Origin of the sequence: Streptomyces sp. NPDC048424 (assembly GCF_040651555.1) — a bacterium.
Lineage (GTDB): Bacteria > Actinomycetota > Actinomycetes > Streptomycetales > Streptomycetaceae > Streptomyces.
Genome location: NZ_JBEZKE010000020.1, coordinates 57,672 through 114,140 on the forward strand (window position 1 = coordinate 57,672; position 56,469 = coordinate 114,140).

53 protein-coding genes and 1 riboswitch (2 of these 54 running past the window's edge) are annotated in these 56,469 nt (G+C 72.7%); of the genes, 26 read left to right on the forward strand and 27 right to left on the reverse strand.

The window, feature by feature from the left end:
• On the forward strand, positions 1-223 hold the 3' end of the coding sequence (locus AB0D29_RS26060) for a ferredoxin (RefSeq protein ID WP_362857498.1). It extends 359 nt beyond the left edge of the window; only the last 223 of its 582 coding nucleotides appear in the window; its start codon lies beyond the left edge, outside the window; the stop codon is at positions 221-223.
• A 614-nt stretch (positions 224-837) separates the two neighbouring features.
• On the opposite strand, the gene AB0D29_RS26065 is transcribed toward AB0D29_RS26060, so the two are convergent.
• Together AB0D29_RS26065 and AB0D29_RS26070 are read right to left on the reverse strand one after the other, a co-directional pair.
• Positions 838-1,119 (reverse strand): Lrp/AsnC ligand binding domain-containing protein, encoded by a 282-nt coding sequence (locus AB0D29_RS26065; protein ID WP_008738815.1) that lies wholly within the window; start codon positions 1,117-1,119, stop codon positions 838-840.
• A complete protein-coding gene (locus tag AB0D29_RS26070) occupies positions 1,116-1,850 on the reverse strand; it encodes a rhomboid family intramembrane serine protease (RefSeq protein ID WP_351593150.1) in 735 nt (244 codons plus the stop codon). Before AB0D29_RS26070 ends, AB0D29_RS26065 begins: the two co-directional genes overlap by 4 nt.
• Positions 1,851-1,984: 134 nt before the next feature.
• Here AB0D29_RS26070 and AB0D29_RS26075 point away from each other — a divergent pair, with 134 nt between their 5' ends.
• The 7 genes from AB0D29_RS26075 (at position 1,985) to AB0D29_RS26105 (ending at position 10,296) form a co-directional block, all read left to right on the forward strand.
• On the forward strand, positions 1,985-2,224 hold the full coding sequence (locus tag AB0D29_RS26075) for a hypothetical protein (protein WP_008738811.1): 240 nt from the start codon (positions 1,985-1,987) through the stop codon (positions 2,222-2,224).
• A gap of 40 nt (positions 2,225-2,264) precedes the next feature.
• A complete protein-coding gene (locus tag AB0D29_RS26080) occupies positions 2,265-3,629 on the forward strand; it encodes an NYN domain-containing protein (RefSeq protein ID WP_362810836.1) in 1,365 nt (454 codons plus the stop codon).
• 252 nt (positions 3,630-3,881) lie between these two features.
• Entirely contained in the window at positions 3,882-4,910 is a 1,029-nt protein-coding gene (locus tag AB0D29_RS26085; RefSeq protein WP_351296708.1) for an NlpC/P60 family protein, read from the forward strand.
• 222 nt (positions 4,911-5,132) lie between these two features.
• Positions 5,133-6,188 carry an NlpC/P60 family protein gene (locus AB0D29_RS26090; protein WP_362857500.1) on the forward strand — a complete coding sequence of 352 codons (1,056 nt, stop codon included), beginning with the start codon at positions 5,133-5,135 and terminating at the stop codon, positions 6,186-6,188.
• A gap of 91 nt (positions 6,189-6,279) precedes the next feature.
• Positions 6,280-7,398, forward strand: a complete 1,119-nt coding sequence (locus AB0D29_RS26095; protein ID WP_362857502.1) for a hypothetical protein — start codon at positions 6,280-6,282, stop codon at positions 7,396-7,398.
• 23 nt (positions 7,399-7,421) lie between these two features.
• On the forward strand, positions 7,422-8,564 hold the full coding sequence (locus AB0D29_RS26100; RefSeq protein WP_362857503.1) for a glycosyltransferase family 4 protein: 1,143 nt from the start codon (positions 7,422-7,424) through the stop codon (positions 8,562-8,564).
• Positions 8,565-8,679: 115 nt separating this feature from the next.
• Positions 8,680-10,296, forward strand: coding sequence for a GMC oxidoreductase (locus AB0D29_RS26105; RefSeq protein WP_362857505.1), 1,617 nt, complete (start codon positions 8,680-8,682; stop codon positions 10,294-10,296).
• Between the two features lie 9 nt (positions 10,297-10,305).
• Here AB0D29_RS26105 and AB0D29_RS26110 read toward each other — a convergent pair whose 3' ends face one another.
• Positions 10,306-12,105, reverse strand: a complete 1,800-nt coding sequence (locus AB0D29_RS26110; protein ID WP_362857507.1) for an AMP-dependent synthetase/ligase — start codon at positions 12,103-12,105, stop codon at positions 10,306-10,308.
• A 255-nt stretch (positions 12,106-12,360) separates the two neighbouring features.
• Between AB0D29_RS26110 and AB0D29_RS26115 the strand changes: the two genes are divergently transcribed.
• The 6 genes from AB0D29_RS26115 (at position 12,361) to AB0D29_RS26140 (ending at position 17,330) form a co-directional block, all read left to right on the forward strand.
• On the forward strand, positions 12,361-13,182 hold the full coding sequence (locus tag AB0D29_RS26115; RefSeq protein ID WP_362857572.1) for a metallophosphoesterase: 822 nt from the start codon (positions 12,361-12,363) through the stop codon (positions 13,180-13,182).
• A gap of 136 nt (positions 13,183-13,318) precedes the next feature.
• On the forward strand, positions 13,319-13,759 hold the full coding sequence (locus AB0D29_RS26120; RefSeq protein ID WP_030707427.1) for an SRPBCC family protein: 441 nt from the start codon (positions 13,319-13,321) through the stop codon (positions 13,757-13,759).
• Positions 13,760-13,801: 42 nt separating this feature from the next.
• Complete coding sequence (locus AB0D29_RS26125; RefSeq protein ID WP_362857509.1) at positions 13,802-14,959, forward strand: ArsA-related P-loop ATPase; 1,158 nt, start codon at positions 13,802-13,804, stop codon at positions 14,957-14,959.
• Between the two features lie 76 nt (positions 14,960-15,035).
• Complete coding sequence (locus AB0D29_RS26130; RefSeq protein ID WP_362857511.1) at positions 15,036-15,491, forward strand: DUF5304 domain-containing protein; 456 nt, start codon at positions 15,036-15,038, stop codon at positions 15,489-15,491.
• Between the two features lie 61 nt (positions 15,492-15,552).
• Positions 15,553-16,494 carry an ROK family glucokinase gene (locus tag AB0D29_RS26135; protein WP_362857513.1) on the forward strand — a complete coding sequence of 314 codons (942 nt, stop codon included), beginning with the start codon at positions 15,553-15,555 and terminating at the stop codon, positions 16,492-16,494.
• A 74-nt stretch (positions 16,495-16,568) separates the two neighbouring features.
• Positions 16,569-17,330, forward strand: coding sequence for an endonuclease/exonuclease/phosphatase family protein (locus AB0D29_RS26140; RefSeq protein WP_362857515.1), 762 nt, complete (start codon positions 16,569-16,571; stop codon positions 17,328-17,330).
• Between the two features lie 315 nt (positions 17,331-17,645).
• Here the strand turns inward: AB0D29_RS26140 and AB0D29_RS26145 are convergent, their stop codons facing one another.
• The 16 genes from AB0D29_RS26145 to rsmH all read right to left on the reverse strand — a co-directional run bounded on the left by AB0D29_RS26145 (position 17,646) and on the right by rsmH (position 35,831).
• Positions 17,646-18,851, reverse strand: a complete 1,206-nt coding sequence (locus AB0D29_RS26145; protein WP_362857517.1) for a DivIVA domain-containing protein — start codon at positions 18,849-18,851, stop codon at positions 17,646-17,648.
• 82 nt (positions 18,852-18,933) lie between these two features.
• Positions 18,934-19,230: a YggT family protein gene (locus AB0D29_RS26150; RefSeq protein ID WP_030707331.1), complete on the reverse strand. Its 297-nt coding sequence runs from the start codon at positions 19,228-19,230 to the stop codon at positions 18,934-18,936.
• 60 nt (positions 19,231-19,290) lie between these two features.
• Positions 19,291-19,908 (reverse strand): cell division protein SepF, encoded by a 618-nt coding sequence (gene sepF / locus AB0D29_RS26155; protein ID WP_030031797.1) that lies wholly within the window; start codon positions 19,906-19,908, stop codon positions 19,291-19,293.
• 149 nt (positions 19,909-20,057) lie between these two features.
• Positions 20,058-20,777 carry a YggS family pyridoxal phosphate-dependent enzyme gene (locus AB0D29_RS26160; protein ID WP_362857519.1) on the reverse strand — a complete coding sequence of 240 codons (720 nt, stop codon included), beginning with the start codon at positions 20,775-20,777 and terminating at the stop codon, positions 20,058-20,060.
• Positions 20,764-21,552, reverse strand: a complete 789-nt coding sequence (gene pgeF / locus AB0D29_RS26165) for a peptidoglycan editing factor PgeF (protein ID WP_362857521.1) — start codon at positions 21,550-21,552, stop codon at positions 20,764-20,766. Before pgeF ends, AB0D29_RS26160 begins: the two co-directional genes overlap by 14 nt.
• Positions 21,549-22,754, reverse strand: coding sequence for a cell division protein FtsZ (ftsZ, locus tag AB0D29_RS26170; protein WP_327413503.1), 1,206 nt, complete (start codon positions 22,752-22,754; stop codon positions 21,549-21,551). The genes pgeF and ftsZ overlap by 4 nt, the downstream gene beginning before the upstream one ends.
• A 279-nt stretch (positions 22,755-23,033) precedes the next feature.
• A complete protein-coding gene (locus AB0D29_RS26175; protein ID WP_362857573.1) occupies positions 23,034-23,735 on the reverse strand; it encodes an FtsQ-type POTRA domain-containing protein in 702 nt (233 codons plus the stop codon).
• 182 nt (positions 23,736-23,917) lie between these two features.
• Positions 23,918-25,012 carry an undecaprenyldiphospho-muramoylpentapeptide beta-N-acetylglucosaminyltransferase gene (gene murG, locus AB0D29_RS26180; protein WP_362813168.1) on the reverse strand — a complete coding sequence of 365 codons (1,095 nt, stop codon included), beginning with the start codon at positions 25,010-25,012 and terminating at the stop codon, positions 23,918-23,920.
• A 6-nt stretch (positions 25,013-25,018) separates the two neighbouring features.
• A complete protein-coding gene (ftsW, locus tag AB0D29_RS26185) occupies positions 25,019-26,380 on the reverse strand; it encodes a putative lipid II flippase FtsW (RefSeq protein WP_362857522.1) in 1,362 nt (453 codons plus the stop codon).
• 69 nt (positions 26,381-26,449) lie between these two features.
• On the reverse strand, positions 26,450-27,889 hold the full coding sequence (murD, locus tag AB0D29_RS26190) for a UDP-N-acetylmuramoyl-L-alanine--D-glutamate ligase (protein ID WP_362857523.1): 1,440 nt from the start codon (positions 27,887-27,889) through the stop codon (positions 26,450-26,452).
• On the reverse strand, positions 27,871-28,941 hold the full coding sequence (gene mraY, locus AB0D29_RS26195; protein WP_030707344.1) for a phospho-N-acetylmuramoyl-pentapeptide-transferase: 1,071 nt from the start codon (positions 28,939-28,941) through the stop codon (positions 27,871-27,873). The genes murD and mraY overlap by 19 nt, the downstream gene beginning before the upstream one ends.
• Positions 28,938-30,368 (reverse strand): UDP-N-acetylmuramoyl-tripeptide--D-alanyl-D-alanine ligase, encoded by a 1,431-nt coding sequence (gene murF, locus AB0D29_RS26200; RefSeq protein ID WP_362857525.1) that lies wholly within the window; start codon positions 30,366-30,368, stop codon positions 28,938-28,940. The genes mraY and murF overlap by 4 nt, the downstream gene beginning before the upstream one ends.
• On the reverse strand, positions 30,365-32,092 hold the full coding sequence (locus AB0D29_RS26205; RefSeq protein ID WP_362857527.1) for a UDP-N-acetylmuramoyl-L-alanyl-D-glutamate--2,6-diaminopimelate ligase: 1,728 nt from the start codon (positions 32,090-32,092) through the stop codon (positions 30,365-30,367). Before AB0D29_RS26205 ends, murF begins: the two co-directional genes overlap by 4 nt.
• Positions 32,093-32,136: 44 nt before the next feature.
• Positions 32,137-34,146: a penicillin-binding protein 2 gene (locus AB0D29_RS26210; RefSeq protein ID WP_362857528.1), complete on the reverse strand. Its 2,010-nt coding sequence runs from the start codon at positions 34,144-34,146 to the stop codon at positions 32,137-32,139.
• Positions 34,147-34,374: 228 nt separating this feature from the next.
• Positions 34,375-34,764 (reverse strand): hypothetical protein, encoded by a 390-nt coding sequence (locus AB0D29_RS26215; protein WP_362857575.1) that lies wholly within the window; start codon positions 34,762-34,764, stop codon positions 34,375-34,377.
• A gap of 107 nt (positions 34,765-34,871) precedes the next feature.
• Positions 34,872-35,831 carry a 16S rRNA (cytosine(1402)-N(4))-methyltransferase RsmH gene (gene rsmH / locus AB0D29_RS26220; protein WP_362857530.1) on the reverse strand — a complete coding sequence of 320 codons (960 nt, stop codon included), beginning with the start codon at positions 35,829-35,831 and terminating at the stop codon, positions 34,872-34,874.
• A gap of 311 nt (positions 35,832-36,142) precedes the next feature.
• Here rsmH and AB0D29_RS26225 point away from each other — a divergent pair, with 311 nt between their 5' ends.
• From AB0D29_RS26225 to AB0D29_RS26240, 4 genes are all read left to right on the forward strand, one after another.
• The gene (locus tag AB0D29_RS26225) at positions 36,143-36,694 is read left to right on the forward strand and encodes a carbonic anhydrase (protein WP_362857531.1); all 552 of its coding nucleotides are present in this window, start codon (positions 36,143-36,145) and stop codon (positions 36,692-36,694) included.
• Positions 36,695-36,831: 137 nt separating this feature from the next.
• Positions 36,832-37,842, forward strand: coding sequence for a MoxR family ATPase (locus tag AB0D29_RS26230; protein ID WP_037805485.1), 1,011 nt, complete (start codon positions 36,832-36,834; stop codon positions 37,840-37,842).
• Positions 37,842-39,218, forward strand: a complete 1,377-nt coding sequence (locus tag AB0D29_RS26235; protein ID WP_362857532.1) for a DUF58 domain-containing protein — start codon at positions 37,842-37,844, stop codon at positions 39,216-39,218. Before AB0D29_RS26230 ends, AB0D29_RS26235 begins: the two co-directional genes overlap by 1 nt.
• Positions 39,215-41,635, forward strand: coding sequence for a transglutaminaseTgpA domain-containing protein (locus AB0D29_RS26240; RefSeq protein WP_362857534.1), 2,421 nt, complete (start codon positions 39,215-39,217; stop codon positions 41,633-41,635). Before AB0D29_RS26235 ends, AB0D29_RS26240 begins: the two co-directional genes overlap by 4 nt.
• Positions 41,636-42,093: 458 nt before the next feature.
• Here AB0D29_RS26240 and AB0D29_RS26245 read toward each other — a convergent pair whose 3' ends face one another.
• Genes AB0D29_RS26245 through AB0D29_RS26255 form a run of 3 tightly spaced genes read right to left on the reverse strand, consistent with a single transcriptional unit; the run spans position 42,094 to position 45,801 of the window.
• On the reverse strand, positions 42,094-42,726 hold the full coding sequence (locus AB0D29_RS26245; protein WP_362857535.1) for a TetR/AcrR family transcriptional regulator: 633 nt from the start codon (positions 42,724-42,726) through the stop codon (positions 42,094-42,096).
• A 29-nt stretch (positions 42,727-42,755) separates the two neighbouring features.
• Entirely contained in the window at positions 42,756-44,849 is a 2,094-nt protein-coding gene (locus AB0D29_RS26250; RefSeq protein ID WP_362857536.1) for a YhgE/Pip domain-containing protein, read from the reverse strand.
• Positions 44,821-45,801: an ATP-binding cassette domain-containing protein gene (locus tag AB0D29_RS26255; protein ID WP_362857538.1), complete on the reverse strand. Its 981-nt coding sequence runs from the start codon at positions 45,799-45,801 to the stop codon at positions 44,821-44,823. Before AB0D29_RS26255 ends, AB0D29_RS26250 begins: the two co-directional genes overlap by 29 nt.
• Before the next feature lie 172 nt (positions 45,802-45,973).
• Between AB0D29_RS26255 and AB0D29_RS26260 the strand changes: the two genes are divergently transcribed.
• The 5 genes from AB0D29_RS26260 to AB0D29_RS26280 all read left to right on the forward strand — a co-directional run bounded on the left by AB0D29_RS26260 (position 45,974) and on the right by AB0D29_RS26280 (position 50,225).
• Positions 45,974-46,468, forward strand: coding sequence for an SAV_6107 family HEPN domain-containing protein (locus tag AB0D29_RS26260; RefSeq protein WP_351304211.1), 495 nt, complete (start codon positions 45,974-45,976; stop codon positions 46,466-46,468).
• A gap of 88 nt (positions 46,469-46,556) precedes the next feature.
• Positions 46,557-47,315 carry a methyltransferase gene (locus AB0D29_RS26265; protein WP_362857540.1) on the forward strand — a complete coding sequence of 253 codons (759 nt, stop codon included), beginning with the start codon at positions 46,557-46,559 and terminating at the stop codon, positions 47,313-47,315.
• 297 nt (positions 47,316-47,612) lie between these two features.
• Positions 47,613-48,014, forward strand: a complete 402-nt coding sequence (locus AB0D29_RS26270; RefSeq protein WP_362857541.1) for a DUF3040 domain-containing protein — start codon at positions 47,613-47,615, stop codon at positions 48,012-48,014.
• Between the two features lie 128 nt (positions 48,015-48,142).
• Complete coding sequence (locus AB0D29_RS26275; protein WP_362857543.1) at positions 48,143-48,769, forward strand: DUF4126 domain-containing protein; 627 nt, start codon at positions 48,143-48,145, stop codon at positions 48,767-48,769.
• A 37-nt stretch (positions 48,770-48,806) separates the two neighbouring features.
• Complete coding sequence (locus AB0D29_RS26280) at positions 48,807-50,225, forward strand: NAD(P)/FAD-dependent oxidoreductase (protein WP_362857544.1); 1,419 nt, start codon at positions 48,807-48,809, stop codon at positions 50,223-50,225.
• A gap of 4 nt (positions 50,226-50,229) precedes the next feature.
• Here the strand turns inward: AB0D29_RS26280 and AB0D29_RS26285 are convergent, their stop codons facing one another.
• The 5 genes from AB0D29_RS26285 to AB0D29_RS26305 form a co-directional block, all read right to left on the reverse strand.
• Positions 50,230-51,102 carry a hypothetical protein gene (locus AB0D29_RS26285; RefSeq protein WP_362857546.1) on the reverse strand — a complete coding sequence of 291 codons (873 nt, stop codon included), beginning with the start codon at positions 51,100-51,102 and terminating at the stop codon, positions 50,230-50,232.
• Positions 51,103-51,152: 50 nt separating this feature from the next.
• Entirely contained in the window at positions 51,153-52,067 is a 915-nt protein-coding gene (metF, locus tag AB0D29_RS26290; protein ID WP_362857548.1) for a methylenetetrahydrofolate reductase [NAD(P)H], read from the reverse strand.
• Between the two features lie 168 nt (positions 52,068-52,235).
• Positions 52,236-52,871 (reverse strand): thiamine phosphate synthase, encoded by a 636-nt coding sequence (gene thiE, locus AB0D29_RS26295; protein WP_362857550.1) that lies wholly within the window; start codon positions 52,869-52,871, stop codon positions 52,236-52,238.
• Between the two features lie 75 nt (positions 52,872-52,946).
• Positions 52,947-53,312: an Rv2175c family DNA-binding protein gene (locus AB0D29_RS26300; RefSeq protein WP_362857552.1), complete on the reverse strand. Its 366-nt coding sequence runs from the start codon at positions 53,310-53,312 to the stop codon at positions 52,947-52,949.
• Between the two features lie 118 nt (positions 53,313-53,430).
• A complete protein-coding gene (locus AB0D29_RS26305; protein WP_362857554.1) occupies positions 53,431-54,675 on the reverse strand; it encodes an FAD-dependent oxidoreductase in 1,245 nt (414 codons plus the stop codon).
• 81 nt (positions 54,676-54,756) lie between these two features.
• Positions 54,757-54,868, forward strand: a riboswitch (TPP riboswitch).
• Between AB0D29_RS26305 and thiO the strand changes: the two genes are divergently transcribed.
• The 3 genes from thiO to AB0D29_RS26320 form a co-directional block, all read left to right on the forward strand.
• The gene (gene thiO / locus AB0D29_RS26310) at positions 54,866-56,035 is read left to right on the forward strand and encodes a glycine oxidase ThiO (RefSeq protein ID WP_362857555.1); all 1,170 of its coding nucleotides are present in this window, start codon (positions 54,866-54,868) and stop codon (positions 56,033-56,035) included. Its footprint overlaps the riboswitch before it by 3 nt.
• Positions 56,032-56,250 carry a sulfur carrier protein ThiS gene (gene thiS, locus AB0D29_RS26315; protein WP_362857557.1) on the forward strand — a complete coding sequence of 73 codons (219 nt, stop codon included), beginning with the start codon at positions 56,032-56,034 and terminating at the stop codon, positions 56,248-56,250. Before thiO ends, thiS begins: the two co-directional genes overlap by 4 nt.
• 5 nt (positions 56,251-56,255) lie before the next feature.
• Positions 56,256-56,469 carry the 5' end (the start) of a thiazole synthase gene (locus AB0D29_RS26320; RefSeq protein WP_362810730.1) on the forward strand. Its footprint extends 581 nt past the window's final position, so 214 of the gene's 795 nt are visible here — the first part of the coding sequence; its start codon is at positions 56,256-56,258; the stop codon falls past the right edge of the window.

Genomic DNA, 56,469 nt, shown 5'->3' on the forward strand with positions numbered 1-56,469 from the left:
CCGGGACTGGTGGCGGGAGCGGGGCCGGGTCCGCGAGTGGGCCGCGGCGCTGGACCGGAGCTGGTCGGTCTCGTCCCGGGCGGACCAGCGGGAGGCGGCGGCCGGTGCCCGTGCGTATGTGTCCCACATCGACGAGGGCCTCGCGGAGTACCTCCGCGGCTACGTCTTCCACCTGGCGGAGGGCCGCCGGGCCCACCGGGACGAGCACCTGCCGAAGCTCTGACCGGTGCCTGTGCCCTGCGGGCGGCTCGGGGGTGTGGGGCGGTGCCCCGCCGGAATGTCTCCTCGTCGTCGCGCCTGCGGGTGCCGCTGCGACAGGTGAGGGTGGTTGCACGCTCCTCCTGCGGGGACACTCCGCCGTGTCCCCACCCCACGGCCCGGTCCCTGCGGGCGGCTCGGCGGTGCGGGGGTGTGGGGCGGTGCCCCGCCGGAATGTCTCCTCGTCGTCGCGCCTGCGGGTGCCGCTGCGACAGGTGAGGGTGGTTGCACGCTCCTCCTGCGGGGACACTCCGCCGTGTCCCCGCCCCACGGCCGGCGCGGGGGAGCGGGGGCGTGCAGGGGCGTCCCCGCAGGAGGAGCGCGCAACCGCCCTCAGCGGCCGCGACAGGCCCGCAGGCGCGACGACGAGGAGACGCCCCGGAGGGCCCCCGCGTACGGCCGGGCCTGCGCAGATCCTGCTGAGCTGCCCGCAGGGCGACAGGCAGGCGCGACGACGAGGAGACGCCCCGGAGGGACCCCGCGTACGGCCGCGCCTACGGGTTCGGCTTCGGGGCACCATCCCAGCCCCGCCGGCGTTTGAGGCGTCGCGAAGCCCGGGCTAACGCAGACCGCGCAGCGCTACGCGTCCAGCCCGATGGCGAACGCCGCCTCCAGGTCGTGCTGCGAGTAGGTGCGGAACGCCACGTGCGTGTCCGTCGCCTCGACGCCCGGGATCTTGCTGATGCGGCCCGGGATGATGTCCGCCAGGTTCTCGTGGCGGGCCACGCGGACCAGCGCGATCAGGTCGTACGTCCCCGTGACGGAGTAGACCTCGCTGACGCTGTCCAGCGCGGCGATCGACTCGGCGATCTCGGGGATCCGGTCCACGCTGGTCTTGATGAGCACGATCGCGGTGATCACGGCTGGCTGTCTCCCTCGGTGGCCGTCGCTGGTCGCCTCACTCTAGTCGCACCCCGATACCGGACCCATGCGTAGAGGAAGCCGACCGAGAAGCCCACCAGGTGGGCCAGGTAGGCGACCCCGGGGCCGCTGTCCGCGCGCTGCGCCGCCACCCATTGGAGGGCGAACCAGAACAGCAGCACGATCCACGCCGGGAACCGCAGCGGCAGGAAGAACAGGAAGGGGAACAGGCTCGTCACCCTCGCCCGCGGGAGCAGGTAGAGGAAGGCGCCCAGCACCGCCGAGATGGCTCCGGACGCCCCCACCAGGGTCTGCGCGGACCCGGTGTTGGCCGCCGCGTACGCCGCCAGTGCCACGTACCCCGTACAGATGTAGAAGACGAGGAACGCCGGGCGGCCCATCCGCTCCTCCGCCATCGCCCCGAAGACGTAGAGGAAGAGCATGTTCCCGAGCAGGTGCAGCCAGCTGCCGTGGACGAACAGCGCCGTCAGGGGGGTGAGCCAGGCGCGCGGGGTGCCCGTGAAGAGCTCGTCCGGGACCACGCCCCAGCGCCGGAAGTACGCGGTCCCGGCGGCCAGGAGCTCGTCGCCCGTCCCGTAGACCGGGTTGAGCCCCGAGGCAGGGCCGAGTACGAACACCACACCGCAGCCCGCGATCAGCGCATGGGTGACCACCGGTCCCCGGGCAGCCTCGCGTACGGCCCGCCACCTTACGATCATGTGACAGAGCATGACGCAACGGGACCCACCTGAGGCGGTGGCAGGCCGTAGGGTTACGAGCTGCGGTCCGCCGGCCGGTGAAGACACGCGCAGACGGCGCCGCGGACGGCTTTAATTGAATCAGCTACGAAGGAGAGAGCGGCCTGATGACGGTTCCCCTGCCGACCGACACCACCCGGTGGCGCTGCACCCTGTGCGGCAACCTCACGCGCTTCGACGTCACCCGTTCGTCGAAGGTCGTCGAGTACGTCCACCTGGACCTCGCCGGGGAACCCAAGGTCGAGGAGCGCGAGGTGGTCAATGAGACCATCGAGTCGGTCCGCTGCCGCTGGTGCAACGCGGTGGACCAGATCGAGCTCGTGGACAGGCCGGGCGCGGACTCCTGACGGAGGCGTGCCCGCAGGTAGATCACGGTAGGGGTGACGGATTGTGGAGCCAGCAAGCGGCGCTGAGCCGGCCGACGCGGCCGGCGACGCCGCCGAGGCACTCGACCGCCCGCTGCCGGAAGGCGTGCGGCGGCGGGTCGTCGCGCTCGTCTCGGACGCCTTCGGCGCGCTGACGGTCGCGGACCTGCCGGCGCAGCTGCGCCAGTACGCCCGTTTCACCCCGACCCGGCGCGCCAAGTTCGCCGGCAACGCGATGGCCACGGCGGTCGAGACCGACGCCGTGTTCCGCAGCCGGGTCGCCGAGAAGCTGCGCGAGGCGCAGGCGGAGCTGGCCGCGGCCCTGGAGTCGGGTGCGCCGCCCGCCGCCGCGGATCCGCTGGACGTGGCGGCCGCCGCGTTCGTCCTGAGGCCGGCCGGCTGGGTCAAGCTGGTGGCCGCCGCGGGCGAGGAGGCGCAGCGCGCCGACGCCGAGCGGGTCGGCGAGGAGACCCGGCGCGAGCTGGAGCGGCTGCGCGAGGAGCTGGCCCACGCCCGGGAGGCGCAGCGCACGGGCGGTGAGCACGTGCGCGTGGAGCTGGACGCGGCCCGCAAGGAAGCGGAATCGCTTCAGCGCAAGCTGCGCAGCGCCCTCAGCGACGTCAAGCGCGGAGAGGCGGCCCTGCGCAAGCTGACCGCCGAGGTCGACGGGATCCGCGGCGACGCGGCCACCCGGGTCGCCGCCGCCGAGAGCGAGAGCCGGCGGCTCAAGTCCCGCCTCGCGGAGGTGGAGGCGGCGCTGGAGACCTCGCGCCGGGCCACCCGCGAGGGGCGCAGCATCGAGGACATGCGGCTGCGGCTGCTGCTGGACACCGTGCTGGACGCGGCCCAGGGGCTGCGCCGCGAGCTGGCGCTGCCGCCCGTGAACACCCGCCCGGCGGACACCGTGGACGCGGTGGAGCCGGGCCGGATGACGCCGAAGGACATCGCGGCGCGCGCCCTGTCGGAGACCGATCCGGCGCTGCTGGACCAGCTGTTGGCGCTGCCCCAGGCGCATCTGGTGGTCGACGGCTACAACGTGACCAAGACGGGCTATCCGACGATGCCGCTGGAGAAGCAGCGGCTGCGGCTGCTGGGCGGGCTGTCGATGCTGGCCGCGCAGACGGGCGCGGAGATGACCTGTGTCTTCGACGGCGCCGAACTGGCTGCCCCGGTGCTGCTCGCGCCGCCGCGCGGGGTGCGGGTGCTGTTCTCCAAGGCGGGGGTGACGGCGGACGAGCTGATCCGTCAGCTGGTGCGCGCCGAACCGCCCGGCCGGCCGGTGGTCGTGGTCTCCACCGACCGGGAGGTCGCCGACGGGGTGGCCAAGGCGGGTGCGCGGCCGGTGACGTCCGCTTTGCTCCTGAAGCGGCTTTCGCGCGTTTCGTAACTCCCCTCCTGAATGCCGGAATTGACCGGCGGCACAGCGAACGTACCGTCAAGTGCCCGGCACAGAGCGTGCGCTGTAGGTAAAGAACCTGGTCGGAGAGCGCTTTTTTTCCCGACGGGATTTGAACTGATCACAGCAAGGTCACTAGTGTGCGTTCAAACCTTCGTGCGGTAGATCACTCATTCGGGGTGGCGGCGAAGGTGCTGCCGAGTTGCGTTCTTCGGTGGCTCTAGGAAGAAGGAGCTCGCCTCCGTGGCGTCCCACCGTCGACCCAAGCAGCCGAACCGCACTCGTGTGACCGTGCTCGGCGCCACCGCGGCGGCCGTGGTCGCCCTCACCTCCCAGAGCGCCTCCGCCGCCCCGGCGAAGCCGACCAAGGACGAGGTCAAGACCCAGGTCGACGCCCTCTACGAAGAGGCGGAGCAGGCCACCGAGAAGTTCAACGGGGCCAAGGAGCGCCAGGAGACGCTGGAGAAGGAGATAGCCCAGCTCCAGGACCAGGTCGCCCGCGGCCAGGGCGACCTCAACGAGCTGCGCAGCACCCTCGGTTCGATGGCCAGCGCCCAGTACCGCAACGGCGGCATCGACCCCTCCCTCGCACTCCTCCTCTCCGAGGACCCCGACAGCTACCTGGACAAGGCCTCCTCCCTCGAGCACCTGAGCGGCAAGCAGGTCGAGGCGGTCCAGAAGATCCAGGCCAAGCAGCGCAGCCTCGCGCAGCAGCGCCAGGAGGCCTCCGGCAAGCTCGCCGACCTCGACGCCACCCGCAAGGAGCTGGCCGAGAAGAAGAAGGTCTCCACGGACAAGCTCGCCGCGGCCCAGGCCCTGCTCAACACCCTGACCGCGCAGGAGCGTACGGCGCTCAAGGACGAGGAGTCCCGCGCGAGCCGCGCCGACGGCCAGCGCGTCGACCTCGGCAACGTGAAGGCCTCCGGCCGCGCCGGAGCCGCCCTCGAAGCCGCCAAGACCAAGCTGGGCTTCACCTACCAGTCCGGCGGCACCGGCCCCAACGTCTACGACTGCTCGGGCCTGACCCAGTGGGCGTACAAGCAGGCCGGCGTCAACATCAGCCGCGTCACCTACACCCAGGCCAACGACGGCACGCGCATCAGCCGCAGCCAGCTCCAGCCCGGTGACCTGGTCTTCTTCTACGGGGACCTGCACCACGTCGGCCTCTACGCCGGCAACAACATGACGCTGCACGCCTCGAACCCGCGCAGCGGCATCAAGTACGAGTCGATGGACAACATGCCGTTCCAGTTCGGCGTCCGCATCGGCTGACGCGCCGCACACCGCCCATCCGGGCGAATTCCGCGGCCCCTTTCTGACCACACGCCCCGCCGGTGACCTGCGTCTCCTGCGGGGCGTCGCTGTGTGCGCCCTCCGACGGTCGTTGGTCGGCATGTGACCGTCCGGCTACTGTCTGCCAGCGCGGAACCCGGCACAAAGGCCGTCCACGGGGGGCGGACCCGGGCCACACACAGCGGAAGGGAGCGGTTTCACGTGGCGTCCCATCGCCGGAGCGGGCTCGGCAGCCTCGACCGGAACACGAAGGTCACCGTCCTCACCGCCGCCGCGGCCACGGCCGCGGTCGCCATGACGGGCGCACCCGCCGGCGCCGCCCCCGGCCTCCCGTACGAGCCCGGCGGCGCGGCGAGGACGGGAGTCAGTGCCCAGGTCGACCGGCTCTTCGAGGAGGCCGAGCAGGCCACCGAACGGTTCAACGAGGCGGGCGAGAAGGCCGACCGGCTCCGCGCCGAGGTGACCCGGGCCCAGGACGCGGTGGCCCGCGCCCAGGAACGCATCAACACCATGCGGGGCGTCCTCGGCACCTTCGCAGGGGCCCAGTACCGCAGCGGCGGCATCGACCCCGCCGTCGGCCTGATGCTGGCCGAGGACCCCGACGCCTACCTGGAGCAGGCCGCCGCCCTGGACCGGCTGACCAGCCGTCAGGCCCGCCAGCTCGACGAACTCCGCGAGGAGCAGCGCCGACTCGGCCAGGAGCGCCGCGAGGCCTCCGGCAAGCTCGCCGAACTCGACGCCCTGCGCTCCGACGTGGCCCGGCACAAGCGCTCCGTCACCGCGAAGCTCGCGGCCGCCCGGCGGCTGCTCAACGCCATGCCGTCCGAGGAGCGGGCCGACTTCGAGCGCTCCTCGCGCTCCGCCGGCCGCGCCGACGTACTGCCCGAGCTGCCCTCCTTCGGCCCGTCGTCGGGGCGCGCCGCGGCCGCCGTGATGGCGGCCCGGTCCGCGGTCGGCCGCCCCTACGTGTGGGGCTCCACCGGACCCTCCGGCTTCGACTGCTCCGGGCTGATGGTCTGGTCGTACCGGCAGGCGGGGGTCTCGCTGCCGCGCACCTCGCAGGCCCAGCGGCACGCCGGCCGGCAGGTGCCCCTGTCGCAGGCCCGCCCGGGCGACCTGGTGACGTACCGCTCGGACGCCAGCCACGTCGGCATGTACGTCGGCAACGGCCAGGTGGTGCACGCCCCGTACCCGGGGGCCCGGGTGCGCTACGACCCCGTCGGGATGATGCCCGTGTCCTCGGTGACCCGCCCCTGACGGCCGGCCGCCGGGCCCCGGCCCCTGCCCCCGGCCCTGGCCCCGGACCCGGCCGGGGGCCCGTCGCCCGGACCGTGCGTACGATCGGCGGATGCTCCCGGTCCGCCGCCTCGTCCGTGTCCTGCCGCTGCTGCTGTGCGTGCTGCTCGCCGGCTGCGCGGCACGGCCGGCCGACACCACCGAGCGCGACGTCCGCGCGGCCGTGGCCGACTGGTCGCGGGTGCCGCCCGAGAGGCTCTCCGGGATCCCGCTCGACGGCTGGGCGTACGAGGTCGCCTCGGTGCGGCGGGACGGCGCACGGGCCCTCGTACGGGCCGAGCTGCGCTACCGGCTGACCGGCTACGACACGGCCCCGGGAGGCTCGGAACGCGAGCTGGAACTCGAACGCGCGGCGGGCGGCGGCCCCTGGCGGGTACGTGCCGACCGGCCCGCGCCGGGCGCGCTGCCGCAGCTGTGGGACCAGGGCCCGGTGTCGGTGGTCCGCGGTACGCACTCCCTGGTCCTGGGCGGCGCCGGACAGTCCCCCGAGGCGTTGGCCGCGATCGCCGCCGAGGCCGACCGGGCGGTGCCCGCGGCGAGCGCCGCCTGGCCCCGGCCCTGGGCCGGACGGGTGGTGGTGCTGGTCCCCGGGTCCCTGGAGCGGATGGCGGGGCTGCTGGGCCGGCCCGCCGACGCGTACCGGGGCTTGGGCGCCGTCACCACCGGCCGGGTGGGCGCCGGGCCGGCCCCGGCGGACCGGGTGGTGATCAACCCGGAGGGGTACGCGGAGCTGGGCGAGGAGGGCCGGCGGGTCATCCTCACCCACGAGGTCACCCACGTGGCCACGCGGGCGGCGACCACCGCCACGACCCCGCTGTGGCTCTCCGAGGGCTTCGCGGACTGGGCGGCGTACCGCGGCACCCCCACCACCCCGGAGCAGGGCGCCCCGGCGCTGGCCCGGGCGGTGCGGCGCGGCGAGGTGCCGGCCGAGCTGCCCCAAGCGGAGGACTTCGCCTTCGGCGGCGACCCGGAGGCACTGGCCCGGGCCTACGAGGGGGCGTGGCTGGCCTGCCGGCTGATCGCGGACCGGTGGGGCGGGGCGGCGCTCGTGGGCCTGTACGAGAAGGCGGGGCGCGGGCCGTGGCCGACGGCGCTGCGGGAGGCGCTCGGGACGGACCCGGCCGGGCTGACGAAGGAGTGGCAGGAGGCCCTGCGGAAGGAGTTCCGCTGAGGGCGTCCGGTACGTTGGCAGCGATGCACAAGACGCTGATCGTGACCAACGACTTCCCGCCGCGCCCCGGCGGTATCCAGGCCTTCCTGCACAACATGGCGCTGAGGCTGGATCCCGACCGCATCGTCGTCTACGCCTCCACGTGGAAGCACGGCGCGGAGGGCCGCGAGGCCACCGCCGCCTTCGACGCGGAGCAGCCGTTCCAGGTGGTCCGCGACCGTACGACGATGCTGCTGCCGACCCCGCGCGTGACGCGGCGGGCGGTGGGTCTGCTGCGCGAACACGGCTGCGAGTCCGTGTGGTTCGGGGCGGCGGCCCCGCTCGGTCTGATGGGCCCGGCGCTGCGGCGCGCGGGCGCCCGGCGGATCGTGGCGACGACGCACGGGCACGAGGCGGGCTGGGCCCAGCTGCCGGCGGCGCGGCAGCTGCTGCGGCGGATCGGCGAGGGCACGGACACGCTGACCTACCTGGGGGAGTACACGCGCTCGCGGATCGCCTCGGCGGTGACGGAGCGGGCGGCGGCCCGGATGGTGCAACTCCCGCCGGGGGTGGACGAGAAGACCTTCCACCCGGAGTCGGGCGGGGCGGAGGTCCGGGCGCGGCTCGGGCTGACCGACCGCCCGGTGGTCGTCTGCGTCTCGCGCCTCGTTCCCCGCAAGGGGCAGGACACGCTGATCGAGGCGATGCCGCGGATCCTGGCGGCGGTGCCGGACGCGGTGCTGCTGATCGTGGGCGGCGGGCCGTACGAGGCGGACCTGAGGGCGCTGGCGGTCTCGACCGGGGTCGCGGAGTCGGTGGTCTTCACGGGGGCGGTCCCGTGGTCCGAACTGCCCGCCCACTACGGCGCGGGCGACGTCTTCGCGATGCCGTGCCGGACCCGGCGGGGCGGGCTGGACGTGGAAGGGCTCGGCATCGTCTACCTGGAGGCCTCGGCCACGGGTCTGCCGGTGATCGCGGGGGACTCCGGCGGGGCGCCGGACGCGGTGCTGGACGGCGAGACGGGCTGGGTCGTCCGGGGCGGCGCCCCCGACGACGCGGCGGACCGGATCGTCACGCTCCTGCAGGACCCGGCCCTTCGCTCCCGCATGGGTGAACGGGGCCGCGCGTGGGTGGAGGAGAAGTGGCGCTGGGACCTCCTGGCGGAACGCCTGCGCGAGCTGCTGTAGCGGGGCCATGTGCGGCGCCGCAGCCGACGGACTGCGCAGCCACGTCTGACTGTTCCTCAGATGTCTGTCAATACCGCGTCTGGGCGGACGGCTGGATTCCGCCCATGATGCGGCCATGACACCCAATCTGACGCGCCGTCACCTCCTGGGGCTCGGCGCACTCTCGACCGCCTCCGCGCTCGGATTCACCCGGATCGGGGCGGCCTCCGCCGCCGCCGTCGAACCCGCCGCCGCCCAGTACGCTCCCGCGATAGTCGTCGGTTCCGGTTACGGATCCGCCGTCGCCGCGCTGCGGCTCGGGCAGGCCGGCGTGCGGACCGTCGTCCTCGAAATGGGCCGGCTCTGGGACGGGCCCGGGCCCGACGGCAAGGTCTTCCCCTCCACCTCCGCGCCCGACCACCGTTCCATGTGGTTCCGCACCCGCACCGAGGCCCCGCTCGCCCAGTTCCTCTGGCTCGACGTGGTCAACCGCGACATCAGCCCGTACCCGGGGGTGCTGGACCGGGTGAACTTCGGCGACATGTCCGTGTACGTGGGCCGCGGCGTCGGCGGCGGGTCGCTGGTCAACGGCGGCATGGCGCCGACGCCCCGCCGCTCGTACTTCTCCGAGGTGCTGCCGCAGGTCAACGCCGACGAGATGTACGGCACGTACTACCCCCGCGCCCGCGCCATGCTCGGCGTCAACGACATCGACCCGGCCTGGTTCGAGTCCACGGAGTGGTACCGCTTCGCCCGGATCTCCCGCAAGCACGCCCAGAACACCGGCCTGAAGACCGTCTTCGTGCCCAACGTCTACGACTTCGAGTACATGAAGCGCGAGGCGGCCGGCACCGCCCCCAGGTCGGCGCTGGCCGGCGAGGTCATCTACGGCAACAACCACGGGAAGAAGAGCGTCGACAAGACCTACCTCGCCGCCGCCCTCGGCACCGGCAACGTCACCATCGAGACCATGCAGCGCGTGGTCGGCGTACGGCAGGACCCCGCCGGGGGGTACGTGCTGACGGTGCAGACCAGCGACGTGACCGGACGGGTCACCCAGGTCCGCGAGCTCGGCTGCCGGCAGCTCTTCCTCGGGGCCGGCAGTCTCGGCACCACCGAGATCCTGCTGCGGGCCCGCGAGACCGGGACGCTGCCCGCGCTCGACGCCAAGGTCGGGCGCGGCTGGGGCCCCAACGGCAACATCATGACCGCCCGCGCCAACCACCTCTGGGACACGGTCGGCGCCAACCAGGCCACCATGCCCGCCATGGGCATCGACGACTGGGACAACGCCGCCAACCCGGTCTTCGCCGAGATCGCCCCGCTCCCCATGGGGCTGGAGCACTGGATCTCGATGTACCTGGCCATCACGAAGAACCCGGAGCGCGGGCACTTCACCTACGACGCCGCCACCGACTCGGCCCGCCTCAACTGGCGCCGGGACCAGAACACGCCCGCGGTCAACGCGGCGAAGAACCTCTTCGACCGCGTCAACTGGCGGAACTTCACGATGTACCGGTACGACCTCTTCGGCGGCAACAGGGCCTTCGCCGACAACTTCACCTACCACCCGCTCGGCGGCTGCGTGCTCGGCGACGCCACCGACGTGTACGGACGGGCGAAGGGCTATCAGGGGCTGTACGTCGTGGACGGGTCCCTGATCCCCGGCTCGCTCGGCGTGAACCCGTTCGTGACCATCACCGCCCTCGCGGAGCGGAACATGGCCAGGATCCTCGCCGAGGACCCGAGGTAGCGACCGCGACTAGCCCCGGTACAGCGCGTCGATCTCGTCCGCGAAGTCCTTCGCCACCACGTTGCGCTTCAGCTTCAGCGACGGCGTGATGTGGCCCGACTCCTCCGTGAACTGGGAGGGCAGAATGCGGAATTTCCGCACCGATTCCGCCTTGGACACCGCCGCGTTGCCGTCGTCCACGGCCTTCTGGACGGCGGCGATGAGGTCCGCGTCCTCGCGCAGCTCCGCCGCCGTGACCCCGGCCGGCTTGCCGTTCTCCGCGGCCCAGCGGCCGAGGAACTCCTCGTCGATGGTGACCAGCGCGGCCACGAACGGCCTCGCGTCGCCCACCACCATGCACTCCGCGACCAGCGCGTGCGCCCGGATCCGGTCCTCGATCACGGCGGGGGCGACGTTCTTGCCGCCCGCGGTGACGATGAGTTCCTTCTTGCGTCCGGTGATCGCGAGGTAGCCGTCCTCGTCGAGGGTGCCGACGTCGCCGGTGTGGAACCAGCCGTCGGTCAGCGCCTCGGCGGTCGCCGTCTCGTTCTGCCAGTAGCCGTTGAAGATGTGCTCGCCGTGCAGCAGCACCTCGCCGTCGTCCGCGATGCGCACCACGGAGCCCGGCAGCGGCTGGCCGACCGTACCGATCTTCGTCTTGTCCCACGGGTTGAAGGCCGTGGCCGCGCAGGACTCCGTCAGGCCGTAGCCCTCCAGCACGGTGAAGCCGATGCCGCGGAAGAAGTGGCCGAGCCGCTCGCCCAGCGGGGCGCCGCCGGAGATCGCGTACTCGCCGCGCCCGCCGAGCACCGTGTGCAGCTTGCTGTAGACCAGCTTCGAGAACAGCTTGTGCTTCAGCTTCAGGCCGAAGGACGGGCCGCCCGGGGCGTCCAGCGCCCGGCTGTAGGCGATCGCCGTCTCGGCGGCGGCGTCGAAGATCTTGCCCTTGCCGTCGGCCTGGGCCTTGGCGCGCGCCGAGTTGTAGACCTTCTCGAAGACGCGCGGCACACCGAGGATCAGGGTGGGCCGGAAGGACTGGAGCTCGTCGGTCAGGTTCTTGATGTCCGGTACGCAGCCCAGGCGGATCGGCGCCAGGACGGCCGCCACCTCCACCAGGCGCCCGAAGACGTGCGCGGCCGGCAGGAAGAGCAGCACGGAGCACTCGCCGGTGCGGAAGAGCGGGCTGAGGCGCTCCACCACGTTGCCGCACTCGGCGAAGAAGTTGCGGTGGGTCAGCACGCAGCCCTTGGGGCGGCCGGTGGTGCCCGAGGTGTAGACGATGGTGGCCGGGTCGTCGGCGTTGGCGAGGCTGCTGCGCTCCTCGACCTCTTCGTCGGTGATCCCCGCGCCGGCGGCCTTCAGCGTGTCCAGCGCACCCTGCTCGATCTCCCAGACCTCGCGCAGCTCCGGGAGCCGGTCGCGCAGCGAGGCCACGGACGCGCTGTGCGCCGGGCTCTCCACGATGACCGCCACGGCGCCGGAGTCGCCGAGGATCCACTGGACCTGCTCGGGGGAGCTGGTCTCGTACACGGGGACGGTGACGCCGCCCGCGCTCCAGATCGCGAAGTCGAACAGCACCCACTCGTAGCGGGTGCGGGAGATGAGGGCGACCCGGTCGCCGGGCCGGATGCCGGCGGCGACGAGACCCTTGGCCGCGGCGCGGACCTCGGCCAGGAACTCCGTCGCGGTCACGTCCTGCCACCGGCCGTCGGCGGCCTTGCGGCTCATGACGGCGGTGTCTGGATGCTGAGCGGCGTTGCGGCGGATGAGATCCGTCAGGTTCCCGTCCGACGGGACCTCGTACAGGGCCGGAAGGCTGAACTCGCGCAAGACTGCTGCTCCTCTGGGCGCCATCGCCACCATGTGGACCGAGCGGACGTTACCCACCGGTAGTGGGTTCCCGATAGAGGGAACCGGCCAGATGTTCCGTGCGTCACATTCTGTCCTTGCACTGCCTGGCCCTCACGTGCCGACAGTAGTCGACCACTTCGGAGACTCGGAAGTAACCGCAGGTCCGGCCGCCTCTCCCACCCCCTCTACCAGGCGCTGCCGGGCCCCCCTAGGGTGGGCGGCATGGGTGGCAGCATGCGGAGCGGGCGCAGCGGCGCGAGCGGATCGAGCCGGACCGGCGGACCGGGCCGCACGCGGGTCCACGTCGTGAGCGACGTGCACGGCAACACCGAGGCCCTCGCCCGTGCGGGAGAAGGGGCCGACGCCCTGATCTGCCTCGGCGACCTCGTCCTCTTCCTCGACTACGCCGACCACTCGCGCGGGATCTTCCCCGACCTCTTCGGCGTCGAGAACGCCGACCGGATCGTCGAGCTGCGCACCGCGCGCCGGTTCGAGGAGGCCCACGCCTTCGGGCGGGGACTGTGGGCCGGGCTGGACCGGGACCGGCTGATCGAGGGCGCGGTGCGCCGCCAGTACGCCGAGATGTTCGCCGCCTTCCCGAACCCGACGTACGCCACCTACGGCAATGTCGACATCCCGGGTCTGTGGCCGGAATACGCCGACCGTGACGGCCTGACCGTGCTCGACGGCCAGCGGGTGGAGATCGGCGGCCGCGTCTTCGGCTTCGTCGGCGGCGGACTGCCCTCGCCGATGCGCACCCCGTACGAGGTGGACGTCGAGGAGTACGCCGCCAAGGTGGAGGCCCTCGGCGAGGTGGACGTACTGTGCTCCCACATCCCGCCGGAGGTGCCCGAGCTCTGCTACGACACGGTCGCGCGCCGGTTCGAACGCGGCAGCGAGGCCCTGCTGGCCGCCATCCGCCGCACCCGCCCCCGGTACGCCCTCTTCGGGCACGTGCACCAGCCGCTGGCGCGGCGGATGCGGATCGGGGCCACGGAGTGCGTGAACGTCGGCCACTTCGCCGCGACCGGCCGGCCGTGGGTGCTGGAATGGTGACCGGCGGCCGGTTCACGACGGCCGCCAGCGGGCCGGGGGAGGCCCTGGAGTGGCGGAGTCCGCACGCGCGGTAGCCTTCACGCGGCGGCCGGAGGCCGCACACATCCTCGAAACACTCCACGGAGGAGCGACCGCGATGGCGGAACACACCAGCTCAAGCATCACGATCGAGGCTGCGCCCAGCGACGTGATGGCCGTGATCGCCGACTTCGCCCGCTACCCCGAATGGACCGGCGAGGTGAAGGAGGCCGAGGTGCTGGCCACCGACGCCGAGGGGCGCGCCGAGAAGGTCCGCCTGCTGCTCGACGCCGGCGCGATCAAGGACGACCACACCCTCGCCTACACCTGGAAGGGTACGGACGAGGTCAGCTGGACCCTGGACAAGTCCCAGATGCTGCGCCAGCTGGACGGCTCGTACCGGCTGGCCCCGGTGGACGGCGGCAAGCGTACCGAGGTCACCTACCAGCTGACCGTGGACGTCAAGATCCCCATGCTCGGCATGATCAAGCGCAAGGCGGAGAAGGTCATCATCGACCGGGCGCTGGCGGGCCTGAAGAAGCGCGTCGAATCCGTCTGAGCACCCGCAGCAACCGAGCAACCCGGCAGTAGGCACCCGCACATGCACACCTTGCTGATCACCGGCCCCGGCGGCGCCGGGCGGACGACCGTGGCCGCGGCCACCGCCCTCGCCGCGGCCCGCCACGGGCGGCGGGTGCTGCTGCTGTCCGGCGACGTCGGCGACCCGCTCGCCGCCCTGACCGGGGAGGATCCCCTCCCCGGTCTGCGGGTGGCCCGGGTCGACTCCGGCGAGGAGTTCCGCGAGGAGCTCGTCGCCCTGCAGGAGCGCGGATCCGCGCTCCTCGCGATGGTCGGCGCCCGCCCGCTCGGGGCCGAGGAGCTCACCGAGCTGCCCGGCGCCGAGCAGTTCGCCCTGCTGCGCGCCCTGCGGCGGGCCGCCGCCGCACCCGGCACCGACCTCGTCGTCGTCGACATGCCCCCGCTCCACCAGACCCTCTCCACCCTGGCCCTGCCCGCCCAGCTGCGCCGCTACCTCACCCGGCTGCTCCCCGCCGAGAAGCAGGCCGCCCGCGCCCTGCGGCCCGTACTGGCCCAGCTCGCCGGCGTGCCCATGCCCGCGCAGTGGCTCTACGAGGCCGCCGCCCGCTGGGACGAGGAGCTCGCCGCCGTCCAGGCCGTCGTCGAGGCCGACACCACCGAACTGCGCCTGGTCGCCGAACCGGGACCGGCCGCCGCCGACGCGCTGCGGCTCGGACGGCTCGGACTCGCCCTCCAGCAGCTGCCCGTCCGCGACCTCGTCGCCAACCGGACGGTGCCGCAGGGCTCCGCCGACCCCTGGCTCGCCGGGCTCGCCGCCCAGCAGGAGAAGTACGCCGCCGAGTGGGCCGGGGAGATCCCCGTCGTCACCCTCGCCCACCTCGGCCGGGACCCGCGCGGCCCGCAGGACCTGGACCGGCTCGCCGCCGCGGACGGGCTCCTCCCCGCCGCGCCCGCACCCCGCGGGGCCTGGGCCGTCGAGGACCGGCTCGCCGCGGACGGGGTGCTCGTCTGGGTGGTACCGCTGCCCGGCGCGCACAAGCGCGACCTCGACCTCGTACGCCGCGGCGACGAGCTGCTGCTCACGGCCGGCCCGTACCGCAGGATCGTTCCGCTTCCCGCGGCGCTGCGCCGCTGCACCGTCTCCGGCGCCGCCCTGGCCGCGGGCGAGCTCCGCATCCGCTTCACCCCGGACCCGGGGCTGTGGCCGCGCGCGCAGTGAACGGCGTACCCCCGTTCGGGTACCGTCGAAGGTAGCCCGTACCGCACGCACAGCAGCCGCCGCAGGAGAGTCCGCCATGAGCGAGGCCACCGACCGCCCCACCGACGAGGACGCCTGGGCCAAGGCCTGTGCCGAGGACCTCGCCGCCGAGAAGGAGCGCATGCGCGGACAGGACCGGCCCGGCTCGGCCGGCACCGGAACCGCCGCCGAGGAGCTGTTCAAACTCTTCGAAGCCGTCGCCGACAAGGTCTCCGGGCTGAACAACCCCCTGTTCGGCGTGGCCGCCCAGGGCGCGGTGCGCCAGATCGTCGACCAGGCCAAGACCGCGGCCAAGCCCGTCATCCAGCGCAACCCCGAGGTCTTCGACCACCTCGCGGCCGCCGGCTCCGAGCTCCTCGCCGCCTACCGCTCGGCCGTCGAGGGCCACGAGCGCCGCTGGACCCAGGACACCCCTCCCGCGCCGCGCCGGGAGCGCAACCCGCGCGACGACGGCCCCGACGCGGGCCCGGCCGAGCGGATCGATCTCGACTGAGGGCCCGCCGCCCTCGGGTACCGTTGGCCGTGGCGGGGTTTGACCGGAAACCGAGGGACTAATGGGACTCACCATCGGCGTCGACATCGGCGGCACGAAGATCGCGGCCGGCGTGGTCGACGAAGAGGGCACGATCCTTGAGACGTACAAGGTGCCCACCCCGCCGACCGCGGACGGAGTGACGGAGGCCATCTGCGCCGCCGTCTCCGAGGTCAGCAGCAACCACACCATCGACGCCGTCGGCATCGGCGCCGCCGGATACGTGGACGACAAGCGCGCGACCGTACTCTTCGCGCCGAACATCAACTGGCGCCACGAGCCGCTGAAGGACAAGGTCGAGCAGCGCATCGGCCTGCCCGTCGTCGTCGAGAACGACGCGAACTGCGCCGCCTGGGGCGAGTACCGCTTCGGCGCCGGCCAGGGCCACGACGACGTCATCTGCATCACGCTCGGCACCGGCCTGGGCGGCGGCATCATCATCGGCAACAAGCTCCGGCGCGGACGCTTCGGCGTCGCCGCCGAGTTCGGGCACATCCGGGTCGTCCCGGACGGCCTGCTGTGCGGCTGCGGCAGCCAGGGCTGCTGGGAGCAGTACGCCTCCGGCCGCGCGCTCGTCCGGTACGCGAAGCAGCGCGCCAACGCCACCCCCGAGAACGCGGTGGCCCTGCTCGCGCTGGGCGACGGCACCCCCGAGGGCATCGAGGGCAAGCACATCAGCGAGGCCGCGCGAGCCGGTGACCTGGTGGCCATCGACGCCTTCCGCGAGCTGGCCCGCTGGGCCGGCGCCGGCCTCGCCGACCTGGCCTCGCTCTTCGACCCGTCGGCCTTCATCGTCGGCGGCGGGGTCTCCGACGAGGGCGACCTCGTCCTCGACCCGATCCGCAAGTCCTTCAAGCGCTGGCTGGTCGGCGGCGCCTGGCGACCGCACGCGCAGGTGCTCGCCGCGCAGCTCGGCGGCAAGGCCGGCCTCGTCGGCGCGGCGGACCTGGCCCGCCAGGGCTGACGACACCGGCTGCTTCGCGTCCCGCCCGCCGCGCCCCTTGGGGGAGCGGCGGGCGGCTGCGTATCTTGCGGTGCATGGACCAGTTGCTGCCCTCGCTGCCGAAGTCCCGTACGGAGCCCGACGGTTCTGCCGTGATCCGGGTACTCAGCTACAACATCCGCTCGCTGCGCGACGACGAGGAGGCGCTGGCCCGGGTCATCCGGGCGTGCGAGCCCGACCTCGTCTTCGTCCAGGAGGCGCCGCGGTTCTTCCGGTGGCGCAAACACGCGGCGCGACTCGCCGCGAAATGTGACCTGGTGGTGCTGAGCGGGGGCGGGACGGCGGCCGGGCCGCTGCTGCTGTGCTCGCTGCGGGTCTTCGTGGAGCGGACGGAGGACGTCCTGCTGCCGCGCACCCCCGGCCTGCACCGGAGGGGCTTCGCCACGGCGGTGGTCCGCGTCGGCGCCGCCCGCGCGGGGCTGGTCAGCGCGCACCTGTCCCTGGACCGGGCGGAGCGGGTCGCCCAGGCGGATCTCCTCCTGGATCGGGTGGCGGGGATGGACACGCCGTACGTGATCGCCGCGGGCGACGTGAACGAGGACCCGGGCGGTCCGGCCTTCGCCCGTCTCGCGGGGACGTTGCAGGACTGCCGGGCGGTGGCCCCGTGGGGCGGCGGCGACACCTTCCCGGTGTCGGCACCGGACCGGCGCATCGATGCGGTGTTCGCCAGCGCGGGTGTGGAGGTGCTGGGGTGTGGCGTGCCGGTGGGACTGCCGGGCGTCTCGTCCACGGACCTCCGGTCCGCGACGGACCACCTCCCGGTCCTGGCGGCCCTCCACCTGCCGGCTGCGCCGTAGCCCCGCGGACCGGGCGCGCCGCCGTCGCGGGGGCGCTGCCGCCGGACCCTCCCCCAGCTACCGCTGGGGGTACCCCCAGTGCCTCAAACGCCGGCGGGGCTGGAAAATCCAGCCCCGCCGGCGTTTGAGGCGCGGGGTTCGGGGCGGAGCCCCGGTCTTTCAGCCCGTCCGGCGTTTGAGGACCGGGGGTCCGGGGGCCGGCCCCCGGGAACGGGGCCGCACCCGGGCAGCAGAACGGGCCGGGCCCGAGGTTCCGTGGAACCTCGGGCCCGGCCCGGAAAGCGCGGCTGCCGACCGCAGAGACGGCGGCGGCGCCTAGTTGTCGTCCTCGTCGATCAGAAAGCCCCGCATCGGCGACGGCGCCTGCATCGGCTGCGGCGCAGCCGGCCGCACCGGAGCCATCGGCTGGGTCATCGCCGGGGACATCTGCTGCTGGCCGCCGTACGACGGGCCCGCGCCCATCGGGGAGGGACCGCCCATGGGCGACGGGCCGCCCATCGAGGGGCCACCCATGGAGTGCCCCATCGCACCGGCCGGAGCCATCGAGGGCGACGGCGACGGCGGCAGTGCGGGACCGGCCGGGTTCCGCGGCGGGGCGAGCGAGTCGTCGGCCTGGGTCTCCAGCTGGCGCAGCTGCGACTCCAGGTAGGACTTCAGACGCGTACGGTACTCACGCTCGAAGCCCCGCAGGTCCTCGACCTTGCGCTCCAGCGTGGCGCGGGCGGACTCCAGGGAGCCCATCGCGACGCGGTGCTTCTCCTGCGCGTCCCGCTCCAGCGCGTCGGCCTTGGCGCGGGCGTCCCGCTCCAGGCCCTCGGCGCGCGACCGGGCCTCGCCGACGATCTTGTTGGCCTCGGAGCGGGCCTCCGCGATCGCCTGGTCGGCGGTCTGCTGCGCCAGCGACAGGACGCGGGCGGCGCTGTCGCCACCGGGGCCCTGCTGCGGGAGCTGCGGCTGCTGCTGCATCTGCTGCATCTGCTGACCCATGGGCTGCATCTGCTGCATCGGCTGCTGCATCTGCTGGCCCATGGGCTGCATCTGCTGGCCGAGCGGGTTCTGGCCGCCCATGGACTGCTGCTGGCCCATGGGCTGCTGGCCCATGCCCTGCGGTCCGCCCATGGGGTGCTGCTGCATGGGGCCGCCCATGGGGCCGCCCATCGGGCCGGGGCCCTGCTGGCCCTGGCCGCCGGGGCCCGGCGGGAGCTGCGGCTGGCCGCCCGGGAGCTGCGGCGGGCCCATCTGCTGCTGCGGCGGGCCGGATATGGCCGCGGGCACGGGGGCGCCGGGGCCGCGCTGGTCCTGGGGTTCCGGCTTGCGCATGCCCTGCTGCTGCTGGTTCTGCGCGGCGGCACGCGTGGCGGCTGCCAGCTTGGCGCGCAGGTCCTCGTTCTCGCGCAGCAGGCGCGTCAGTTCGGACTCGACCTCGTCGAGGAAGGCATCGACCTCGTCCTCGTCATAGCCTTCTCGGAGGCGGACGGTCGTGAACTGCTTGTTCCGCACGTCCTCGGGAGTCAGCGGCATGTCTTCTTCACCTCTACGTAGTCGTCGGCAGTCGGCAAGACCGTATCGGGACTGTCCCCGCGCGCGCGGAGAAGTTCATCGTTCACACGCTTCTCGCAGCGGTGCTCACGAAACTGATGAGGATGTAAACGATGATCATCAGAACGAAGAAGGACAGGTCGAGTGCCACGCCCCCGAGACGCAACGGCGGGATGAGCCGCCGAAGAAGCTTGAGCGGTGGATCGGTGACAGTGTAGGTGGCCTCCAGAACGACCACCATCGCCTTGCCGGGTGCCCATGAACGTGCGAACTGGAACACATAGTCCATGACCAGTCGGAAGATCAGCACGATGAGGAAGCACATCAGCGCGATGTAGACCACCTGTAGTGCGACGCCCATCCCGCGCTTCCCTCTCCCCGTTTCCCGCTCTGTTCCCGGTCCCGTATCTGACGGATCGGTCTAGCTTTGGTTGAAGAACCCGCCCTCCGCGATGCGAGCCTTGTCCTCCGCCGTGACATCGACGTTAGCAGGCGACAGCAGGAACACCTTCTGTGTCACGCGTTCAATGCTGCCGTGCAGACCGAAGACGAGACCGGCGGCGAAGTCCACGAGACGCTTCGCGTCCGTGTCGTCCATCTCCGTGAGATTCATGATCACCGGAGTGCCCTCACGGAAGTGTTCCCCGATGGTACGGGCCTCGTTGTAGGTCCGGGGGTGCAGCGTCGTGATGCGGTACGGCTCCCGCTCGGAGACGACCTTGGGCATGATCACGGGGGCGTTCTTCTCCAGGTTCGTGCGATCAGGTGTGATGGATGCCACGGGGGCAATTCGCGCAGGACGTCCGTTTTCCACCGGAATTGGGATGGGTTCCCGCTGCGCCGGAGGCTGTACGGCTCGTACCGGTTCGTCCGAAACGGGCGATTGGTGCACGGGCTGCTGTCGGCGATCCCGCTCCCGAGCCCGTTCCATCTCCGGCTCGGGCTCGAACTCGTCGTCGGGGTCGTACCCCGGGTTGTCGTACCGGTCGTCCTCCACGAGGCCGAGGTAGACCGCCATCTTGCGCATCGCGCCGGCCATTCTCCGAGTCCTCCGCTCTGTGGTGGATCGCCCTGTCGCAGGTGCCGCCGTGTCACGAATGTCACCAACTGCCCGCGATCCACGTGGTCTGCCCGCTCATCGGCGGGAATGACCATATTTTCTGCTGTGGTCCGACTTTCTTCGCGACGTTACCCGAGCCGGGGTCTCGCGCCGAGTACCGCAGTGCCGACGCGTACATGTGTCGCACCGGCCGCAACGGCCTGTTCCAGGTCTGCGCTCATCCCGGCCGACACCATCGTGGCAGCAGGATGGTCCGCGCGCATGCGGGATGACAATTCCATCAACCGCTCGAAGGCGGCCTGTTCGCGTCCCGCGTAGGGGCCGGACAGCGGAGCGACGGTCATCACTCCGTCGATCCGCAGCCCCGGTGCCGCGGCGACGAGGTCCGCCAACTCCGCGAGCTGCTCCGGCGCCGCGCCGCCGCGGGCCCCGCGCTCCCCCGACTCCGCGTCGAGGGCGAGCTGCACGAGGCAGCCGAGCTCCCGGCCGGCGTTCGAGGCGGCGGCGGAGAGGGCGGTCACGAGCCTGGGGCGGTCGACCGACTGCACCACATGCGCGTATCCCGCCACGGAACGGACTTTGTTCGTCTGCAACTGGCCGACGAAGTGCCAGCTGAGCGGCAGATCCGCGCAGGCCGCGGCCTTGGGGGCGGCATCCTGGTCCCGATTCTCCGCAACATGACGGATGCCCAGGTCCGCCAGCAGTCGTACGTCGCTCGCGGGATAGGTCTTGGTGACCACGATGAGCGTCACCTCGTCCCGCGCCCGGCCCGCCGCCGCGCAGGCGGACGAGATACGTTCCTCCACCCGCCCGAGGTTCTCGGCGAGCTCCGACTTACGATCCGTCATTCTTCTTTCCCCCCGGGGGTCCGGGGTTCGTCCCCCGGGAAGACTCCGTCAACCAGACATATCCGGCGAGCCGTCCGGTCACCCGGTCGCGGCGGTACGAGAAGTGGTCCCGCGACTCCAGTGTGCAGACCGGGGAGCGGCGGCTGTTCACCACCCCCGCCTCCGCGAGCTGCGCGTGCACTCCGGCGACCACGTCCACGGCCGGTGTCCCCCAGCTGGTCTCGGCCCGGGCGGCGGGCACCACTTCGGCCACCGCCTCCCGCATCTCGGCGGGCACCTCGTAGCAGTGCCCGCAGACCGCGGGTCCGGTCAGGGCGATGATCCGCCCGGGTTCGGCGCCGAGGGAGACCATCGCCTCCACGGCCGCGGGCACCACCCCGGCGACCAGTCCCGGCCGCCCGGCGTGGGCGGCCCCGGTGACCCCGGCGACGGGGTCCGCCAGCAGGACGGGCGTGCAGTCGGCGGTGAGCACCGCGAGGGCGAGCCCCCGGCGTGCGGTCACCACCGCGTCCACCGCGGGGATCCGCTCGTCCGGTCCCCAGGGCCCGTCCACCACGGCGACGTCGCGGCCGTGCACCTGGTTCATCCAGACCACCCGGTCCGGGGCGAGCCCCAGGGACCCCGCGGCCCGTGCCCGGTTCGCGAGAACGGCGGCCGGGTCGTCTCCGACCGCGCCGCCGAGGTTGAGCTCTTCGTACGGAACGGCGCTCACCCCGCCCCACCTGTCGGTGAAGGCGAAGTGGGCGCCGCCCACGTGGTGCTGCTCCGGTGTCACTTCAAGAAGTCCGGGACGTCCAGTTCCTCGGCCGGGCTGTCCTGGTACGGGCGGGCCGTGGGGACCTGCGGCGCGGGGGCCTGGGTCTCGACCGGGGCCGGCTCGACCGGAGCCGGGGGGTCCTCGCGCGGGGTGACCGTGCCGAGTCCGCCGAAGGCCGGGCGGGCCGGCTCGGCGGCGCGGACCGGAGCCGGGGCCGGCTCCTCGCGCTTGGTGGACGCCGCGCCGATGACGTTGTCCCGGCGGGCCGGGGGCTGTCCGCCGTCGAACCCGGCCGCGATGACGGTGACCCGTACCTCGTCGCCGAGCGCGTCGTCGATGACGGCGCCGAAGATGATGTTCGCCTCGGGGTGCGCGGCCTCGCTCACCAGCTGCGCGGCCTCGTTGATCTCGAAGAGACCGAGGTCCGAGCCACCGGAGATGGAGAGCAGCACGCCACGGGCGCCGTCGATGGACGCCTCCAGCAGCGGCGAGGAGATCGCCATCTCGGCCGCGGCCACCGCGCGGTCGTCGCCGCGGGCCGAGCCGATGCCCATCAGGGCCGAGCCGGCCTCGGACATCACGGACTTGACGTCGGCGAAGTCGAGGTTGATCAGACCCGGGGTGGTGATGAGGTCGGTGATGCCCTGGACGCCCGAGAGCAGGACCTGGTCGGCCGACTTGAAGGCGTCGAGCACGCTGACCTGGCGGTCCGAGATGGACAGCAGTCGGTCGTTGGGGATGACGATGAGGGTGTCGACCTCTTCGCGGAGCTCGGCGATGCCGTCCTCCGCCTGGTTCGCGCGGCGCCGGCCCTCGAAGGTGAACGGCCGGGTGACCACACCGATCGTCAGGGCGCCCAGCGAGCGCGCGATGTTGGCGACGACGGGTGCGCCGCCGGTGCCGGTGCCGCCGCCTTCACCGGCGGTGACGAAGACCATGTCGGCCCCCTTGAGGACCTCCTCGATCTCCTCGCGGTGGTCCTCTGCCGCCTTGCGGCCGACGGCCGGGTTGGCGCCGGCGCCGAGGCCCCGGGTGAGTTCACGGCCGACGTCGAGCTTGACGTCGGCGTCGCTCATCAACAGCGCTTGGGCGTCCGTGTTGATGGCGATGAACTCGACGCCCTTGAGACCGACCTCGATCATTCGGTTGATGGCATTGACACCACCGCCGCCGACACCGATGACCTTGATGACTGCGAGGTAGTTCTGCGGTGCTGCCACGTCGAAGGCCTCTCGCCTCGAGTTACGTGTCGCCGCCTCGCGGGCCTGCGTTGCGACGACTGATGCCGAAATAGGGACGGTCCGAACGCGCCGACCCGAACCCTCACCCTGAAGTTTAGGGTTAGGGGTGTGTCTGTTCCTTGGACTCTTCCGAACAGGACACTAAGTCGACAAGTAGCGCGTGTTCAACGAACACGCCGAACCTCCCGTTTTTCTTTTCACCCTATGTGATCACCCGTATCGCTGGCCAACCAGGGTGCGTCGTTGTTCGACCGGGAGTCAACTCCCGGACACCGCAGGGGCGGTGGGGACGCTCACGTCGAAGTGACCGGCCTTGGGCGCGGCTTTCAGCAAAGCGGTCAGCGCACGCCCCTTCGCCTCGCTCTGTTCACCGCTCCCCCACGTCACGGAGCGGCCCCTCGTCAGCTCCAGGACCACGGAATCATAGGAACCCAGCTTGACCTGCACGGTTTCCTTGGCGACCGGTTCCGGGAGGGCTCCCGCGACGAGGACGGCCTCGTGCAGCCGCCGTTCCTCGTCGAAGCGACGGGCGCTCGGGGATCGTGCGGCGTTCAATTCGAGGACCGGAACGCCCGCGGGTGCTTTCGGAACCGTGTCGAATCGCACACCCGAAGCGTCCACTTCGACGAAGTTGGCGTCCTTTTTGATGAGCAGGACGGGTTTGCGTTCCGTCACTTTCAGCCCGATTCCATGCGGCCAGGCCCGCACCACATCGACCGAATCGATGCGGGGCAGCCGGCCGCGGACGCGGCTCTCGATCTCGTCGGTGTCCACGCTCACCAGGGGCGCGCCGACGGGCACGGCCGCGGCTGAGAGGACCTGCTCGGGGGTGAGCACCTCCGTGCCGGTGGCGGTGACCTTCTCCACGCGGAGCCAGGAGGAGCCGTAGAGCACCCAGGTCCCGCCCGCCACGAGGAGCACCGCGGCGGCCAGGGAGGCCAGCACGGGGCCCCGGCGCAGGCGTGCGCCGGGGCCCTGCGGGCCGGATCTCTTCGCGGGCTTGCCGGACTTGGGGGGCTTGGGTGGTTTGGGAGAGCCGGCGCCCTTGCGGGCGGGCCGGCCGGACCCGCCGGGACCAGGGGTCCCGCGCTGTGCGGTCGTCGCTCCGGCCACTCCTGTGCCTCCTGCGTCTGGGCTCCGCGTCAGCGGTTCCTGTGGGCTGCGATCGCCTCGTACACCATGCCGACCAGCAGCTCGTCGGCGTCGCGCCGGCCGAACTCTCCGGCGGCGCGGGACATCTCGTACAGGCGGTGCGGGTCGGACAGCACCGGGAGGACCTGGCTGAGCACCCACTCGGGCGTCAGTTCCGCGTCGTCCACGAGGAGGCCGCCGCCGGCCTTGACCACCGGCTGGGCGTTGAGCCGCTGTTCGCCGTTGCCGATCGGCAGCGGGACGTAGGCGGCGGGGAGCCCGACGGCGGAGAGTTCGGCGACGGTCATCGCACCCGCGCGGCACAGCATCATGTCGGCGGCGGCGTACGCGAGATCCATCCGGTCCACGTACGGTACCGGTACATACGGCGGCATCCCGGGCATGTTGTCGACACGCGGCAGTTCGTTCTTCGGGCCGACGGCGTGCAGGATCTGGACGCCGGAGCGCTGCAGGGTCGGAGCGACCTGCTGGATCGTCTCGTTGAGGCGGCGGGCGCCCTGGGAGCCACCGGATACCAGCAGCGTCGGCAGGTTGGGGTCCAGGCCGAAGGCGGCGCGCGCCTCCGGGCGGACCGCGGCCCTGTCGAGGGTGGAGATGGTGCGGCGCAGCGGGATGCCCACGTAGCGGGCGCCGCGCAGCTTGCTGTCGGGGGTGGAGACCGCGACGGCGTGCGCGTACCGGGAGCCGATCTTGTTGGCCAGTCCGGGCCGGGCGTTGGCCTCGTGGACGATGATCGGCACCCCGAGCCGCTTGGCCGCGAGGTAGCCGGGCAGGGCCACGTAGCCGCCGAAACCGACGACGCAGTCGGCCTTGGTGCGGATGAGGATCTCCTCCGCGGCCTTGATGGTGCCGCGCAGCCGTCCGGGGACGGTGATCAGTTCCGGGGTCGGCTTGCGGGGCAGCGGCACGGCGGGGATCAGCCCGAGTTCGTAGCCGCGCTCCGGCACCAGGCGGGTCTCCAGCCCTCGCTCGGTGCCGAGGGCGGTGATGCCCACTGAAGGGTCCTGCCTGCGCAGGGCGTCCGCGAGGGCGAGCGCCGGCTCGATGTGGCCGGCGGTCCCCCCACCGGCGAGTACGACATGCACCGAAATTCACCGCTCTCCGGACGGACGCTTCTTGACGCGCCGTCTCATCGACTTCCATCTCACCCCGGTCCGCCACCAGCCTGTCTTCGGCTGTCGCATCGCGAGGGCCGCGCGCGCCGCCGGCTCCTCACGCGCGAAGGCGATGAGCAGTCCGACCGCGAACATGGTCGGCAGCAGGGCTGACCCTCCGTAGGAGAACAGCGGGAGCGGGACTCCGGCGATCGGCAGCAGGCCGAGCACCGCACCGATGTTGATCACGGCCTGGGCCGTGATCCAGGTGGTCACGCCTCCCGCGGCAAACCGTACGAAGGAATCCTCCGTGCGTCCGGCCACGCGGATACCCGCATAGCCTAGAGCCGCGAACAGGGCGAGCACCGACAGCGTCCCCGCGAGACCCAGTTCCTCCCCGGTGATGGCGAAGATGAAGTCGGTGTGGGCTTCGGGTAGTTGCCCCCATTTTTCCACACTTGCCCCCAGGCCGGAACCGAACCATCCGCCCGAGGCGAGGGCATAGATCCCGTGCACGGCCTGCCAGCAAAGGTCGTTCTTGCCCGGGTCTGTCGCACCGATGCACTCCAGCCGGTCCATCCGGTGCGGACTGGTCTTGATCAGCAGGGCGACGATCGCACCCGCGAAGGCCAGTACTCCGACGAACATCCGGGTCGGGGCGCCCGCGAGCCAGAGCAGACCGAACAGGATGGCACCGAGGATCATCGCGGTGCCCATGTCCCCGCCCAGCATGATCAGCCCGAGCAGCAGGAAGGCCACCGGGACCAGCGGCACCAGCAGGTGCTTCCACTGGCTGAGCAGCCCCTTGTCGCCCTTGCGCGCCAACAGGTCGGCGCCCCACAGGATCAGTGCCAGCTTGCCGAACTCACTGGGCTGCAACATGAACGGACCGCCAAGGGAGATCCAATTCTGGTTGCCGTTGATCGAGACCCCTATCCCGGGGACCTGGACCAGGACCATCAGGAAGAGCGTGCCGGCGAGCACCGGATAGGACAGCGCCCGGTGCAGCTTGACGGGCATCCGGGAGGCGACCAGCAGCAGTCCGGTGCCGATGAGGGCCGCGAGGAACTGCTTCTTGAAGAAGTACGCGTCACCGAGGCCGAGCTGGAGGGCCTTGATCATGGAGGCCGAGTACACCATCACCAGGCCGAGCACGGTGATGAGCAGCGAGCTGCCGAAAATCAGGTAATAGGCGGTGAGCGGACGGTCCCAGGCCTTGCGCAACTGCCGCTGCGTACGCCGCAGCCCGGCCAGCGGCCCGCGCCCCGCGGGCCGCTTCACACGCACCACGGGCCGTTTGCGGCCCTGCGCCTTCACGGCGGACGGCCGCCGCCCCGGCAGCATCTGCTTGGCCGGCATCTGTGATCTTCCCCTCCACTCGTACGAGGCGAGCAGCCGGCCGGAGGGAACCTGCCCCGGAGCCCCGGCCTAGACCGTGTCCGCGGCGCTCTCGGCGGCCAGTTCGCGCACCGCGTCGGCGAATGCGTCCCCACGCTTGTTGTAGTTCGCGAACATGTCCATCGAGGCACAGGCAGGTGCCAGCAGGACCGTGTCGCCGGGCTCGGCGAGCGCGGCCGCCTCCCGTACCGCTGCGAGCATCGCCCCAGTGTCGGTCCGGTCGAGGTCGACGACCGGGACCTCGGGGGCGTGTCGCGCCAGCGCCTCGGCGATCAGCGCCCGGTCGGCGCCGATCAGCACCACGCCGCGCAGCCGCTTCGCCGACTTCTGCACGAGCTCGTCGAAGGTCGCGCCCTTGGCGAGGCCGCCGGCGATCCACACGACCGGCTCGAAGGCGGCCAGCGAGGCCTCGGCCGCGTGCGTGTTGGTGGCCTTGGAGTCGTCGACGTACGTGACCCCTGCGACCTCGTCCACGTGCGCGACCCGGTGGGCGTCGGGGCGGAAGTTGCGCAGCCCGTCGCGGACCGCGCGCGGCTCCACGCCGAAGGCACGGGCCAGGGCCGCCGCGGCGAGCGCGTTGGCGATGTTGTGCGGGGCGGGCGGATTGACGTCCTTGACCTCGGCGAGCTCCTGGGCGTTCTTCTGCCGGTTCTCGACGAACGCGCGGTCGACGAGGATGCCGTCGACGACGCCGAGCATGGAGGGGCCGGGGGCGCCGAGGGTGAAGCCGATCGCCCGGCAGCCCTCTTCGACGTCGGCCTCCATGACCAGGTCCTCGGTGGCCTTGTCGGCGACGTTGTAGACGCAGGCCACCGTGTTGCCCTCGTAGATCCGGCCCTTGTCGGCGGCGTACGCCTGCATCGAGCCGTGCCAGTCGAGGTGGTCCGGGGCCAGGTTGAGGACGGCGCCCGAGTGGACGCGCAGCGAGGGCGCCCAGTGCAGCTGGTAGCTGGAGAGTTCGACGGCGAGCACGTCGTACTGCTGCTCGCCGAGCACCACGTCGATGATGGGGGTGCCGATGTTGCCGACGGCGGCGGTGCGCAGACCGGCGGCCTTCAGGATCGACGCCAGCATCTGGGTGGTGGTGGTCTTGCCGTTCGTACCGGTGATGGCGAGCCAGGGGGCGGCGTTCTCCCCGCGCAGCTGCCAGGCGATCTCGACGTCCCCGACCACGTCCACGCCCGCGGCGGCGGCGGCCGCGAACAGCGGGCTGTCGGGCTTCCAGCCGGGCGAGGTGACCACCAGCTCGGTGCCCTCGGGCAGGGTCTCGGCGTCCGCGAGGCGTACGGAGATCCCCAGCTCGCCCAGTTCGGCGGCGCGGGCGCGGTGGCCCTCGCCGTCGCCGCCGTCGACGACGGTCACGACGGCGCCGAGGCCGGCCAGGGCGCGGGCGGCACTGATGCCGCTCACGCCGAGACCGGCCACGGTGATGTTCTTGCCCTGCCAGGAGCTCACTTGTCGGCTGCCCATCCGGCGTAGAAGAGACCGAGACCAACGATCACGCACATGCCCTGGATGATCCAGAAGCGGACCACCACAAGGACTTCGGACCACCCCTTGAGTTCGAAGTGGTGCTGCAGCGGGGCCATCCGGAAGACGCGCTTCCCGGTCATCTTGAACGAGCCGACCTGGATGACGACCGACATGGTGATGAGGACGAAGAGGCCGCCGAGCAGGGCGATCAGGAACTCCGTGCGGGAGCAGATCGCGAGACCGGCGAGCGCGCCGCCGAGGGCCAGCGAGCCGGTGTCACCCATGAAGATCTTGGCGGGCGAGGTGTTCCACCACAGGAAGCCGAAGCAGGCGCCCATCAGGGCGGAGGCGACCACGGCGAGGTCCAGCGGGTCGCGCACCTCGAAGCAGGCGTTCGGGCTGGGCAGGGTCTGCGCGTTGACGCAGGACTCCTGGAACTGCCAGACGCCGATGAAGGTGTAGGCGCCGAAGACCATCACGGCGGCGCCGGTGGCGAGGCCGTCCAGACCGTCGGTCAGGTTCACGCCGTTGGACATGGCCAGGATCATGAAGAGCGCCCAGACGACGAACAGCACCGGGCCGATCGACCAGCCGAAGTCCGTCACGAACGACAGCTTGGTGGAGGCCGGGGTCAGCCCGCGCGAGTCCTTGAACTGCAGCGCGAGCACCGCGAAGGCGATGCCGACGATCAGCTGGCCGGACATCTTGGCCTTGGCCCGCAGACCGAGCGAGCGCCGCTTGACGATCTTGATGTAGTCGTCGAGGTAGCCGACCAGGCCCATGCCCGCCATCAGGAAGAGCACGAGCAGGCCCGAGAAGCTCACCGCCTCACCGGTGATGACCTTCGTCAGGGCGTACGCGACGAGCGTGGCCAGGATGAAGGAGATGCCGCCCATGGTGGGCGTGCCCTTCTTCCCGGCGTGGCCGCGGGGGCCGTCGTCGCGGATGAACTGGCCGTAGCCCTTCCGGGCCAGCAGCTTGATCAGCAGCGGGGTCCCGACAACGGTGAGGAACATGCCGATGACACCGGCGAACAGGATCTGCCTCATCGGCCGGGGACCTCGCCCTCGACAGTGCCCTCGAGCAGGGCCTGGGCCACCCGCTCCAGACCGGCCGACCTGGAAGCCTTCACCAGCACGACGTCACCCGGGCGCAGTTCACTGCGCAACAGGTCGACCGCCGCCTGCGCGTCGGACACGAGCACCGACTCCTCACCCCACGAACCCTCGTTATATGCGCCCAGTTGCAGCCAGGAGGCTTCCCTGCCCCCGACTGCGACGAGCTTGCTCACGTTGAGCCGGACGACAAGTCGCCCGACCGCGTCGTGCTCGGCGAGCGCGTCGTCCCCGAGCTCGGCCATCGGGCCGAGCACCGCCCACGTGCGTCCCCCGTTCGCCCTGCCGGCACCGCCCATCGCGGCGAGCGCGCGCAGTGCGGCCCGCATGGACTCGGGATTCGCGTTGTAGGCGTCGTTGACGATCGTCACACCGTCCGCGCGCTCGGTGACCTCCATCCGCCACCGGGACAGCGTGCCCGCCCCGGAGAGCGCGGTGGCGATCTCCTCGACGGACATGCCCAGTACATGGGCAACGGCGGCCGCGGCGAGCGCGTTCGACACGTGGTGCTCACCGTACAGCCGCAAGGTCACGTCGCTGCACCCGGTCGGTGTTCGCAATGTGAAGGAAGCCTGTCCCCTGTCCGTCATGCGGACTTCGGTGGCCCGGATGTCGGCGTCCTCGGCCTCGCCGAACAGCACCGTACGGGCCTTCGTGCGCGCGGCCATGGCGCGGACCAGCAGGTCGTCCGCATTGAGGACGGCGACACCGCCCTCCGCCTCGGCCGGCAGCGCCTCGACCAGTTCCCCCTTGGCCTGTGCGATCTGCTCCCGGCCGCCGAACTCGCCGATGTGCGCGGTGCCGACGTTGAGGACCAGCCCGATCCGCGGGGGCGTCAGGCCGGTGAGGTAGCGGATGTGGCCGATGCCGCGGGCGCCCATCTCCAGGACCAGGTGCTGCGTTTCCTCGGTGACGCGCAGCGTCGTGATCGGCAGGCCGATCTCGTTGTTCAGGTTCCCGGGGGTCCACACGGTCGGCGCGTGGTGCTGGAGCACCTGCGCGATGAGGTCCTTCGTGGAGGTCTTGCCGGCGGAGCCGGTGAGGGCGACGACGTCCGTGCCCAGGCGGGCGACGACGGCCCGGGCGAGCGCCCCGAGGGCGGCCACCACGTCGGGTACGACGATCGCCGGTACGCCCACGGGCCGGGTCGCGAGGACGCCCACGGCGCCGGCGGCCAGCGCGCGTTCGGCGTAGTCGTGGCCGTCGACCCGCTCGCCGACGAAGGCGGCGAACAGGCTGCCCGGCCGGACCTCCCGGGAGTCGTAGACGACGGGACCGGTGACCTGGGCGGACGGATCCGGTATGTCGTGGGGGTGCCCGCCGGTGATGTCGGCGATCTCGGCGAGGGAAAGGGCGATCACTGGTTCACCTCGGCCTGTCGGTCCTTGGTCGTCTCATCGGGCCCGGCCGCCTGGTCGAGCACGGCCTGGTGCTCGATCGCGGCGCGGAGCACGGTGCGGTCGTCGAAGGGCCGTACGACACCGGCGGTGTCCTGGCCCTGCTCGTGGCCCTTGCCCGCCACCAGCACGGTGTCGCCGGGCCGGGCGCGCGCGACGGCCGCGGCGATGGCCGCGGCCCGGTCGGCGTCGACCAGGACGGTGCCCCGCTCGGCGGGCGGTACGGACACGGCGCCTTCGAACATCGCGGCGAGGATCGCGAGCGGGTCCTCGGAGCGCGGGTTGTCGGAGGTCAGGACGGCCACGTCGGCGTACCGGGCGGCCGCGGCGCCCATCGGGGAGCGCTTGGTGGTGTCGCGGTCGCCGCCGCAGCCGAGCACGATGTGCAGCTTGCCCTCGGTGACCTCGCGCAGCGCGCGCAGGACCGATTCCACGGCGTCCGTCTTGTGCGCGTAGTCGACGACGGCGAGGTACGGCTGTCCCGCGTCCACCCGCTCCAGCCGGCCGGGCACCCCGGGGACCGCGGCGACGCCGTCGGCGGCGGTCTGCGGGTCGAGGCCGGCGGCGGCGAGGGTGACGATCGCGGCGACGGTGTTGGCCACGTTGAAGGGGCCGGGCAGCGGCGCGGTCGCCCGTACGCGCTGTCCTTCGGGGCCCAGCAGGGTCAGGGTGGAGCTCGCCGGCCCGAACACCACGTCCTCGGCGCGCCAGTCGGCGGCCGGGTCGCCGGCGGCGGAGAAGGTGACGACCGGGACGGTCGCCTCCTTGGCCAGGCGGCGGCCGTACTCGTCGTCCAGGTTGACCACGCCCAGGCGGGAGCGGTGGGGCGTGAAGAGCCCCGCCTTCGCCCGGAAGTAGTCGTCCATGTCGGAGTGGAACTCCATGTGTTCCGGGCTCAGGTTGTTGAAGACGGCGACGTCGAAGACGCAGCCGTCGACACGGCCGAGCACCAGGGCGTGGCTGGAGACCTCCATCGCCACGGCCTCGACGCCGCGTTCGCGCATGACCGCGAAGAGGGCCTGGAGGTCGGTGGCCTCGGGGGTGGTCCGCTCGGACTTGATGCGCTCGTCGCCGATGCGCATCTCGACGGTGCCGACCAGTCCGGTGCTGCGGCCCGCCGCGCGCAGGCCGCCTTCGACGAGGTACGCCGTGGTGGTCTTGCCGGAGGTGCCGGTGATGCCGATCTGGAGCAGGTCCTCGCCGGGGCGTCCGTAGATCGCGGCGGCGAGCTCTCCCATCCGGCCGCGCGGGTCGGCGACCGTGAGGACCGGCAGGCCCGTCGCCGCGGCGCGTTCGGCTCCCGCGGGGTCGGTCAGCACGGCGGCGGCGCCGAGGCCGGCGGCCTGGGCGGCGAAGTCGGCGCCGTGCGTCCTGGCTCCGGGCAGGGCCGCGTACAGGTCTCCGGGGCGGACCGCACGCGAGTCGTGCGTGATCCCGGTGATCTGCGTCGCGGCGGGCGCCGGGATGCCCAGCAGGGTGGCCAGCTCGCCCAGCGGGGTCGGGCGGGCGGACACGGGCCTGGGCGCTCCCGGCGGCGCTGCCGGGGCGTCTTTCTGGGTGGTTCTGGGCTGATCAGCGTGGGGCACGGCGGTGAGCGTACCGGGCGCGGCGGGCCGGTCGCGAAGCGAGGGCCCGGCCTCGGCGTCGGCAACCGGCTGGTTCCCGGGTTTCGGGGTGATCGTTGTCACTGATGGTGCCTCACGCTTTTCTGGCGGGCCGACCGGGCTGTGGGTCACTGACCGGGCTGCGGACTGGGCTGCGGGGCGGGCTGCGGGCCGGGTTCGTAGGTGACCGGCAGTCCGGCGGGGGCGGTTCCGGTGGGGGCGACCTGAAGGGTCTTGAGGGCGAACTCCATGACCTTCTTGTAGATGGGGCCACAGATCTGGCCGCCGAAGTAGCTGCCCTTCGTCGGGTTCTGGATGGCGCAGTAGACGGTGATCCGCGGGTTGTCCGCGGGTGCGAAACCGGCGAAGGAGGCGGTGTAGCCCTTGTACCGGCCGGTGGCCGGATCCACCCGGTTGGAGGTGCCGGTCTTGCCGCCGACCCGGTAGCCGGGGATCTTCGCCTTGGTGCCGGTGCCCTCCTGGTCGTCGACGACGGATTCGAGCATCGCGGCGAGGGTCTTCGCGGTCTCCTGGCTGATCACGCGGTGCTGCTCGGGGGCCGGGGCCGGGGTGAGGCGGCCGTCGGAGCCCTTGGTGCCGCGCACCAGGGTCGGCTCGACGCGGACCCCGTCGTTGGCGATGGTCGAGTACACGGAGGCCGCCTGCATGGCGTTGAGGGACAGGCCCTGGCCGAAAGGAATCGTGTACTGCTGCGAGGTGGACCAGTCCTCGGGCTTGGCGAGGATGCCGCGGGACTCGCCGGGGTACTCCAGCCCGGTGGGCCGGCCGATGCCGAACTTGCTCAGGTAGGAGTGCAGGACCTTGTTGGACTCGGGCTGGGTGGGCCCGAGCTGACCGGTGGCCAGGATGGTGCCGATGTTGGAGGACTTGGCGAGGACCCCGTTGAGGGTCAGGTACCAGGTCGGGTGGTCGATGTCGTCCTTGAACAGCCGGTCGCCGCGGTGCAGCCGGTTGGGGACCTCGACGCGGGTCTCGGGCGTGGCCTTCTTCTCCTCCAGCACGGCGGCCATCGACATCACCTTGGCGGTGGAGCCGGGCTCGTACACGTCCTGGAGCGCGGCGTTGCCCATGGCGGCGGAGCTGGCCCGGGTCAGGTCGTTGGGGTCGAAACCGGGGGCGTTGGCCATGGCCAGTACCTCGCCGGTGCGGGTGTCCTGGACGATGACGTAGCCGCGGTCGGCCTCGGACTTCTGGACCTGCTCGGCGATGGCGCTCTGGGCCGCCCACTGGATGTCGCGGTCGATGGTCAGCACGATGTCCTCGCCGGGGACGGCGGGCTTCTCGCTGGAGCCGGCCGTGGGGACCTTGCGGCCGCCGGACTGGGCGTAGGTGATCTCGCCGTCCTTGCCGGACAGCTTCTTGTCGAGGGAGGACTCCAGGCCGCCGCCGCCCTTGCCGTCGGCGTTGACGTAACCCAGTATCCCGGCGGCGAGGTCGCCGTTCGGGTACACGCGCTTGCTGCTGTCCTCCTTGAACACGCCGGCGAGGACGTTGGCGCCGGGGCCGTTGTTCTTCTTGTCGGCCGCCGCCTTGTCCCGGAAGACCCGCTGGAGGTCCTTGATCTGGTTCCAGACCTGCGGGGTCTGGCGCTGGGCGAGGATCACGTACCGGCTGTTCCTGGTGCTCAGCTTGGCGGCGAGCTCCTTGGCGTCCTTGCCGAGGATGGGCGCGAGGAGGGCGGCGGCCTGCGCCGGGGCGTCCGGCGCCTTGCTCTCCTGCGGCGTGAACATCTTCGGGTCGGCGGTGATGTCGTACGCGTCGACGCTCGTGGCGAGGGCCACGCCGCGGCGGTCGGTGATCTCGCCGCGCTCGGCGGCGAGCTTGACGCTGGTGTAGCGGTTCTTGGAGGCCTCGGCGGAGAAGGTCGAGGCGTCGACGGCCTGCACCTGGAGCAGCCGGACGACGAAGGCGAGCATGACGAGGGTCAGGCCGACGCTGACGAGGCGCAGCCGGGGGCGGGGGCTGCCGAGCCGGATGGTGTGGGGCCGTCGGGCCACCGCGGGCCGCCGGGTCGCGGGGCGCGAGGCCGGGCGGGCCGTCGCCCGCGCCCGGTCACCCGGTCTGGGCGGCCTGGCCGGCCCCGGCACCCGCCGCCGCGGCGGCTCCTGCGGGCTCACGCGGCCACCGCCCGCGCGCCGATGCCGCCGCGGCGCCGCCGCGCGAGCGCCCTGGAGCTCCGCCCCAGACCCTGCGCCTCAATCGCCGGCGGGGCTGAAGGATCCGGGGTTCCGCCCCGGACCCCGCGCCTCAAACGCCGGCGGGGCTGGATGTGCCCGGCGAGGCTGAATCTTTCAGCCCGTCCGGCGTTCGAGGACCGGGTCCGGGCAGGGGTCCGCGTCACGACGTCACCTTCCAGGGGTCTGGCTGGGCTGCTGCGAGGGCTGGGCCGGGGTCGGGGCCGCCGGGGGCTGGGAGGCGGGCGGGGCCGGCGGCGGGGTCGGGGTCGGGGAGGCCTCGGCCGGGACGGCGGTGCCTGCGACCTTGCCGTCCGGGCCGATGAAGACGGGGCTGCCGCCCGGGACCAGGCCGAGCTCCTGCGCCCGCCGCTGCAGCGCGTCGGGGGCCGAGTAGGCGTCCACGTCCCGCTGCAGCGCCTGCTCCTCGTCGGTGAGGGCGGTGGTCTCCTTCTTCAGCCGGGTCAGCTGGAAGGAGCCCTCGTTCAGCGCCGAGTTCAGCAGCAGCAGGCTGATCAGGCCGCCGCCGAGCAGCGCCACGACCAGCAGGACGAACGGCATCCGCGCGGCCTGCCCGCCGGGGCGGGGGCGGGCCGGGCGGCCGCCGAGCGCCCGGCCGAGCCGGGCCGCCTGCCCTCGGGTCAGCGTGGCGACCTTCCCGGCCTTGGTCACAGCAGCGCCTCCCGGATGCGTTCGACCCCGCGGAACCTCGCCGGGGCGGCCCGCCGGTTCTCGGCGATCTCCTCCTCGGTCGGCAGTTCCGCTCCGCGCGTCAGCAGCTTCAGCTTCGGCTGGTACTTCTCCGGTACGACCGGCAGCCCGGGCGGGGCCGTGGAGGTCGCGCCGGCCGCGAAGACCTGCTTGACCAGGCGGTCCTCGAGCGAGTGGTACGAGAGCACCGCGATCCGGCCGCCGACCGCGATCCGGTCCACGGCCGCCGGGATGGCCTTCTCCAGGCCGGAGAGCTCGCCGTTGACCTCGATGCGCAGGGCCTGGAAGGTCCGCTTCGCCGGGTTTCCGCCGGTGCGCTTGGCGGCCTGCGGCAGGGAGTCGCGGATCAGTTCCACGAGCCGGGCGCTGTTGGTGAAGGGCTCCTTGTCCCGCTCCCGGACGATCGCGGACACGATGCGCTTGGCCTGCTTCTCCTCGCCGTACTGGCGCAGGATCCGGACGAGCTCGCCCGGCGCGTAGGTGTTCAGGACCTCGGCGGCGCTGATGCCCGTCGTCTGGTCCATGCGCATGTCCAGCGGCGCGTCCTGCGCGTACGCGAACCCGCGGTCGGCCTCGTCCAGCTGCATGGAGGAGACGCCCAGGTCGAAGAGGATGCCCTGGACGGCCGGGATGCCGAGCCCGTCGAGGACCTCGGCGAGGTCGGCGTAGATCGCGTGGACGAGTGTGGCCCGGTCGCCGAAGGGCGCGAGGCGTTCGCCGGAGAGCCGCAGGGCCTCCTTGTCGCGGTCGAGGCCGATCAGGTGGGCCTCGGGGAACCGGGTCAGCAGGGCCTCGCTGTGGCCGCCGAGGCCGAGGGTGCAGTCGACGACGACGGCCCCGGGCCTCTCCAGCGCCGGGGCCAACAGGTCCAGGCACCGCTGGAGCATCACCGGGACATGTCGGGACTCGCTAGTCAAAGCGCCCTCTCAGATAACGGCGCGGCAGGCATACGCCGCGCCGCGCACGCGGAGTGTTACCAGGGGGCCGGGCGGCCGGTCAGGGCCGGGCTCCGGCCGGTTCGCGTCACTTTAGTGCAACGGTCGCCGCGGTCAACGAACCGCCCCGCGCGCCGTCCAGGCCTCTCGGACCGAACCGTCAAAAGCCGCGAATCACCCGGACGGCCGCCTCACCCCCACCCCTGTGGGTTAGCTCACAACAAGGCTCGTTGACGTTCTTTGTCCCACCTCACACGAGGCCTTTACCGGCCGTGACCACTAACGTCGTACCCATGACGACTTCCGCATCCCTGCCTGCAGAGTCCGCGTCCGAGGCGCCCGTCGGCGGATCCGTCACCGACCGGCTGGTCGAGGCGAACCGGCGGTACGCCTCGGAATTCACCGACCCCGGGATGGACGCCCGCCCGGTCCTCCACGTCGCCGTGGTGGCCTGTATGGACGCCCGCCTCGACCTGCACAAGGCGCTCGGCCTTGAGCTCGGCGACTGCCACACGATCCGCAACGCCGGCGGCGTGGTCACCGACGACACCATCCGCTCCCTCACCATCAGCCAGCGGGCCCTCGGCACCCGCACGGTGATACTCATCCACCACACCGGCTGCGGTCTCGAAAGCCTGACCGAGGACTTCCGGCACGAGCTGGAGGACGAGGTCGGCCAGCGTCCCGCCTGGGCCGTCGAGGCCTTCCGGGACGTGGACCAGGACGTCCGCCAGTCCATGCAGCGGGTTCGCACCAACCCGTTCCTGCCCCACAAGGACGATGTGCGAGGCTTCGTCTTCGATGTGCACACCGGGCTCCTGCGGGAGATCGATCCCAGCTCTTGAGTGACACGAGGCCGTGACGCCGTCAAGAATGCGGGATGGCACCACCCGGGATCCGCCGGGACCGGTGTCCGTGTTTCGGGGTGGGCCGGTCATGCGCCAAGGGCGTCGGCCCTGGGAATGGGCCGAGGAGAACCAAGGTGACGACGTATGACGACCGAGCGAGCCTCGCGGATCTGACCAGCACGGCGGAGCGGGTGCGCCAGTCGGTCGAGAGCGTGATCGAGGGCAAGCCCGAGGTCGTACGCCTCGCGCTCACCGTGCTGCTCGCCGAGGGGCACCTGCTGATCGAGGACGTACCCGGCGTCGGCAAGACGATGCTCGCCAAGACGCTCGCCAAGTCCATCGACTGCTCGGTCCAGCGCATCCAGTTCACTCCGGACCTGCTGCCCTCCGACATCACCGGTGTCAGCATCTACGACCAGCAGCGCCGCGAGTTCGAGTTCAAGCCGGGCGCGATCTTCGCGCAGATCGTCATCGGCGACGAGATCAACCGCGCCTCGCCGAAGACCCAGTCGGCGCTGCTGGAGTCGATGGAGGAGCGCCAGGTCACCATCGACGGCACGACCTACACGCTGCCCAGCCCCTTCATGGTCGTCGCCACGCAGAACCCGGTGGAGATGGAGGGCACGTACCCGCTGCCCGAGGCCCAGCGCGACCGCTTCATGGCCCGCGTCTCCGTCGGCTACCCCAGCCCCGAGGCCGAGCTCCAGATGCTCGACGTGCACGGCGGGGTCTCCCCGCTCGACGACCTGACGGCCGTCGCGCACGCCCACGACATCATCAAGCTCATCGAGGCCGTCCGCGAGGTGTACGTGGCCGAGCCCGTCCGGCGCTACGTCGTCGACCTGGTCGCCGCCACCCGCAGCCACCCCGACCTGCGGCTCGGCGCCTCGCCCCGCGCCACCCTGCACCTGCTGCGCGCCGTGAAGGCCTCGGCCGCGCTCGCCGGCCGGGACTACGTCCTGCCCGACGACGTCCAGGCCCTGGCCGCGCCGGTACTCGCGCACCGGCTGCTGCCCACCGCGCAGGCCCAGCTGAACCGGCGCACCGCCGAGCAGGTCGTCCACGACATCCTGCAGCGCACCCCCGTCCCGGCCGCGCACGCCCGCGGCGAGATGCCGCCCGGCGCGGGCATCCGGGGCTTCTGATGAGTGCCGGTGCCCCGCGCGGCGCCGGCGGCCCGGGGGACGGTGGCGGGTTCCGCGCATCGCTGTCCGGGCTGACCACCCGCGGCCGCTCGTTCCTGGCCGCCGGGATAGCCGCGGCCGCCTGCGCCTACGTCCTGGGCCAGGGCGAACTGCTCCGCGTCGGCCTGCTGCTCGCCGTCCTGCCGCTGATCTGCGTCTACGCCCTGCACCGCACCCGCTACCGGGTCTCCGGCAGCCGCCGGCTGAGCCCGGGACGGGTGCCCGCGGGCGCCGAGGCCCGGGTGCAGCTGCGCATGGACAACGTCTCCCGGCTCCCCACCGGTCTGCTGATGCTCCAGGACCGGGTGCCCTACGTCCTGGGCCCGCGCCCGCGCTTCGTCCTGGACCGGGTCGAGCCCGGCGGACGCCGCGAGGTGTCCTACCGGGTCCGCTCCGACCTGCGCGGCCGCTATCCGCTGGGCCCGCTCCAGCTGCGGCTGACCGACCCCTTCGGACTGGTCGAGCTGACCCGCTCCTTCAGCACCTACGACACCCTCACCGTCATCCCGCGCACCGAACCCCTGCCGCCGGTCCGGCTGACCGGCGAGTCCAACGGCTACGGCGACGGCAGCCGCCGCTCGCTGGCCCTGGCCGGTGACGACGACGTGATCCCGCGCGGCTACCGGCGCGGCGACGACCTGCGCCGGGTGCACTGGCGCTCCACGGCCCGCTACGGCGAGCTGATGGTCCGCCGCGAGGAACAGCCGCAGCGCAGCCGGGCCACCGTCCTGCTGGACACCCGGCGCCTCGCCTTCGACGGCGCCGGCCCCGACTCCGCCTTCGAGTGGGCCGTCTCGGCGGCCGCCTCCAGCCTCGTGCACGTGCTGGAGCAGGGCTTCTCCGTACGGCTGCTCACGGACACCGGGGACTCGGTGCCCGGCGACGGCGGGGGCGGCTTCACCGCCGGCGGGCAGGAGTCCGCCGAGGCCGCCGGACTGATGATGGACACCCTCGCGGTGGTCGGGCACTCCGACGGCGCCGGGCTCTCGCGGGCCTACGACGCGGTGCGCGGCGCAGGCGCGGGAGGCTTCGGCGGAGCCGGCGGTGACGGGCTCCTCATCGCCTTCCTCGGCGACCTGGACGACGTACAGACGGAACTGGCGGCCAGGATGCGCCAGCGCGCCTCGGGCGCGGTGGCCTTCGTACTGGACTCCGCGGCCTGGGGCGGGCAGCCCGCACCCGGGCACGCCGTGCCCCCGCTGGAGGAGCGGCTGCGCAGGCTGCGCGACGCGGGCTGGACGGCGCTGGCCGCCCCGCCCGGGGTGGCCTTCGGCGAGCTGTGGCGACAGGCCGGCACCGCACGCGTCGGTACGGGGACTTCCGGAGGTCGGGCATGAGCGGGCGGGCGAAACTGACGCTGTTCGCGGCACTGGCGACGCTGCTCACCTCGTGGTCGCTGGCCCCGCTGGTGGAGTCCCAGGTCTGGCTGCTCCAGGGAGCGCTGCTGCTTGGCGTCCAGAGCGCGGTGGGGGCCGGGGCCCGGCGGGTGCCGCTGGCGCGGTCGCTGACCGTGGCCGCACAGCTGCTGGTGTCCCTGCTGCTGCTCGTGTTCCTCTTCGCCGGCAAGGGCGAGTCCACGGGCAGCGGGCCGCTGGCGTACCTGGTGGACGATTTCGGTTCGCTGTTCGGACAGGGCGTCCGGGACGTCGGCGAGTACGCGATCCCCGCCCCGCTGACGGACGGCATCCGGCTGCTGCTGGTGTCCGGGGTGCTGCTGATCGGGCTGCTGGTGGACACGCTGGCGGTGGCCGCGCGGACGGCCGCCGCGGCCGGGCTGCCGCTGCTCGCCCTGTACTCGGTGGCCGCGGGTCTGGCGGGCGGCGGGGAGGCCTCCTGGTTCTCCTTCCTGCTGGCGGGCTGCGGGTACCTGCTGATGCTGCTGGCCGAGGGCCGCGACCGGCTCGCCCAGTGGGGCCGTGTCTTCGGCGCGGCCCCGCGCGGCCGGGGCGCCGCCGATTCCGGGCTGAGCAGTGGCGCGGGCGGGCAGGCGACGGCCCCGGCACGGTTCGGGCGGCGGATCGGCGCGGTGGCCCTGGGCGTGGCGCTGGCGGTGCCGGCGGCGCTGCCCGCGCTCGGCGGCGGGCTGCTGGGCGGCAATCAGGACGGCGGTGAGGACGGCAGCGGTGCGGGCGGGACGATCTCGGCGGTCAACCCGCTGGTCTCCCTGCAGAGCAACCTGAACACGCAGGACAACCGGGTCGTCCTCAAGTACCGGACGAACAGTCCGCAGCAGGGCGAGCAGTACCTGCGGATCCTCGCGCTGGACGAGTTCAACGGCGTCAAGTGGGAGGCCTCCGGGCGGGCCCTGACCGACGTGCCCGAGGTGCTGCCGAAGCCGACGGGGCTCAGCGACCAGGTGCGGGTGGCCTCGACAGAGGTGACCACCACCCTCTCGGCGGCGGACAGCTACACGCAGCGCTACCTCCCCATGCCGTATCCGGCGACCTCGGTGAAGATCGAGGGGAAGTGGCGGTTCGAGCCCACCGGCCGGACCCTGGTCGGAGACCAGCTGGGCAGGGACAAGTTCCAGACCGTCCAGGGCGCGGGCTACTCGGTGCAGAGCCTGCTGCTGAAGCCGACGGCGCAGCAGCTGCAGAAGGCCCCCGAGCCGGACCGGACCATCCGCGACGAGTACACGAAGGTCCCGGACAACCTGCCCCCGGTGGTCGCCGACACGGCCCGCCAGGTGACGCAGGGGTCGAAGGACGACTACACCCGGGCGGTGAAGCTGCAGGACTACTTCGCCGTGAACGGCGGCTTCCGCTACAACACGAGGACGACCTCGGGCACGGGCCCGCAGGCGGTCGCGCGGTTCCTCGCCGACAAGGAGGGCTTCTGCATCCACTTCGCCTTCTCGATGGCGGCGATGTCCCGCACCCTGGGCATCCCGGCACGGGTCGCGGTGGGCTTCACCCCCGGTGAGAAGCAGCCGGACGGCAGCGTGAACGTGTCGCTGCGGGACGCCCACGCCTGGCCCGAGCTGTACTTCGAGGGCGTGGGCTGGACGCGGTTCGAGCCGACGCCGCGGTCCGGCATCAACGTGCCGGACTACTCCCGGCCGCAGGCCCCGGCGGCCCAGCAGCCGTCCGCGCCGGCGCCGGTGCCCTCGCAGAGCTCCGCGCAGCCGTCGGCGGCACCCTCGGCGTCCGCCGAGTGCCCGCCCGCGCTGAAGAAGCTCGGCGAGTGCGGGACGCCGGCGGCCGCGCAGGGCCCGACCCACGGCGACGGGCCGTCGCTGACGACGGTCCTCGGCTGGACGGCGGCCGCGCTGGCGGTACTGGCCCTGCCGCTGCTGCCGCTGCTGTGGCGCAGCCGGCTGCGGGCCCGCCGCCTGGGGACCGGGGAGGTCCTGACGGCGTGGCGGGAACTGGGCGACGCCGCCTGGGACGTGGGCGTGGTCCCGGACGAGGCGCTGTCCCCGCGCCGGGCGGCGGACCGGGTCGTGGACCTGGGCCGCCTGGATCCGGAGGCCGCGGCCGCGGTCCACCGGGTCGCGGGTGCGGTGGAACGGGCCCTGTACGCGCCGCCGGGCGCGGAGGTCTCGTACCCGGGGCTGGCGGACGACGTCCTGCTGACCCGCGCGGGCCTGCTGGCCGCGGTGAGCCGCCCGGCCCGCCTGCGCGCCCTGCTCCTCCCCCGCTCGGCCACCCGCCTCGCCTGGGCGACGTCGACCCGCTGGTCCGCGGTGACCTCATCGGTCTCGACCCGCCTGACCGCCCTACGCCTGCGTCTCCCGCTACGGGGCCGCGGCTGAGCAATCCGGCCCCGCCGGCCCACTCCAGCCTCGCCGGGACAATCCAGCCCCGCCGGCGTTTGAGGCGCGGGGTCCGGGGCGGAGCCCCGGGTCTTTGAGGGCAGGCGGGCCGGGCCGAGGAGAAGGCTGCTGAACCCGCGGACGCGAGAACGCGGCGAGGCTCGATCCCCCCGAGCCCCGCCGCGTTCGCGTACTGCGTCACCGGGTTCCATGTCCCCCGCCCGGCCACGGTAGGAGGTACCCGGTCCGCTCCGCAGCCCCGTGTCGGCGGTGCGGACCGGGTCTCCTGTCCGTTGCTCCCATTCTGGCGTCTGCGCAGGTGGGAGCCATCCGCGCACGTACTCATCTCCGCGCCTAGGTACGGATACTCAGCCGTCGCGGCAGGCCCCACCAGTTGTACGGGCTGCCGCGCCGCCGCGGCACCGCCGACTGGGGGGTGCTCGCCGCCGCGTACCGGCTCAGCGGTTGCCGCTGACCCGGCCCCGCAGCAGCAGCGACAGCGCCGAGTGGACGTCGTCGAGGGACCGTTCGCGCTGGAAGGACTGCCAGTCCAGCGCGGCCACCAGCACCATCCCGACCATCGCGGCCGCGGTGAGCGGCACGTCGATCTCGGCGCTCAGCTCACCGCGTTCGACGCCCTCGCGCAGCACCTTCTCCACGACGGCCACCGCCTCCTGCCGGACCACCATCAGCGTGGACTGCCACGTGCGGTTGGTCCGCCACAGCTCGGCGACGTAGAGCTGGGTGAAGGCCGGGTAGCGGTCGATGAAGACGAGGCCGGCGCGGATCATCGCGTCGAGCGCCTCGACGCGGCTGCCGCCGCGCGCCTCCGTCTCCTCCGCCGCCGTCCGCAGCGAGGCCGTCAGGAGCCCGACCCCGTGCCGCAGCAGCTCCTCGAAGAGCTCGTTCTTGCTCGCGAAGTTGTAGTAGACGGTGCCCTTCGCGACGCCGGCCCGCTCGGCGATCTCATCGACCGTGGTCGCGGAGAAGCCCTGCTCCGCGATGAGGGTGACGGCCGCTTCGTAGAGCTTCTGCCGGGTGGCCTGCCGACGGCCCCCGCCGGTACCCGTACCGGTGCTGCTGCTGTCCATGGCGCTGATTGTCACAGGTCAACACGTCCCTACAGGCTCAGTTCGGGGTGCAGTCGGTCCATGGTCCACACCTGCTTGCCGCGGGCGGCGAGCGAGGTCAGCGCGAGCGCTCCGACGGTGAAGGCCGTGAGGACCGCGAAGCCCTGCCAGACCGGGCCCAGGTCGCCGCCGGTGATCAGGCGGCGCAGGCTTTCGACCACGTAGGACATCGGAAGGTAGGGGTGGACGGCGTTGAAGAAGTCCGGGCTGGTCTGAACGGGGTACGTGCCGCCCGCCGAGGTCAGCTGGACCATCAGGACGGCGAGGACGAGGATCCGCCCGGCCGCGCCGAACTTGGCGTTGAGCCACTGGATGATCGCCGCGAAGCAGGCGGTGACCAGCAGCAGGAAGGCGATGGTGAGGGCCGGGTGGGCCATCTTCAGGCCGAGGCCCGGGGCCCAGTGGAGCACGGACATCAGCAGGCCGACCTGGGCCGCGCCGATCCCCACCACGGGCAGCCAGCCGGCGAGGGCGATCCGCCAGGGCGAGGCGCCGGCCGACAGGGCCCGCCGGTTCATGGGCGCGATCAGCATGTAGGCGACCATCGCGCCGACCCAGAGGGAGAGCGGGATGAAGTAGGGCGCGAAGCCGGTGCCGTAGTTGGGCGCCTTGTGCAGGGACTGGTTGGCGAGCCGGATCGGGTCGGCCATGACCTCTGTGCGGGCGTCGCGCTGCTGCTCGTCGTAGTCGGGGATCTTGCCCGCGCCCTCGTGCAGGCCGCCGGCGAGCTCGCCGGTGCCGTCGACGAGCTTGTACATGCCGCCGTCGAGGCGGTGGGCGCCGTCGCCGAGCTTGCCGACTCCGTCGCTGAGCTTGCCCGAGCCGGTGGTGGCGGAGCCGATGCCGGTGTGCAGCTGGGCCATGCCGGTGGCGACCTTGTGGGCGCCGGTGTTGAGGGCGTTGACCTTGGCCACGGCCGCGTCGAGGTCGCCCGCGAGCAGGGGAGCCTTGACGACGAGCTCCCGGGCCTTGTTCTCCAGGTCGGTCAGCTGGGTGCGGAGCTTGGTCACGTCCCCGTTCGTGTTCTTGGCCAGGGTGCTGACGTCACCGCTGAGTTCGGCGGCCTCGGCCGCGTCGTCCCTGACCCTCTTCAGGTCGGGGCAGGAGGCGAGGTGCGGTTCGGCGCCGGGGGTGACGCAGTGCTTGGTGTAGTACGCGTCCGCGCCGGTGGAGGCCCGCTTGGCGAGGGCCGCGGCGGCCGGAGCCTTCTCGGTGAACGTGTCGAGGTGGTTCTTGACCACCCTCGCGCTGTCGGCGACCAGCTCGGCGGTGTCCGCCAGGTTCTTGGGGTCCTTGACGAAGGGGCGGGCCTTGTCGGCCGCTCCGTTGACCTTGTCGGCGAGGGACTGGGTGCCGTCGGCGACGTCCTTCGAACCGGTCTCCAGCTTCCCGGCGGCCGTGTTGAGCTTCTTCAGGCCGCTGTTGAGCTCGCCGGTCTTCTCCCCGGCCGTGTCGAGGCCCTCGGCGAGCTCCTTCGCGCCCTCCTGGGCCTTGCCCGCCCCGTCCTTGAGCTTGTCGGCGCCGTCGGCGGCCTCGGCGGTCTTGTCGTGCAGGTCGGAGAAGTTGACGAAGATCTTGTCGAGGAATCCGCGGGAGGCGTTGGCGGACGCCGCCGAGCGGACCTCGGAGAAGACGGAGCGCGAGATCGAGCCGACGACGTAGTTGTTGGAGTCGTTGGTGCGGACCTGGAGGGCGCCGGTGGCGGGGTCCTCGCCCGCGCTGGAGGCGATCTTCGCGCTGAAGTCCTCGGGCATGGTGAGGGTCAGGTAGTACGTCCCGTTCTCCAGGCCCTTGGCCGCCTCCTTGGGGCTGACCTCGCGCCAGTCGAAGGTCTTGCTGTCGCGGAGCTTCTTGGTGAGCTCACCGCCCGCGTCCAGGGGCTTGCCGTCGACGGTCGCGCCGCGGTCGGAGTTGACGAGGGCGACGGGCACCTTGTCGAGGCGGTGGTACGGGTCCCAGAAGGACCAGAGGTACAGGGCTCCGTAGAGCAGCGGGAGCAGGAGCAGCGCGATGAGGGCGGCCACGGGCAGCTTCCCCCGCCCGAACCGCTTCATCTCAAGCGCGGCCAGCTTCGGCGACCTCATCGTCCGCCCCCTTCGTGTCGTCGTTCTCGGTGTCGGTGTCGGTGTCGCCGTCGCCGTCGTTCCCGGCGGTGGCGTCGGCGTCCGGGCCGGCGTCCGCCGCGGCTTCGGCCGCAGCCTCGGCTTCGGCTTCGGCCTCGGCCTCGGCCTCGGGGGCGCTCTTGGCGGCGCTCCCCCAGGTGATCTTCCGGTCGGCGGCCGCCGGCGCGGCGGTGACGGGTGCGTCCGGTGCCTCCGGTGCGTCCGCCGCCTCCGGTGCCTGCGGGCCGGTCCGCAGGACCACCGCGTCGGCCGGCGCCTCGCTGCACACCGCGAGGACCGTGGTCCCGCGGGCGGCGATCGAGCGGAGCAGGGCCCAGGCCTCGGTGCGCTCGGTGTCCGAGAGCTTGAGGTCGAGGTCGTCGAGGGCCAGCAGCCGCGGGGACCCCAGCAGGGCGATGGCGACGGACAGCCGTACGGCTTCCATGCGTTCCAGGTCCCGTACGGAGGTGCGCTCGCCCTTGGGCAGCGTGCCGAGGTCCAGTCCGGCGGCGGCCAGGGCCTCGTCGATCCGGGCCGCGGCGCGGGCGCGGCGCTCGGCGCGGGGCCGCAGCAGGGCGCGCACCGGGGCGTCGTAGCGGCGCTGGAGCAGGGCGCCCTCGCGCAGCTGTTCCGCGACGGTGAGGGCCTGGTCGAGGTCGTTGACCCCGGGAACGTGGGCGAGGGCGGCGATCCGGCGGACCGCTGCCATCTTCTTCGGCAGCCGGTGCTGGTCGATCTCGGCGTGGCCCTGAGTGGGCTTCATCCGTCCGGTGAGGGCCAGGAGCAGGCAGGTCCGGCCGCTGCCGGAGGGGCCTTCGACCGCGATGAGCGAGCCGGGCGCCGCGTCGATGCCGATTCCCCGGAACACCCAGCCGCGCGGGCCCTTGAGTCCGAAGTCCTCGGCTTTGACGGCCGCGCCGTGCGGGCTGTCCACGCCGTCCCCCTTCTTTTTGAACTGACCGGTCAGTTCAAAAACTAGCACCCTCTTCCGCACCAGGTGTGCAGGAGGGGGCAGTTGCGTGGGATACGGCCGTAAAAGTGCAGGTCAGGACGATTGTCAGTGGGGCAGGTCACGATGGGGGCAACGCATCGACAGGAGGTTCGTCATGGCCACACCGTCCCCGTCCCCTGTCCACCCCGTCCTGCGCAAGTCGACGGCCGATCCGGCGGCGCTCGACCTGCTCGCCAAGGCCCGCAGCGGCCTGACCGAGGCCGCCCTGCTGACCCGGCCCAACGAGCGGTACGCCACCGCACACCTGGCCGCCCTGCGCACCGCCGCGGCCGTGCTCGCCGCGCGCGGCCGGCCCGAGCCGGTGAACCCGCGGCGGCGGCCCCGGATCCGCAGCGCGTGGGAGCTGCTGCCCGAGCTGGCGCCGGAGCTCGCCGAGTGGAGCGCGCTGTTCGCCTCGGGTGCGGCCCGCCGGGCCCGGGCCGAGGCGGGCATAGCGGACGCGGCGAGCGGCCGGGACGCGGACGATCTGGTGCGCGCCGCCTCGATGTTCCTGCGCCTGGTGGAGCGGATGCTCGCCGTCCGGGCGCCCGCCCCGAGCCTGCAGCAGGCCCTGCCGCAACCGCGCCCGGAGCGTCCGGACGCGCGATGAGCTGCCCGGCTGCGGAAGGCCATAAGGTAGACCGGGGTGGGGCACGGACCGCTCACCCCTTCCCTACCGCGCCGAGGAGCCATCAGCCGTGTCGGACACTTCCCGCCCCCGTGCCTCCCTCCGCACCGCCGTGGTGTGGGAGGTCCTCAAGGAGGCGCTCGACCGCCGGGTGAAGGCGACCGGGCGGGACGTGCTGGACGTGCTCGACACCGGTGGCGGCACCGGCAAGTTCGCCGTGCCGGTGGCCCGTCTGGGCCACCGGGTCACCGTGGTCGACCCCAGCCCGAACGCGCTGTTCGGGCTGGAGCGCCGGGTGTCCGAGGCCGGCGTCGCCGACCTGGTCCGCGGCGTCCAGGGCGACGCCCAGGGCCTGTTGGACGTGGTCGAGCGCGACGCGTACGACGTGGTGCTCTGCCACGGCGTGCTGGAGTACGTGGACGACCCGGCCGAGGGCGTGGCCAACGCCGTCGCGGCCCTGCGGCCCGGCGGCACGCTCAGCCTGCTGGCCGCCGGCCTCGGCGGAGCCGTGCTCGCCCGCGCGCTGGCCGGGCACTTCACGGAGGCCCGCACCGCCCTGACCGACCCGGCCGGCCGCTGGGGTTCCGGTGACCCGGTGCCGCGCCGCTTCACCGCCGAACAGCTCTCCGAGCTCGTCGGCGGCTCCGGCCTGGCCGTCGGCGCCGTCCACGGCGTGCGGATCTTCGCCGACCTGGTCCCCGGGGTCCTGGTGGACACCGAGCCGGGCGCCGTGGAGGCGCTGCTGCGTCTGGAGGAGGCCGCGGCGGAGCTGCCCGCCTTCCACGCGGTCGCCACCCAGCTGCACGTACTCGGCCAGAAGCAGGGCTGAACTGCGATCTTCCGCGCACGGAGTCGGCCGCCGACCCTCCGTTCCGGCGGTCGGCCCCGTATGATCGAGTGCAGTGACCGGCATGGTGGACGGACCATTGGGGAATAAGGGCCTCAGTGACCGCTCCCGCGGCGGTACGGTTTTGGAGCAGTGGTTTTACCGGCTGTGTCTTGTCTGGGCTGTGTGTCTTTTTGGAACGTGGCGTAGAGGGCGGGTGTCACGGGGGCGATTCCCCGCCTATCCTGAAGGGGACCCCTGGTCGCTACCCCCCGCGACCGACGGATGAGGAGGACTCCCGTGCCGCTCTCGGAGCACGAGCAGCGAATGCTCGAGCAGATGGAGCGAGCGCTGTACGCCGAAGATCCCAAGTTCGCGACAGCGCTTGAGGGAAGCGGACTGCGTACGTACACCCGGCGACGGGTCTACCAGGCAGTCGCAGGCATTGTGGTGGGTATCGCGCTCCTCATGACCGGTGTGATCATTCCGAACGTGCTCTGGATCAGCGTGGTGGGCTTCCTCGTCATGCTGGGATGTACGGTCCTGGTGGTCACCGGTTGGCGCAAGGCACCCAAGCCTGGCGAGCAGCCCGTCTCCGGAAGTGCAGAAGGTTCGGCCCATGGGCGGAACCGGCAGCGTCGGTCGATGATGACCCGCATCGAGGAACGGTGGCAGCGCCGCCGTGACGAGCAGGGGCAGTAGCCCCCCGAACAGTGTGAGCGAGGGGACGGCCGCCGCCGGGCGACCGTCCCCTCGCCGTTCTGTCCCCGTTCTGTCACCGTGCCCGCGTTCTGCCCGCCGGACCGGTACCCGTACGACATGATGATCCAATGAGTGTGCTCCCCCTGGTCTTCACCAGCGGCTGGGCCAGTGGGATCAACGCCTATGCCGTGGTCCTCCTGCTCGGCGTCTTCGGCCGGACCGGTCTGACCGACGAGGTCCCCGCGTCCTTGCAGCGCACGGACGTGCTGATCGTCGCCGCGGTGCTGTTCCTGTGCGAGGCGGTCGCCGACAAGGTCCCGTACGTCGACTCGATATGGGACACCGTCCACACCGTGATCCGCCCGCTCGCCGGAGCCGTGATCGGTGCGCTGCTGGCCGGGCAGAGCGGCTCGCTGTCCGACATCGCCGCCGGCGCGATCGGCGGCTCCACCGCGCTGGCCAGCCATTTCGTCAAGGCCGGCACCCGGATGGCGATCAACACCTCGCCCGAGCCGTTCACCAACGTGGGCATGAGCATCGCCGAGGACCTCGGCGTGGCCGGCATCGTCACCTTCGCGATGTTCAACCCGCAGGCAGCCGCGGTCATCGCGGCCGTCCTGCTGGCCGCCGGACTGGCCATACTCTTCTTCCTCTGGAGCCGGATCCGCCGCTTCCTGCGCCGCCGTGCCCAGCGCCGCGAGGAGAAGCGGCTGGCCGCCGAGGCCCGCGAGGTCACCGGGGCCCCACCCCTCTGATCACGGTCGGCCCGAGGGGGTCGATAGGCTCGGCCGCATGGCACGAATTGCGGTGATCGGCGCCGGCATGGGCGCGATGGCGACGGCGGCCCGGCTGGCCGTGGCGGGGCATCAGGTGGCGGTGTACGAGCGCGGGGCGACCTACGGCGGCGCCGTCGGCCGCTACGAGCGCGAGGGCTTCGCCTTCGACACCGGGCCCGGCCTGCTGCACCTGCCCGCCGTCTACCGCGACCTGTTCGTGAAGACCGGCAAGCGGTCCCTGGAGGACTGCGTCGACCTGGTCCAGGTGAACCCGGCCATCCGGCACGTCCTCCCCCACCACGGCATCGACGTCACCCTGCCCGGCGCCTCGCACGGCGGGGTCGCCGCCGCCCTCGACACCGCCTTCGGCCAGGGCGCGGGCGAGCGCTGGAACGCGCTGCTGGGCCGCGCCCGGGACGTCTGGGACGCCACCCGCCGCCCGCTGCTGGAGGAACCGCTGCGGGACGGGGCCCGGCAGGCACTGTGCGAGGACCCGTACCCGGCCCTGCGCCGCAGCGGGCTGCTGCGCCGCCGCCCTCCGACCCTCGCCGAGGTCGCCGACCGGGAGCTGGGCGGCGCGCTCGGCGAGCTGCTGACCGGCGTCGTGCGCACCTACGGGATCGACCCCGCCACCGCGCCCGGTTCGGCCACGGTGCTCCCGTACATGGAGCAGACCTTCGGCAGCTGGTACGTGCGCGGCGGGATGCGCGCCCTGGCCACCGCCGTGTACGAGCGCTGCCTGGAGCGGAAGGTCGCCTTCACGTTCGGGGCGGAGGTGCGCGAGGTCCTGGTCCGCGACGGCCGCGCGGCCGGGCTGCTGCTGGCCGACGGCAGTGAGGTGACCGCCGATCACGTGGTCTGCGCGATCGACCCCCGGCAGCTGTCCGCCGGCCCGACGCGGCGGGCGGCGGACGCGGTCCCGGCCCGCGGGCCGCAGGCGCCCGGCCGGATCACGCTGCTGCTCGCACTGCGCGGCGCCCGCCCCGCCACGGCCGCCCACCGCACCCTGGTGCACGCACCGGGGGCGCAGGTCACCGTGCTACGCCCGGACGATCCCGCCACCCGGCCCGACGCGGAGCACGAGGCGGTCACCGTGAGCGCCGTGTACGGGCCCGGGACCTCGGAGCCCGGCGAGCTGCTGGACCTCGCGGAGAAGGCCGTCCAGGGGCTGCGGGAGCGGCTGTTGTGGCACGAGGTGCGCACCCCGGCCGATGTCGAGGCGGCGACGGGTGCGCCCGGCGGCGCGGTGCCGTCGCCCGCCCTCGCGGGGGCCGGCGGCCGGCTGCTCCACCCGGCCAACACCACGGACGTGCCCGGGCTCTACCTGGCGGGCGGCTGGGCGCATCCGGGCGGCGGGCTGCCGCACGCCGGGATGACCGGGGCGCTGGTGGCCGGGCTGATCGTGGAGGGCGCGGAGTTCCGCGGCTCGCAGTGAGCCCTCAGTAGCGGTACTGCTCGTACCCGCCCTGCTGGGGGTACGGGTACTGCTGCTGTTGCGGCTCGCCCTGGTCCTCCATCGGGTAGGGCTGGCCGGCCCCGTCGGTGGACCGCTGCTGGGGGACCCAGACCCCGCCGGGCGGGGTGTCCGTGGAGTACTGCTGCTGTCCGTAGTCGGCGTACGGGGTGTAGTCGTACGGCTGGGGCGGGACGACGCCGCCGCCGGTGCCGATGTACGGGTCCGAGTAGGCGGCGTAGACCTGCTGCTGGTCGCCCGTCGGGTAGCCGCCCGAGTAGTCGTAGCCGCCCTGGTTCTGTTGGTCGTAGTACGCCGCGTACTGGTGGGCGTCCTGTTCCGCCGTGGTGAACGGCGAGGCGAAGGCCGCCGTCTGGGCGGCCTCGGGCGCGAGACTCTGTATCCCGTAGGACCCGGTGTCCTCGGGCACCGGCTCCGGGCTGTAGACCACCGGCGGCGCGTCCCGGAGCGACCGCTCCTCGACGGGCCCGTCCCCGGCCCCGTCCGCGTCCTCGTACGCGAGCGCGGTGACCTGGAGCGCCGGCTCCTGCTGCGCCGCGGGGCTTCCGGACCGGCGGCGCCTGGACTGCCGTACGGGTTCCCCGCCACGGCGCAGGGCCCAGCCGGCGACGAAGCCCTTGCGGAAGGAGAGCGTCACCAGGGTCTGGCCCACGGCGAACGCCGCCGCGCCGGCCCCGATGACCAGCACCGACGGCAGCACCACCCCGGCGACCACGCCGAGGAAGCCGGCGAAGGCGAGCAGGCGCCAGCGGAGCCGGGCCTTGTACTGCATCAGGACCTCGGCAAGCAGCCACAGCGCGACGAAACCGAACGCGATGTAGAGGACCGTCATTCCCATGCATGGCCCCTCTCGGTACGGCCGCCGGCGCGGGAACGGGGGGCGGCCGCTCAGGCCCGCTGGTGCAGGCCCAGGTTCTCGTAGATTTCGAGAGTCGCCGTGGAATTGTTCAGCGTGATGAAGTGCAGCCCCGGGACACCCTCGGACAGCAGCCGCGCGCAGAACTCCGTGGCGAACTCGATGCCAATGGAGCGTACAGCGGCCGGATCGTCCTTGACGGCGAGCATGCGCTCTTTCACATGCGCGGGGAAGACCGCGTTGCTGAGTTGGGGCAGCCTGTCGAGCTGCTTGATCGCCACAACAGGCATGACCTCGGGGATGATCGGGGTCTTGCAGCCCGCCTTCTCGACGCTGTCGCGCAGGCGCAGATAATTCTCCGGATCGAAGAACATCTGGGTGATCGCATAGTCGGCGCCCGCGCGGCACTTGTCCACGAAGTGCCGGATGTCCGTGTCCCAGTCCGTCGAACGCGGGTGCATCTCGGGGAAGGCCGCGACACCGACGCAGAAGTCGCCGGACTCCTTGACGAGGCGGACCAGGTCGGCGGCGTAGTGCACGCCCTCGGGGTGCGCCACCCACTCGCCCATCGGGTCGCCCGGCGGGTCTCCGCGCACGACGAGCATGTTCCGGATCCCGGCGTCGGCGAACTGCCCGATGACGTTGCGCAGCTCGGCGACCGAGTGGTCCACGGCGGTGAGGTGCGCGACGGGAGTCAGGGTGGTGTCGGCGGCGATCTCCTGGGTGGCCTTCACGGTGCCGCCGCGCGTGGAGCCGCCGGCTCCGTAGGTCACGGAGACGAAGCTGGGGGATACCGCCTCGACCCGGCGCAGGGCGTTCCAGAGGTTGCGTTCGCCCTTCTCCGTCTTCGGGGCCCAGAACTCGAAGGAGTACGAGCGCCCGGACGCGAGGAGGTCGCGGACCGTGTGTGCACGATCCGACCAGGTGGAAGCGGTACCAGAGGCCATGTGGGCAGGTTAGACGCGGCCGGCCGGTCACCGAAGCGCTGTCCGCCTTTTGGACACGTTTTTGGACACCTGGGGGGCCGGCTCTGGTCAAGCGGGGGCCGGGGCGCTAGGCGCTCGCCCTGCCCTTGCGACCTCCGGGCCTTCGGCCTCTGTCCGGGCGGACAGGACTCAGCCGCGCCGGGCCCGGACGCGCTTGGCGAGCTCCGCGGCGGCCGCACCGGGGTCGGTGGCCTCGGTGAGGGCGCGGACGACCACGACGCGGGTGGCGCCGGCGTCCAGCACCTCGTCCAGGTTCGTGGTGTCGATGCCGCCGATGGCGAACCAGGGGCGGTCCTGCTCCAGCGAGGCCGCGTACCGGACCAGCCCCAGGCCGGGGGCGTGGCGGCCGGGCTTGGTGGGCGTGGGCCAGCAGGGGCCGGTGCAGAAGTAGTCCACGCCGGGCTCGGCGACGGCCGCGTCGACCTCGTCCTCGGCATGGCAGGAACGGCCGATCAGCACGTGCTCGCCGAGGATGGCGCGGGCCGCGGGGACGGGGATGTCGCCCTGGCCGAGGTGCAGGACGTCGGAGCCGATGGCGTGGGCGACGTCGGCGCGGTCGTTCACGGCGAGGAGCTTGCCGTGGCGGCGTGCGGCCTCGGCGAACACCCGGAGGTGTTCGAGTTCCTCCCCCGCCTCCATGCCCTTGTCCCGGAGCTGGACGATGTCCACGCCTCCGGCCAGGACGGCGTCGAGGAACTCGGGGAGGTCACCCTGCCGCTTGCGGGCGTCCGTGCAGAGGTAGAGCCGGGCGTCGGACAGCTGCATGGGTGGACCCCCCGTGGTGGAGGCGGTGTACGGGCGCGGGCCCGTACACCGCGGTGGAGCGAACTGCGGATCAGGTCAGAGGGCGAGCGCCTGAGCGCGGCGCTTCACCTCCGTGCCGCGATTCTCGCTCAGCGCCTGCACGGGCGTGCCGGGCAGGGTCGGATCCTCGGTGAAGAGCCACTCCAGGATCTCCTCGTCGGTGAAGCGGTCGTCGCGCAGCACGGTCAGCAGCCCGACCAGGCCCTTGACGACCTTGTCACCGTCGATGAAGGGGGCCGGTACCTGCAGGGCGCGGTTCTCGCCCCGGCGTACGGCGATGAGCTGCCCTTCCTTCACCATCTGGCGGACCCGGGTCACCTCGATGTTCAGCATCTCCGCGATGTCGGGGAGGTGCAGCCACGAGGGGACAAGGGCATCGATCTTTGCGTCAATCTCGGTCACGGAGACAAGCCTGCCATCTCGGACTGGCCGCCGGTACCTGGGCGGCCCCGTACGGGTCGCCGCCCGTACCGGGGCGCCGCCCCGGACCCCGCGTCCCGAACGCCGGCGAGGCCGGAATTCAGGCCGTGGCCGACTTCAGCGGGGTGGCCGGGTCCGCGACCTTGGTCGGGTCCAGTGGCACCGCCGCTTCGATGAGCTTGCGGCCCTGGGCCACGTCGCGGGGGCGGCCCACCGCCAGGACGGCGACCAGGGCGCCGGCCCGCAGCCAGCACACCGACCAGGTCGCCCCGGCCGGGTCGCCGCGCCAGAGGAGGGTGTCGGCCCCGCCGTGGTGCCCGGCGTACTGCACGAAGCGCCCGAACTGCTCGGACCAGAAGTACGGCACCGGGTCGTAGACCTCACCCGCCTCACCCGCCTCCCCGACCGCCCGGGCCCCGGCCAGGATGTTCGCCGCGACCGTCCGCGGCCCCTGGAGCGCGTTGTCCCAGTGGTGGACGAGCAGCCGCTTCCCGTACCGCGCGGACGGGAAGGAGGCGCAGTCGCCGACGGCGTACACCCCGGGCAGCGAGGTGTGCAGGTGGGCGTCGGCGGTGACCGAGCCGTCGGGGCCCCGTTCCACGCCCGTCCCGGCCAGCCATGCGGTGGCGGGCCGGGCTCCGATGCCCACGACGACCGCGCCGGCCGGCAGGGTCCGCCCGTCCGCGAGCAGGACCCGGCCCTCCTCGATCCCGGCCACCTTCGCGCCGGTGATCAGCTCGGCGCCGGCCTCCTCGTACCAGCGCGCCATCGGCTCGGCGACCTCGGCGGGCAGTGCCCCCGCCAGCACCCGGTCCGCCGCCTCGACCACGGTCACCGCGCAGCCGGCCTCGCGGGCCGCGGTGGCGAATTCGGCGCCGATCCAGCCCGCCCCGACGACCACCGCCCGGGGCGCGCCCGCCAGGACCGGGCGCAGCCGCGCCGCGTCGTCCAGGGTGCGCAGCAGGTGGACGCCCGGGACGCCCTCGGTGCCGGGCAGGGTCAGCGGCTCGGCGCCGGTCGCGAGCACGAGGACCTCGTACGGGACCGGACCGGCCTCGGTGTCCAGCTCGTGGTCGGCGGCCCGCAGTCCGGTGACCTCGGTGCCGAGCCGCAGCTCGATGCCGAGCCCCTCGAAGTCCACGTCGAAGGCGGAGTCCTCGGCCTTGCCGAGCAGGACCGCCTTGGACAGCGGGGGTCGGTCGTAGGGCTGGTGGGGTTCGGCTCCCAGCAGGGTCAGGGGGCCGTCGAAGCCCTGCTCGCGCAGGGCGACCGCGGTCTGCACCCCGGCCATTCCGGCGCCGACGATCACGACGCCGCGCTGATTGTGTTCCGTCTGCTCGCTCACCCGGCCACCCTAGTCATCTGACGCTCCGTCAGGAATAGGTGCCGCCTTACCGGCCGTCCGCGGCCGGGTTAGTCTGGCCACCGTACCTATCGCGGGAGTCCGGCGCACCGGGCTGAGAGGGAGGCTGGCCGGCCTCCGACCGTACGAACCTGATCCGGGTCATGCCGGCGAAGGGAGGGGCTGGACGCCCATGCACTCATCTCTGAAGGGATCCGACGTCCTCGTCATCGGGGGCGGGATCATCGGCCTGGTCACCGCCTGGCGGGCCGCGGCGCGCGGGCTGCGCACCGTACTCGCCGACCCGGCACCCGGCGGCGGCGCCGCCCAGGTCGCGGCCGGCATGCTCGCCCCCGTCACCGAACTGCACTACGGCGAGGAAGCCCTGCTGGGCCTCGGTCTCGCCTCCGCCGCGCGCTACCCCGACTTCGCCGCCGAGCTCGCCGACGCGAGCGGCGGCATCGACATCGGCTTCCGCACCTGCGGCACCCTCGCCGTCGCCCTCGACGCCGACGACCGCCTCCACCTGCGGGAACTGCACGCGCTGCAGCGCCGCTGCGGCCTGGAGTCCGAGTGGCTCACCGGCCGCGAGTGCCGCCGCCTGGAGCCCATGCTCGCCCCGGGCGTACGCGGCGGCCTGCGCGTGGACGGCGACCACCAGGTCGACCCGCGCCGGCTCGCGGCCGCCCTGCTGGCCGCCTGCGAGCGGGCCGGCGTGATCATCCACCGGGCGGCGGTGGAACGGCTGCTGGTCACCGCCGACCGGGCGGCCGGGGCCGCGCTCGACGACGGTACGGAGCTGCGCGCCGGCCAGGTGGTGCTGGCGGCGGGCTCGCTCAGCGGCCGGCTGGCGGGCGTACCGGCGGAGGTGGTGCCTCCCGTACGGCCGGTCAAGGGACAGGTCCTGCGGCTGTCGGTGCCCCCGGCCTACGCGCCGTTCCTCTCCCGGACCGTCCGGGCGGTCGTCCGCGGCAGCCACGTCTACCTGGTGCCGCGCGAGAACGGCGAGCTCGTCGTCGGCGCCACCAGCGAGGAACTCGGCTGGGACACCACGGTCACCGCGGGCGGGGTCTACGAACTCCTGCGCGACGCCCACGAACTGGTCCCCGGCATCACCGAACTCCCCCTCACCGAGACCCGGGCGGGGCTGCGCCCCGGCTCGCCCGACAACGCCCCGCTGCTCGGCCCGACCGACCTGCCGGGCCTGCACCTGGCCACCGGGCACTACCGCAACGGGGTGCTGCTGACCCCGCTCACCGGTGAGGTGCTCGTGGAGCTGCTGGCCACCGGCGAACTTCCGGAGATCGCGCGCCCCTTCAGCCCCCGCCGGTTCTCCGCCGCACGTCAGGAGTCGTACGCATGAGCCTCCCCGTATCCGTCTCCGTCTCCGTCAACGGCGAGCCGCGCGAGGTCGCGGCCGGCACCACGCTCGACACGGTGGTCGCCACCCTGACCGCGGCCCCCTCCGGCGTCGCCGCGGCCCTCAACGAGACCGTGGTCCCGCGCGGGCAGTGGCCGGCCACGCCGGTGGGCGACGGCGACCGGGTCGAAATCCTCACCGCGGTCCAGGGGGGCTGAGCGGCATGGCTGACGACCTCTTCACCCTGGGCGGCCGGACCTTCTCCTCCCGCCTGATCATGGGCACCGGTGGGGCCCCGAGCCTGGACGTGCTGGAACGCTCCCTGGTCGCCTCCGGCACCGAACTCACCACGGTCGCGATGCGGCGCCTCGACCCCACGGTCCAGGGCTCCGTCCTCTCCGTCCTGACCAGGCTCGGCATCGCGGTCCTGCCCAACA

Excerpts from the sequence above, each read along its gene's own strand:
- AB0D29_RS26070 (WP_351593150.1), bottom strand. The coding sequence starts at position 1,850 with ATGCTCTGTCACATGATCGTAAGGTGGCGGGCCGTACGCGAGGCTGCC.
- AB0D29_RS26075 (WP_008738811.1), top strand. The coding sequence starts at position 1,985 with ATGACGGTTCCCCTGCCGACCGACACCACCCGGTGGCGCTGCACCCTG.
- AB0D29_RS26095 (WP_362857502.1), top strand. The coding sequence starts at position 6,280 with ATGCTCCCGGTCCGCCGCCTCGTCCGTGTCCTGCCGCTGCTGCTGTGC.
- AB0D29_RS26100 (WP_362857503.1), top strand. The coding sequence starts at position 7,422 with ATGCACAAGACGCTGATCGTGACCAACGACTTCCCGCCGCGCCCCGGC.
- AB0D29_RS26105 (WP_362857505.1), top strand. The coding sequence starts at position 8,680 with ATGACACCCAATCTGACGCGCCGTCACCTCCTGGGGCTCGGCGCACTC.
- AB0D29_RS26115 (WP_362857572.1), top strand. The coding sequence starts at position 12,361 with ATGCGGAGCGGGCGCAGCGGCGCGAGCGGATCGAGCCGGACCGGCGGA.
- AB0D29_RS26120 (WP_030707427.1), top strand. The coding sequence starts at position 13,319 with ATGGCGGAACACACCAGCTCAAGCATCACGATCGAGGCTGCGCCCAGC.
- AB0D29_RS26125 (WP_362857509.1), top strand. The coding sequence starts at position 13,802 with ATGCACACCTTGCTGATCACCGGCCCCGGCGGCGCCGGGCGGACGACC.
- AB0D29_RS26130 (WP_362857511.1), top strand. The coding sequence starts at position 15,036 with ATGAGCGAGGCCACCGACCGCCCCACCGACGAGGACGCCTGGGCCAAG.
- AB0D29_RS26135 (WP_362857513.1), top strand. The coding sequence starts at position 15,553 with ATGGGACTCACCATCGGCGTCGACATCGGCGGCACGAAGATCGCGGCC.
- AB0D29_RS26140 (WP_362857515.1), top strand. The coding sequence starts at position 16,569 with ATGGACCAGTTGCTGCCCTCGCTGCCGAAGTCCCGTACGGAGCCCGAC.
- AB0D29_RS26145 (WP_362857517.1), bottom strand. The coding sequence starts at position 18,851 with ATGCCGCTGACTCCCGAGGACGTGCGGAACAAGCAGTTCACGACCGTC.
- AB0D29_RS26150 (WP_030707331.1), bottom strand. The coding sequence starts at position 19,230 with ATGGGCGTCGCACTACAGGTGGTCTACATCGCGCTGATGTGCTTCCTC.
- sepF (WP_030031797.1), bottom strand. The coding sequence starts at position 19,908 with ATGGCCGGCGCGATGCGCAAGATGGCGGTCTACCTCGGCCTCGTGGAG.
- AB0D29_RS26160 (WP_362857519.1), bottom strand. The coding sequence starts at position 20,777 with ATGACGGATCGTAAGTCGGAGCTCGCCGAGAACCTCGGGCGGGTGGAG.
- ftsW (WP_362857522.1), bottom strand. The coding sequence starts at position 26,380 with ATGCCGGCCAAGCAGATGCTGCCGGGGCGGCGGCCGTCCGCCGTGAAG.
- murD (WP_362857523.1), bottom strand. The coding sequence starts at position 27,889 with ATGGGCAGCCGACAAGTGAGCTCCTGGCAGGGCAAGAACATCACCGTG.
- mraY (WP_030707344.1), bottom strand. The coding sequence starts at position 28,941 with ATGAGGCAGATCCTGTTCGCCGGTGTCATCGGCATGTTCCTCACCGTT.
- AB0D29_RS26215 (WP_362857575.1), bottom strand. The coding sequence starts at position 34,764 with ATGCCGTTCGTCCTGCTGGTCGTGGCGCTGCTCGGCGGCGGCCTGATC.
- AB0D29_RS26225 (WP_362857531.1), top strand. The coding sequence starts at position 36,143 with ATGACGACTTCCGCATCCCTGCCTGCAGAGTCCGCGTCCGAGGCGCCC.
- AB0D29_RS26235 (WP_362857532.1), top strand. The coding sequence starts at position 37,842 with ATGAGTGCCGGTGCCCCGCGCGGCGCCGGCGGCCCGGGGGACGGTGGC.
- AB0D29_RS26240 (WP_362857534.1), top strand. The coding sequence starts at position 39,215 with ATGAGCGGGCGGGCGAAACTGACGCTGTTCGCGGCACTGGCGACGCTG.
- AB0D29_RS26245 (WP_362857535.1), bottom strand. The coding sequence starts at position 42,726 with ATGGACAGCAGCAGCACCGGTACGGGTACCGGCGGGGGCCGTCGGCAG.
- AB0D29_RS26250 (WP_362857536.1), bottom strand. The coding sequence starts at position 44,849 with ATGAGGTCGCCGAAGCTGGCCGCGCTTGAGATGAAGCGGTTCGGGCGG.
- AB0D29_RS26260 (WP_351304211.1), top strand. The coding sequence starts at position 45,974 with ATGGCCACACCGTCCCCGTCCCCTGTCCACCCCGTCCTGCGCAAGTCG.
- AB0D29_RS26275 (WP_362857543.1), top strand. The coding sequence starts at position 48,143 with ATGAGTGTGCTCCCCCTGGTCTTCACCAGCGGCTGGGCCAGTGGGATC.
- AB0D29_RS26280 (WP_362857544.1), top strand. The coding sequence starts at position 48,807 with ATGGCACGAATTGCGGTGATCGGCGCCGGCATGGGCGCGATGGCGACG.
- AB0D29_RS26285 (WP_362857546.1), bottom strand. The coding sequence starts at position 51,102 with ATGGGAATGACGGTCCTCTACATCGCGTTCGGTTTCGTCGCGCTGTGG.
- metF (WP_362857548.1), bottom strand. The coding sequence starts at position 52,067 with ATGGCCTCTGGTACCGCTTCCACCTGGTCGGATCGTGCACACACGGTC.
- thiE (WP_362857550.1), bottom strand. The coding sequence starts at position 52,871 with ATGCAGCTGTCCGACGCCCGGCTCTACCTCTGCACGGACGCCCGCAAG.
- thiO (WP_362857555.1), top strand. The coding sequence starts at position 54,866 with ATGCACTCATCTCTGAAGGGATCCGACGTCCTCGTCATCGGGGGCGGG.
- thiS (WP_362857557.1), top strand. The coding sequence starts at position 56,032 with ATGAGCCTCCCCGTATCCGTCTCCGTCTCCGTCAACGGCGAGCCGCGC.